The following is a 47,102-nucleotide window of genomic DNA, read 5'->3' on the forward strand; positions in this document are numbered from 1 at the left end:
CTCTAAACAAACATCTAAACCCCAGTTATAGGCATGTCTCGCTACTCCTGCGTGCTTAGCCGCTAAAGTGGCTTGCTTATTATTAAGCCTGAGACGGGTCTTAAAGCTGACGAGCGGCATTTTTCAACTCCTGCACTAACTGCTTATTTTTGTGGCTTCTCGAAACACACCCTTTAATTTCGCTACTTGAAAAATTGATAGTTTGCTCAGACCATACACCATAAAAGTATAAGCTTGTGTAATTTTGGTTAATTTATCGGTTACTGCTGTTACCCCATGAGTGTGCGTTTACCCTCTGATAGGTGCACTTGTAGTTGCCCATGGCTGGAATTTCTGATAAGTTGAGGTGTTATTGAAAATTAGCACTCCCATTTTTGTGTGTAATGTTTGGGAAAAATCTTCCCTTAAGAATGAGGTTGTAGGGTCTGATGCTACGCGCGGGAATCGTCGGCCTACCGAATGTGGGCAAATCAACGCTGTTTAATGCCCTTGTGGCCAATGCCAAGGCCGAAGCAGCGAATTTTCCTTTCTGTACGATTGAACCCAATGTCGGTGTAGTGGCAGTCCCCGATGAACGGCTCGAGGTACTGGCCAAAATTTCCCAATCAGCGCAGATCGTGCCGACGCGGGTGGAGTTCGTGGATATTGCGGGTTTGGTGAAGGGAGCTAGCAAAGGGGAAGGATTGGGTAACCAGTTCTTGGCGAATATTCGCGAAGTGGATGCCATTGTGCACGTGGTGCGCTGCTTTGAAGATGAGGATATTGTCCACGTGGCAGGGCGGGTAAATCCCGTTGAGGATATTGCGGTCATTAATTTAGAGTTGGCGCTGGCGGATTTAGCGCAAATAGAAAAGCGCATTGAACGTACCCGCAAGGCGGCGCGATCGCAAAAAGAGGCGCAGATTGAACTTGCGGCTTTAGAAAAGCTCCTGGGGGTACTCAACGAAGGGCGGCCGACCCGCCTGTGTTCCCTCACGGAGGAGGAAAAAGCGGCAATTCGTTCTCTGGGACTGCTGACCCGTAAGCCTGTGATCTATGCTGCCAACGTGGCCGAAGAGGATCTGGTCGCCGGGAATCAATGGACGGCAGCGGTGCAGGAGATTGCCCAGCAGGAGGGAGCAGAGGTGGTGGTCGTCTCTGCCCAAGTAGAGGCAGAATTAGCGGAGTTGCCCGAAGGCGATCGCGCCGAGTACCTTGCCAGTCTTGGGGTCGCTGAAGGGGGTCTGCGATCGCTAATTCGCTCCACGTACAAACTCCTTGGCCTGCAAACCTTTTTTACCACCGGTCCTAAGGAAACCCGCGCGTGGACGATTCCCATCGGTACCAAAGCGCCCCAAGCGGCGGGCGTCATTCACAGTGACTTTGAGCGGGGCTTCATTCGCGCCGAAACCGTCAGCTATGAGGATTTGGTGGCTTGCCAGTCCATGGCCGTTGCCAAGGAGAAAGGCTTGGTGCGCAGTGAGGGCAAAGATTATGTGGTGCAGGAGGGGGATGTGATGCTCTTTCGCTTTAATGTTTAGCCATTTCCCCTGATTTCAGGGCAACCTAGAGTAACGTTCCCACAATGGGATCAACCAAGGGGGGCACAATCAAGGCCACTGCCACCCCCACTGCGGCGATCGCGCTCAAGAGAACTGCACCGGCGGCACAATCTTTGGCAATGCGGGCAAGCTCGTGGTATTCCTGACCCACGGTGAGATCCACCACCGCCTCCAGAGCCGTATTGACCAACTCCAACCCCATGACCAAACCAATTGTGAGGACAATCACCGCCACTTCAACGGCGGGGAGCTTTAGGAGGCCGCTGAGGGCGATCGCGCTCAGACCCATGGCCGTGTGAATCCGAAAATTGCGCTGCGTTTGAAAGGCATAGACCACCCCCGCCCAGGCATAACGGAAACTATTCAGCAGCGAGGACGCCACCCGGTAGGCACGCCGCCGTGGTAAGCCGCTTACCTCTAGTTTGTCTATTTTGTCTGCGGAGGTCACCAGCAGTTTTTGTATCATAAAAGACTATCCGTCTCCCCCACTGATGATCAATTGGGTTCGGCAGTCGTGAGGAAGATTCCTGCGGTTGAGCTGTGGCTTATTCGGCAAGGGGACTATTCGGTTCGGCAACATCATAAAAATCTTTGGGAACGTTTTCAGGGTATTGGCTAAATTACCGCCTCCCATTTAAGCATAGGTTTCCCAAAATCATGCCCAAGGCGCTCAACCTTTAGAGAAGAATAGGGAAAGAAGCATCAAACCTATTCAAGACCTAGCGGCATCTTTGGGGGAGTTAACCCCACCGCCTTCAAACAGCGCGCCTGCTGAGTGAGCATTTGCCACAGTTGCCCTTCGTCGGGATGATCCCAGCCTAGGAGGTGGAGTAGGCCATGGCAGGCCAGCCAAGTGATCTCTGTGGATAGGGAATGCCCTGCTTCCATGGCTTGCCGACGGGCTGTGTCGCCAGAAATAATGATGTCGCCAAGGTATTCAGGTTCCTCTAGGGGCAGCGGGAGGGCGTCATCGCGGGTGGCAAAGGCAAGTACATCCGTAGGGGTGTCGCGATCGCGATAGCGGGAATTAAGGGCTTGAATTTCGGCATCCGTCGTCAACCGCAGGGTGACCTCATAGGCTTTACCTTGGTTTGGTTCAACCATGGCAATCCATGTGCGAAACCAAGCTTGCCAAGGGAGGGCTGACACCTCAGCGCTCAGGGAGAGATCGTGAAGTTCTAGATAGACGGTAACCGTCATTCGTTTTTCTTCGTTCTCACTAACGGGTGAGGTAGGACAAGCCCACCAACAACGCCAACAGACCGATACTCGTGAGAGCAAAATGGGTCAGGGATTTGCCCCCCTTGCGCACCATGTTCCGCATGGCCAATTTGACATAACTGGGTTGCTCGGCAGGGGAGGACGTGGGTTCTGGGGAGTCACTCATGGGATTTCACTGTTATTGGCAATCTTCATGAATTTTAACAAAGGGTGCTTGACTTCAGTAGCGCGATCGCGGGCGATGATTAGCCACCGACTGCACCAGCCCCAAGCCAATATAGGTCGCCAAAAGAGCAGAGCGGCCGTAGCTGAGGAAGGGCAAGGGAATTCCCGTCACCGGGAATAGGTTCATGGTCATCCCGATATTGACCACCGCTTGGAACATCAACATGGCAAAAAGACCGATCGCCAGCAGTGAGCCAAAATCATCACGGGCACTATTGGCAATTTGCAGAAGCCGCAAACCAATCAACCAAAACAGCCCTAAAACCAGCAACCCACCCAAAAAGCCTAATTCCTCACCGATGGCCGAAAAAATAAAGTCGGTGTGCTGCTCAGGAATAAACCCCAATTGGGTCTGTGTACCGTGAAACAGCCCTCGTCCCCACAGTCCACCCGCGCCAATGGCAATGCGGGATTGGATCAGGTGGTAGCCTGCCCCCAAGGGATCTTTGTCGGGGTCTAAGAACATCAAGAGGCGGTCTTTTTGGTAGTCCTTGAGAACGCTCCACAGCAATTGCCCCAGACCTGCCCCCGAAAGATTGAGAACAATGCCGCCGATCGCCCCCATCCATCCTAGGGGAAGGTTTTGCCATGCCACAACCCCCATTGCTAATGTCCACAGGAACCAGAGCACCAGATTCAGTTCATAGGGCAGGGGTAGGGCAAAGAGAATGGCTGCCACTAGGGGGGAGAGCATCAGCACAATCCAGCCCAAACGGGCATTTCCCCAGTAGAGCATTCCCAAGGTGATGGCACCAAAGACAAGGGAGGTGCCTAAATCGGGTTCCGATAAAATCAATCCCAAGGGCAAGATCGTTGCCGCAAACACCCGCAGAATCCCACTGAGGCCATTGGCAGGAACTCGCTGGAGGAGAGCAGCTTGGGTGAGGATGATCGAGATTTTGGCGAATTCTGAAGGCTGTAGATTAAACCCGGCAATGGGCAGCCAACTTTGGGCACCGTTGGCCTCAACCCCAAATAAGCTTACAGCCAGTAGGAGGGCACAACTGAGGCCATAGACCCACCAGTGCACTGAGATAAAGACCCCTGTCGGCACCCGTGCGAGTAGAAACAGCAAAATTATCCCAAGCCCAGCGATCGCCAGATGTTGGAAGCCATCCTTTTCACCAATATGCAGTTCGGCACTGTGAATGGCCACTGCTCCTATTAACGTCAGGAGCCAGACGGCGCCAAGAAGAATCCAATCCATCCCCCGCCAAGGGTAGAGCCAAGCCAAGCGGCGGCGTTGCCATCCTCGCGTGATCCAAAACATGGTCCACCATCCTTTCCTTGCCCAAGGCTGCCACAGTGAAGGCCAGATCAGAGTTTCCATTCTAGCCTGCGTAGGTTTCCGCACCGGTAGCCAACCGACTGCGATCCTGCCCCACCCCTCCTGCCATAGGGCATACTGAGGATGGCGAACGCCACGAAGCGGTAATGAACTAACGGCAAACTCTAAAGAACCTAGACGGCTAGACCTCAAATGATGACTGCTCCTCCCTTGACGGCCGGCCAAATTCGGCAGATCAATTATCTCCTGCGGCAAGCAGGGCAGCGGGCACGCCAACTAGCCCAGCAACCCTTTGATGTCATTGAAAAGGGACGCCAAGACTTTGCCACCAGTATTGATCGCTTTTTGGATCGCCTGCTGAGTCAAAAATTTCGCGACTGGTTTCCTGAAGATGGCATCATCAGCGAAGAAAATGTCGACTCCCAAGCGGTGTTTCAAGAACCGAAAAATCGCTACTGGCTGATTGATCCCCTCGATGGTACTGACGATCTAATTCACCATCGCCAAGGCTATGCCCTGATGGTGGGTTTGCTGGAGCACTACACTCCAGTGGCGGGTTGGATCTATGCTCCCAATTCAGATCACCTCTACTACGGCGGTAAAGACTGGGGACTCTTTCAGATGAGCAGTGGCGGGCCACCTGTTCCCCTGTTACCTGTTTGTCCACCCTCTCCCCATGAAGACCATTGCCCGATCATGATTGGCTATCGCGACTACCGCACCTACGGCGATGCGATTCATCGGCTGTTGCCCCAAGTGGAATTTCGCTTTTTGGGCAGTTTTGGCCTCAAGGTAATTGAGGTGATTTTGGGACGGGCGGGACTCTACCTTTACTTAAATCAGCGGGTCAAGCTCTGGGACACCACAGCCCCCTTAGCGTTGGCAACAGCAGCCGGTTTGGTGTGCACCGACTTGCAGGGAAATCCACTACGCTTTGATGCCACCGGCCTACAGGGACAGACACTTGCCCATCAGCAACCAATTCTCATTGGCTGGCCAGAGTATGTTACCGCCTTGCGATCGCCCCTCGTAGAAGCAATTACGGCGGTTCACCCCGCCTTTGGCGCCGGTTAGATATGCGGTTGGGAGGTCTCTAGGGGTGCCATCCCCCCTGCCACTGCTGCCAGAGCCAACGACCGAAACGAATCAGGTGTTCTTCAATCCAGAGAAACAGGCGATCGCACCACAGCAGCAGCCGTTCAAACCAGTGGAGTTCATAGCCAATCAAGGCAGCATCCACATCGAGAATCAACTGCTCTGGGTTCGGATGGACACTGATGGCCGCAGTTTCTGATTGTGATGAATGAGCGAATGGCGCCGACGCGCTCCCTAAACTCAGGAGGGTCTCCACTGGAGAAAAGACTGGTAGAGGATCCGTGGCCGCCAACAGAGGCGAATTCACGGCTGTCAGTACCGGGGGCTGGAATCCCCCTAGCCAGTAGGAGAGTTGACTCAGCCAGTCTGGGAAGGGCAGCTTGCGGGGGTCGAGATGGCGTTCAATCCAAGCCAGAACTTGCGCCTGTTGGGCAGGACTGAGGGTGTAAAGGATGGTGTTATCAGTGCCAATGAGCACGATCTGCTGCGTTTCTAGGAGAGTCGCAATCCCTTGCACCTGCACTTGGGAAAGCGTGTTCTTGCGACCAAAGGAGAAGCGCGATCGCCACCAGCGGAGGACAGCGGCTAAGGGAGACACGGGAGGCAAGGCTAAATCCCCCTCACCGGTTCCTGTTAATTCGAGTTGTCCTAGAAAAGTTGCCACCAAACAGGGCTGCAGGTTAGAGCCTGCTTTTAGGGATCGCTTCTGCCAGCCCCAAAGCCAATGATGCCGCCGCCGATACCACTGCCGAAAGTGCTGATAGTAACAGGCTAGGGCGTAGGCAATGCGTTGCTCAATTTGCTGCTGTTCTGGGGGGGTGAAAACTTTTAAGGGACGGGCAGCTTCATCCACCAGCAATAGGGATTTTGCAGCGCGATCGCAGGCAAGGTAAAAGGGTTGCCGCTGGGCTAAGGAGGCGTCCATGGGGGGCAACGTCTTGGACTGGGGTTGAAACCCCCGTTGTAAAGGCGCAATCCAGCGCTGCCACCAGGGCAGCGGACGGGGAATGGGGGCGATCGCCACCCCCCAAGCTCCATCTTCCCCTGCTGTGAGGGAGAGGGCAGACATCACGCTTAGCAACGCCTCATCGGCAGGGGGCGCCGCCGTGGGGTTCGGTAGAAGGCGTTGCCGCATTTGGGAGAGAGTGCCCATCAGCTGTGGGAGTCCCCGCTGCCAAACCTGTGCCAGAATGGCGCCAATGAGCTGAAGCGTGCCACTGAGGGTGCTTTCAACCTGCCATTTTTGGCGCTGCCACTGTTGCTGCCAACGTTGCCATTGCCGTCGCCAAAAGCTAAAGAAGCGACTCTGATAGGAAACTGCCATTTTGGCTTTCTAGGTAGGGGAATATAACACTAGATTACCGTTGTCATGTCGCCACTGATATTTTTAATACTGATCCCGTTTACCCCGCAACCGTGTAAAGGTTTGGAGAGGTGTGGTAGCCCCCACGGCTGCTTGAATGGTGCTCACTTCACAGCGCAAAAAGGGATTCGTTGCCTTTTCAAGACCAATCGTACTGGGAATCGTACTTTTCCCTTGGGCGCGATCGCGACAAACTTGGGCATAGCGCTCTTGCAGGGCGGGATTATCGGCTTCTACGGTGAGGGCAAAGCTGAGGTTCTTTTGGGTATATTCGTGAGCGCACCAAACCCGCGTACTCTCCGGCAGCTGCCGCAGTTGATTCAAAGACGCCAGCATTTGCGCCGGCGTGCCTTCAAAGAGACGACCACAGCCACCGCCAAAGAGGGTATCGCCGCAAAATAGATCGCCCGTTTCCGGGACATAGTAGGCAATGTGACCGCAGGTATGGCCAGGGACAAACAGCACCTCAAAAGAATGTTCGCCAAAGAAAACGCGATCGCCGGCACTGAGAAAGACAGTTTGCTCTGGAATGCGGCCTTGATCTTCGCGACTGCCATAGACTTCGAGATCGGGAAAGCGCGATCGCAGGGCACGATTGGCACCCACATGATCCCAGTGGTGGTGGGTATTAAAAATCGCCGTCAGCCTTGCTCCCAATTCCCCTAATTTGGCTAGAACGGGTTCTGTCTCTGCCGGATCCACCACTGCCGCCGTCTGCGTTTGGGGATCATGGAGCAAAAAGATGTAGTTGTCCGTAAGAGCGTTGAGGCGATAAATCAGCATGGCCGTTGTTCCTGTACCCAGCGTCGCCAATTTTTTTCTGCCGCTACCTCATCCATTTTGGCCTCTGCCAAGAAGCGATAAAGGCAATCCTTGGGCACCCATGAAAATAAAGGGGGCGACGCACCCTTGATAAACTCCATCCCGCAACTGGAAAATTTGCCACTCCCGACCATTGTACCGCCACAACTCCGGTACCCTCAAGGCGGCATACAGGCAGTTTTTATCAATATCGGTGTGGGTCATGTCCACCTCGATAACCAAATCAGGGGGTGGATCAATGCTCAGATCAATCCTGCGGCCAGCCACCTGTGGTTAATGGTGGATGTAATAAGCATTATCTGGCTCTGCTCCTCGTTCTAGACTAGATCTAATCTAGATCCGATCGCCACAGAGCCGTTGAGCGCAGTGATCCAAGCTGCAGTCCTGTTTCCACAACCAGAATGGGCAAAGACCAATTAGCTCACTGGCAGACTCATGTTCTTCAAGGAAGATTATAATTTCAGGTGTTCCGCGATCAAATATCAAATGAGCAGCACGGGTTTGCGGCAGGGCATCGAGAATCTTTTGGTACTGCTGCCAAGTGAGGCCTTGGAGGGTAACACGCTGCTCGCCGGTAGTTGCGGTTCGGGTTGTCATCTGCAATCCCCTATGACTTGGGTATGAGCTTCTTGCCCGTGGCACACAAATCAATCAATTCGCAGGCTTCACACTGAGGTTGACGGGCTTGGCAAACTGCGCGGCCATGGTAAATCAAGCGAATTGACCAATTTTCCCAATCGGGCTGGGGAATCAGGCGCATTAAGTCTCGCTCAATTTTCACAGGATCCGTTTCTTGGGTCAGCCCCAGCCGCCGACTCAGCCGCTTGACATGGGTATCCACAGTGACTCCCCCCAAAATGCCGTAGCCATGGGCAAGAACCACATTGGCAGTTTTTCGAGCTACCCCCGGCAGCGACAGCAAATCTTCCATGACTTTCGGCACTTGACCCCCATAGACTTCGACAATACGGCGACAAGCACCTTGAATATGGCGGGCTTTGTTGCGATAAAAGCCGGTGGACTTAATGTACTGTTCTAGCTCGGCTAAATCCGCCGTTGCAAAGTCCTCGGCATCGCGATAGCGGGCAAACAGTGCTGGGGTGACTTGATTGACTCGTTCATCGGTACACTGAGCGGACAAAATCGTAGCCACCAAGAGTTGCAGTGGGTTGGCAAAATTGAGGCTACAGGTGGCATCAGGATAGAGGCGTTTGAGGCGGGTGAGAATTTCCAGTGCCCGTTGTTGCTTGGCACAGAGGCGACGGGTAATAGCCATAGGTGAACCTAAAAGAGTTGCTGCACCCAGCCTAAGCCCGTGAGGTTCACGGTATCGCGAACAATGAGGAACATCCCCAGTCCGAGGAGCAAAACAAGCCCCGTTTGCATGACGCCCTCTTGGATGCGATTGGGTAAGGGACGACCCCGCAGTGCTTCCACCAGCAAGAAGAGTAGTTGACCGCCGTCAAGGGCCGGGAAGGGCAGAATGTTGATAACTGCAAGGTTAATACTGATCAAAGCCGTAAAGGTAAAGAGCTGTTCAGCATTGGAGCGGGCAATGTCTGCCCCCATCGCCACGATTGCCACCGGTCCAGAGACCTGTTGAGCGGCTTGATCAAAGTGCTGGAAGAGTTCCCGAAACCCCTCTAGGGTGAGCACAATGACCCGCTGAAACTCCGCTGCTGCCGCTGTAACTAATTTAATTGGGTTTAAGGTGTGTTTACGGTGAATATCGGCATGGGGCGCCAGTTGAACGCCAATCCGGGCTTTGCCGTCTTCACTCACCTCTGGCGTCACTGTGATCTCTTTGATCTGCCCTTGCCGTTGAATCATCAGAGTTAAAGGTTGCTGCGGATGCTGCTGAATGGCTCGCATCAGGTTGGGTAAACTATTGGCATCGGCGCCCAAGGGTTGGCCATCCACGGCTAAAACCAAGTCCCCCGGCTGAACGCCCGCTTTGGTGGCCACAAGACTACTTTCGGGGACAAGGGCCGGAATCAGCACCCCCTCATAGTACGTGGCCTGACTAATGCCCATGACGCCCACTTGCACCAGCAGGAGCAAATAGGCAAAAACCAGATTGGCAATCACCCCCGCACTGATAACAATGGCGCGGTCTAGGATCGGACGGTTGCTCAGGAGATTGGGATCGTGGGCGGGAACGCCGCTATTGGGGTCATCGTCTGGGAAGCCCACATAGCCCCCTAGGGGAATCAGGCGCAGGGCGTACTCGGTCTCCTTGCCTTGAAACCTCCAGAGGATGGGGCCAAAGCCGATGGAAAAGCGGTTGACATGAATGCCTTGGCTGCGGGCAGCGATAAAGTGCCCCCACTCATGGACAAAAATCAAGATTCCCAAGATGGCGATCGCCACCACGACTGCACCCATGGACATAGATTCAACCTAGTGCTACGCTGCGAACTGTTAACTTCCTCTTATTGTGACACCGAACTTCCCCTTGGAGCAGTGATCTTCCTACAGCCCCTTGCATACTTTCCCAAACTTGTGCGATATATTGCAAAAATGCAACAAAGTGGGATGATAAGTAATTATTCTTAGTTGATGCTCCTTGGAGGGGCTCATACAAAGGCGCTATTTGAGAACTCAGCGTTAAAGGGAATTTTCTACAATGTCTTTATTTGATTGGTTTGCAAATCGCCGTAAGGAAACTGCCTTGACGCCCATGCAGCCGGAGCGGGAGATCGCCGATGGTCTCTGGACGAAGTGCGAAGCCTGTGGCGTGATGATCTACAGCAAGGATCTGCATAGCCATCAACTGGTGTGTCCAGAGTGTGGCCATCACCATCGCGTCAGCAGTAGTGAGCGCATCCAACAACTGATTGACCCCCACACTTGGCGCCCCTTAGATGAAAATTTGGTCAGTTGTGACCCCTTGCAGTTCAAGGATCGCAAGCTCTATAGCGATCGCCTGCGGGAGTATCAAGAGAAAACCGGTCTCAAAGACGCCGTCCAAACTGGTCTTGGCCAACTGGAGGGGTTACCGATTGCCCTAGGGGTGATGGACTTTGCCTTCATGGGCGGCAGCATGGGCAGTGTCGTCGGTGAAAAAATCACCCGTCTGATTGAGCGTGCCACTTGGGAGCATATTCCCCTTGTGATTGTCTGTGCCTCTGGCGGTGCCCGTATGCAGGAAGGGATGCTCAGCTTGGTACAAATGGCGAAAACTGCCGCTGCCCTTGAGCGTCATCGCAGTGCTGGCCTGCTCTATATCCCCGTTTTGACCCATCCCACTGCTGGGGGTGTGACTGCTAGCTTTGCCATGTTGGGGGATATTATCATTGCTGAGCCAAAAGCAACGATCGCCTTTGCGGGGCGGCGGGTGATTGAGCAAACGCTGCGGGAAAAACTGCCCGATGACTTCCAAACTGCTGAATTCGTTCAAAAATGCGGTTTTGTGGATGTGATTGTGCCGCGCACCCAACTGAAATCAACCTTGGCGCAGTTAATCCGTTTGCATCAACCCATGACAAGTCAAATGTCCTCAACACTGTTACCAAAATCATTCCCTTTGATGGCAATGGCTGAAGAATAGTTATAAAAAACAGGAACAAGACATAGAGAAGGGCTGTCCTAGGGCGATGGCTATACAATAGGGGGTACCCCTCCCATACCGCAAGGTGTGGTCATCGCTGTGCTGTCTTTGCTGGCTCACCTGCTCTAATGCCTACCGCTCAAACTGATCAAAACCTCAAACTTTGGTGGGGCGTCCTCTATCCTGCCTATGCTGATCACCCCATTTTGGCTGTCCCCAACTGCAACTCTGAGGGAACTGTGTTTGAGCAGGACACCAATCCTCCCAATGCCGCCGCCTTTTTTGACCCACAGCACCGCTACCAACGCTGGGATCACCGTTACGCCTGTGATTTACCCCAACTGGTGCAGGATCTACAGCCTGAGGAACCAACACTGCTAGAAGCCCTCCGCGAAACAGCTCAGGACTGGGCTCAGGGGCTAAATATTCTCGACCCCAGTGTGGTTATTCCCCATTTGCAGTCGCAATACCCCGACCTCAGTGCGGTGGCGATCGCCTACCTTGCCTTGCACCTTGTGTACCCCGAAACCATTCCAGCCATCCACGATGCGTGGCTAGATACCGTTGCCACGGGCAACTTACCGGCCAACTACTGCCACGGGGTTATTCTCGACTACACTCCCACGGCTCGCCCACTGCGGGAGGTTTGGCAAGACGACAGCATTGCCGATGAGCAAATTTTCCGGTACCTCGAGGACATGATTGACCTCTGGCAAGTCCTAGAGCCGTGGCATTGCCATTATTCCTTGCTCACAGTGAAGAACTTAGCCGTCAACCCTGACGATCAATTGCGGCTGCATCAACTGGACTTTACCTTGCCCTTAGTGGAAACCTTTGAGCAGCCCACGCCGCCCCCCAGTCTCGTTGGTGTTTGGCAAGAGTTATTTGCCCATGCGTCTAGCCGCCGTCAAGCCGTTTTCATGCCCCTCTTGGTCTCCTTGAGTACAGCTCCTCTAGAGAAAATCTCAGAAATTCAGATGTTGCTCGATTCCCTTGCCTGCACCCTGCGTAGTGAACCTCTGCCAGACTTTCAGGAGGAAGCAGGCGAAAGTACGGGTGAGTTGATTGATGAACTGCCAGACATCACCCTCTCACCAGAATCAGCAGAAGAGGATCATACCGCTATTGAGGATGCACCGACTGCCCTCTTACCGCGACAACTGGTACAAGTGGATGTTGCTGCCCACACCGATACCGGGCGCGATCGCCACCACAACGAGGATTTCTATCTCATCCATCATCGGCAGCAAATGCGCATGACCCCCAACGGTCAGCAACTGGAGGTTCAGGGAATCTATGTTCTTTGTGACGGCATGGGCGGCCACGCCGAAGGAGAAGTCGCTAGCTCCTTAGCCACGAAAACCGTTCATGACTACTTCGAGCAGACTTGGCCATGGCAGGGAGAACTCCCCAGTGCCGAGGAGGTACGCAACGCGATTTACCGTGCCAATGAGGTCATTTTTGCTGCCAATGATCAAAAAGCAAAGACAGGCAGTGGCCGCATGGGGACAACACTTGTGATGGCACTGGTACACAATTACCATCTTCGCCTTGGTCATGTCGGCGACAGTCGCATCTACCGCTTTACCAAACGCCAAGGACTGCAACAACTCACTACCGATCACGAAGTAGGCCAACGTCTCATCCAACAGGGGGTCGAACCGGAAATTGCCTATGGCCGCCCCGATGCTTACCAACTCACCCAAGCCCTTGGCCCTCGCAACAATGAGGCTATCTGCCCAGAAGTCATTGACTTAGATATCGAAGAAGATACGCTGGTTTTACTTTGCTCCGATGGGCTGTCCGATAATCGCTGCCTTGAAACCCATATTATTAGCCATGTGCTGCCGATGCTTGACTTTAGTATTCCTCTCAATCAATCCCTTCATAAACTCATTGATATGGGAAATCAAGTCAATGGCCACGATAACCTGACGGCGATCGCCCTCCGATTTAAGTTGCGTTCTGTCTTGAGTAATTTATTTTAGCTTCTTAAATTTCTTTAATATTTCACAAATTTTTGCGGAGGCTTATATGTCACTACCTCGTTTTCGTTCCTTGGTTGCCTACACTCTACTCGGTGTGGTAGGAGGTTGCTGTATTAATTTAGCATCGAGTTTAGCACCGAACCCATGGATCCAGCCGTCTGTTTCACAAACTTTTGATCCTTACCCAGCATCGAGTCCTTCTTACCCTAGCTCAACGATTAATAATTTGTTGCAACCGCCGCCCTCAGTTAGACCGCCCTCTATTGAAACCACAGATTTGCCACTTCCGATTCTCTCGACAAAAGAACTTGAAATTGCTCTAGCAAGTAACAATCCAAGCCGTGCTATTCCCCTTCTAGACCAACGCAACTGCCAAGAGATAGCCAGTTATTTTGGCCGTCGTTGTAACCAGCCAGAGCTATCCATTGAGGAGTTGCAAGCGGCTCTGAATGAAATTGCCAAGCAAACCGGTAAAAAGCCAGCCGTTGTCTATACATTGGCACGGCTTGACCAACTGGAGCTGATGGCTGTCACACCCGCAGGTCAACCTTTCCATATTCCCATACGAGGACTGAGGCGTGAGCAGCTCCTGCAAACGGCTATTGAGTTTACCAATAGTGTTCGTGATCCAAGACATGTCAATACCCGCGCCTACTTGCCAACCTCCCAACAACTCTATCAATGGTTAGTCGCACCTTTGCGGCCTCAATTGGATGCCCAAGGCATTGAAACCTTGGTTTTTGTCCTTGACAGTGGCCTGCGGAGTATCCCTTTGGCAGCACTCCATGATGGTCAAGGCTTTTTGATTGAACGCTTTAATCTGGGACTCGTGCCCAGCATGAGCTTAACGGACAGGCGCTATCGCAATATCCAACAGGCGCGAATTCTGGCGATGGGGGCATCGGAGTTTCAAGACCTGTCTCCTTTACCCGCTGTGCCCTTGGAACTAGCTCAAATTACCCAAGACTTGGGGGGTGGTACACAGTTTCTCAACGCCGACTTTACGATTGCCAATTTGCAGCGGCAGCACAATCGGGGGGTTTATCCGGTCATCCACCTTGCCACCCATGCCCAGTTTCAGCCCGGCTCCCCCAAAAACTCCTATATTGCCTTCAGTGATGGGCGGCTGAACTTATTGCAGTTGCCGAGTTTACGCCTGTATCGTCCGCAAACGGAACTGCTCACCTTGAGTGCCTGTCGCACGGCGGTGGGTGACTTGGATGCAGAATTAGGCTTTGCCGGTCTATCGGTGCAGTTGGGGGTGAAGTCGGTACTAGCTAGTCTGTGGTATGTCAGTGACGAGGGGACACTGGCTTTGATGACAGGCTTTTACCATCACTTGAACACGGCGCCCATTAAAGCAGAGGCGCTGCGACAAGCCCAATTGGCCATGGTACGAGGCGAGATTAGGGTGAAAGGGAGTGAGCTGCAAACCATTCGCGGCAGGATTCCCTTACCAGCAGGGGTTGCAAAAGGAGGAGGCGATCGCTCCCTTGATCATCCCTACTTCTGGGCGGCCTTTACGCTGGTAGGGAGTCCGTGGTAAGCAAATCCCCTTGGTTATCTTTCTTAAAATATCGGCTCTTTCCTTATTTCTGAAAGTTTGCTAGACTACGGGCAAAAAAATTAAGCAAAACATGCTCCGTTAGATTTAATGTACCCATGCTGAATAAATTAGCGCGCTGTGTTGCTAAGGCCGTTCCCTGTTGGCTTTTTGGGATGGTCGGCTTTACTTCCTCCGTTCTCACTGCTCCCGCCGTAGCCCAAATTACCCCTGCTGCCAATGCGACCGGCACCACCGTAGAAGTCGTTAACCAGCAGTTCAATATTGGCGGTGGTCGGTTGTCAGGTGATGGCCAAAATCTTTTTCACCTATTCCAGCACTTTAATATTCATCAAGGACAAACGGCTAACTTCCTCTCCTCGCCGCAGATTCGCAACATTCTTGCAGGCGTGAACGGTGGCTACGCCAGCTATGTTAACGGTGTGCTTCAAGTTACAGGCGGCAACAGCAACCTCTATCTCCTCAATCCTGCGGGTATTGTTTTTGGTCCGAATGCCCAGTTGAATCTGCCAGCAGCCTTCCATGCCTCGACGGCGCAGCGGGTTCACTTTGGCAATGGCATCTTCGATCTCAATGGCTTAAACTCTTACAGCCAGCTCAATAGCTCTCCCCTTGGCTTTGAATTTGCCAATAAAGGGATTGTGATCAACGAAGGCAATCTAAGGGTTAATAGCGGTCAATCCCTGACCTTGATGGCACATCAGGTGATTAATACGGGCACCCTTGGGGCAGCGGGGGGCACAGTGAATGTTGTGGCCGTGCCCGATGCAGGTCTAGTTCGGGTTTCCCAAGAGGGAATGCTCCTCAGTCTTGAAATTCCCCAAGAGCGATTGCCCGCTACAGGCATCATTCAGCCCGTTGATCTACCCACCTTGCTCACAGGAGGCAACGGCTATCCTGCCGTCAACAGTGTGATTCAACATCCAGATGGCACGATTCGCCTAGTTCACGATAGCACCAAGATTCCCCTCACCACGAATACGGCGGTCATTGGCGGCACCCTTGATGTGAGTCATACCACAGGTGCCGGGGGCAAAATCACCGTCGCCGGCCAAGGCAGTAATGTTGCTCTCCTAAATGCTCAACTCACTGCTGCGGGGAATACAGGAGGCGGCACTATTCTTGTTGGTGGTGACTACTTAGGGGGCACAACGGGAACGAATCGGCTAGATCGCAGCTTCAACGCTAAGAATCTTTTTGTTAATTCCGTAACCTTTCTTGACGCTAATTCCTTAGGGCAGGGCAGCGGTGGAGTTGTCATCAATTGGGCAGATAACAACAATAACTTCTATGGCCGGATTACTGCTCGCGGTGGTCCTCAAGGAGGAAACGGTGGCTTTGTTGAAGTTTCAGGTAAAAACTATCTCGATTTTCAGGGAGTTGTGGATACAACAGCACCAAAGGGTAATACTGGAATACTTCTGTTAGATCCAACGGATATTGTAATTTCAACTTTTGATTCTAATATCACCCTCACGTCTCCTTTTGAAGCAAGTCCTAGTTCTTCATCATTATCCTACTTATCTATTGGAACTCTACTATCGGCACTTGACTCAAGCAACGTTATTGTCACTACTGCTAGTAATGGCTCAGCGTCAGGCACTATTTTAATCTCTCAGAATATTTTCAGTAGCTCTCCTTATTCTTTGACTCTGATAGCAAACTATAATATTAACCTTCCTCGTATTATAAGTTTGGCTGGTGATCTTAACTTACGAGCAGGTAACTTAATTAATACGGATTTAGCTACTGGGAGTGAGTTAACGGCAAGAAACATTACCATTACAGGCAATATTTTCGATGATCAATATTTTAGTGACAATGGGCTAAAAATTTTCGGTCGAGAAGTCACAATAAATGGAGATATTGACGCCAAATCTTTGAGGATAGTAACACGCGGTAATGTTTCCATTAATGGTGATGTTAGAACAAGAGGTGACATATACATAGACTCATACGATCTGAGCGAATTCGACTCTTACGTGGATACTGTTAACACTCGAAATCTTCAAACGACGCAAGGAAATATTTTAATATCGGCTGGTAGAGTTTCTACAGGAAATTTGTTTACTGGCGGTGGCTGGGTCGGTATTATCGCCTTAGAAGACAGCTTGACAACTTCCAATATTAGTACATCAGGTGGTAAGGTTGATCTCTTTGCCCCACAGATTAATACTGGTAGTATTCAAGGGAACCCCATCTACATAGAAAGGCAGACTCTTAGATCTGGTTCAAAATTTCAAGCGTGGTCTAGAGTTATTTCTCAATATAGCGTCTCTACCACCTTTATAAGATTATTAAGTGACTTAATTGAAGGTACTGCATCTGCTGGTTCTCCTCTGGTAATTTCTCTTCGTGAACGAGAGGTCGCTGCTATATTAGAACCGAGACCTAGCATTCCAGAAACTTTATTGGAGAATCCATCATCGGAAGTTGCTCAGTCTACTCCGGTGGTTACGTCAACAGAAGTACAAGCTGCTATTGATAACAATAATCTGATGCAGGCTATCACCCTTCTAGAGCAAAAGAGTTGTGCTGATATTGCTGCTTACTTAGGGAGTGCGTGTGGTGCTAAGGAACTCTCCCTGAAAGATTCCCAAGCCATTCTAAATGAGATTAGCAAGCAAACTGGTAAGAAGCCTGCGATTACTTATACTCTCGCTCGACCTAATCAGTTGGACTTGCTTGTGGTTACCCCTGAGGGACAGCCCATTTATGCTTCCAGTCCGGTAGGCCGAGAGCAACTTCTCCAAACCGTAGAAACCTTTACCAACAGTATTCGAGATCCGCGGCTAATTAATACTCGTGCTTATTTAGCTACTGCCCAACAGCTCTATCAGTGGATGATCGCACCCTTGCGCGCTGAGCTAGATGCCCAAGGAATTGATACCCTGACCTTTGTTTTAGATGCGGGCATGCGAGCCATCCCCATAGCAGCACTTCATGATGGCAGTGGCTTTTTGGTGGAGCGCTTTAGCCTTGGACTGATGCCGAGCCTTAGTCTTGTGGATACCCGTTATCGCCCTCTTCAAGGGCAGCGTGTTCTCGCAATGGGGGGGTCTGAATTTGTTGATTTGTCTCCTCTGCCGGCAGTTCCTGTAGAGCTAGAGCAAGTGACCCAGGCTTTGGGAGGCGGCAGTAAGTTTCTCAATGAGGACTTTACACTATCCAATCTGCAACAGGAACACCGTCGCGGTGTTTATCCGGTGATTCATTTAGCAACCCATGGCGAGTTTCAACCGGGTGCTCCGCAAAACTCCTATCTGGCCTTTCAAGATCGGCGGCTGACCCTCCCAGAGTTGCGGCAGCTTCGTCTATACCGCCCCCAAACAGAACTGCTGACCTTGAGTGCCTGTCGCACAGCAGTAGGAGATTTGGATGCCGAATTAGGGTTTGCCGGCCTGTCGGTGCAGTCAGGAGCAAAGTCAGTGTTAGCAAGCTTGTGGTATGTCAGCGATGAGGGAACACTGGCACTGATGACGGAATTTTACAACCAGCTAAGTAAGGTACCGATAAAAGCAGAGGCGCTGCGACAGGCGCAATTGGCGATGTTGCGAGGAGAAGTTGCAGTCAAGGGGAATGAACTGCGAACTATTCGTGGCGGAATTCCGCTGCCCCCAGAGGTTGTGAAAGAGGGGGGCGATCGCTCCCTTGATCATCCCTACTTCTGGGCCGCCTTTACGATGATTGGCAGCCCCTGGTAGGCACAGGCTAGCGTTCAGGACGCACGGTGGCAAAAATTTCCTCCAAAATTTCTGAGGCTCCCTGTTCGCGCAGCTTCAAGGCAAGGCGCATCCCCAGTTCTTCTGCGCCGGCAGGATCACCGCTGAGACTGTCCTTGACAAGGCGCCGGCCATCGAGACTTGCCACTAGGCCTGTGAGGGTGAGTTGCTCATTCTCAATCACGGTATGCACGCCAATGGGCACTTGGCAGCCCCCTTCCAATTGCCGCAGGAAGGCTCGTTCCGCCAGACACCGTGCCGCAGTTTCTGGATGTTCGAGGGTCTTGACCAAGGCCAAGATGTCGGCATCGTCGGCGCGACATTCGATGCCCAAGGCGCCCTGACCTACGGCATAGAGGGACACGGTTGCCGGCAAGACTTGGCTAATGCGATCGCCAAACCCCAAACGCCGCAGACCGGCCACCGCCAAAATCAAGGCATCGTATTCCCCGGCATCCAACTTGGCCAGGCGGGTATTCAGGTTCCCCCGCACATCCTTGAAGGTGAGATGGGGGTAGCAGTGGCGCAGTTGAGCCAAGCGGCGCAGTGAGGACGTACCAATAACGGTGCCTTCGGGTAGGGTATCAATGGTGTGCCCTGTCCATTTTGCTCCTAACACTAGGGCATCCGCTGGGTCTTCCCGCTGGGTAATCGCCCCCAACACTAGGCCATCTGGCAACTTGGTGGGCAAGTCCTTGAGGGAATGGACGGCCAAATCGGTTTCGCCCCGCAGCATTGAAAGTTCCAGCTCTTTGGTAAAAAGCCCCTTATCGCCGATTTTTGCAAGGGCAACATCGAGGATATTGTCCCCTTGGGTGGTCATTGTCACCACTTCAAAGGCGCGATCGCCATGGCGAGCTTGCAGTTGTGCCTGTACCCATTCCGTTTGTACAAGAGCCAGTTGACTTTTGCGAGAACCGATGCGAACCGGACGGGGCGAGGGGGCAATCATAAGGTTGAATATGCAGCGGACAGCATCCAGCCATTATAGGTTGCCGCGATCCCTAGGGGCAAGATCGGGACTTAGGGGTGGGTACAGGCGGCAATAATCCCTGCTGCGCCACCGGCGACGACCTGAATAGGTACCCCGAGTGCCTCCTCCACGGTGGCTAAAGGCATATCATCGAGAAAGAGTGGCTCATCGTGCTTGAGCATGAGACTGGGCAGGAGCAGGCGATCGCCCAAGGGCTTGCCCTGCAGGTGATAGATCAAATCGTGGCCGGTCAACAGACCCGTGACCGACATCTGTTGTCCCCAATAGTCACTGGCAAGGGCATAGAGATCAAGGCGCAGATGTTCAATCTGGTTGAGGCGCGCCACCAAGGGTTGAAAGGCCTGTTCCACGGCATTGCCCACCACCCAACTGAGATGGCGCGGTTGCGGTAGTCGTTGGGGAAGTTGCTGGGCGTGCAGCTCAAACTCTTCTAAAAACAGGCGAATCGTGCCCACGCCATTGCTGAGTTGAGGATAGTCCTGATAGTGCGCAGCAGGGGGTAAAGGCCGACCGGCAATCAAGAACCATTCATCCGCCAGCCACGCAAAGGGCGTCTGCCACTGCCGTTCAAACTCCTGTTGCAGCGCCTGTATCTGTTGAATCACCGCTTGGGCATGGTCAGGCATAACGGGAATCAGCTCATCCTCAGGGGGGCGAAAGCGGGTCAGCCCCACCGGCACCACGGCCACCGAGAGCACCGTTGGCTCCTCCGGATCGTAGAACTGGGCTAGGTCTCGTAGGGTTTGCTCAAGGCACGCGCCGTCGTTAATGCCCGGGCAGACAACCACTTGGGCATGGAGTTGCAGCCGCTGCTCTTGAAACCAGCGGATCTGTTGCAGAATTTCCCCTGCGCGTGGATTTTTGAGCAGGCGTTGGCGGATAGCGGGCACGGTGGCATGGACAGAAACGTAAAGGGGAGAAAGGCGCAGGCGGGCAATGCGCTGCCACTCTGAGGGAAGCAGGTTGGTCAGGGTAATGTAGCTGCCATACAGAAAGCTCAGGCGGTAGTCGTCATCCTTGGCGTAGAGGCTTTCCCGCTTGCCGGGGGGCTGCTGATCAATAAAACAAAAGGGGCAGCGATTGTTGCACTGCATCAACCCATCAAAGAGAGCCGTGGTGAACTCCAGTCCTAAATCTTCATCAATGTCTTTTTCAATCTCAAGAACGTAGGTTTGGCCGTCTTTGCCCAACACTTCGAGGGTAAGATATTCCTCGGCACAGAGAAACCGATAGTCAATTAAATCGCGGGGGCGATCGCCATTAATGGCCACCACCGCATCACCGGGTTCAAACCCCAACTCGGCCGCAATCGAGCCGGGTTTCACCGCCGCCACCACCGCCGGGCGAAGGGCGCGATCGCTCATGGTTGATTGGGTGAAAAGAGGAAGTACAGTCCGCAAAACTTTTGTATCTTGTAGTGTACCTTAGCAAGCATAGCCCCTTCCAACTCCAAGGATTCTCAAAGCAGCCGCCCCATTGATATAGTGGTGTTCTAAATGTTTCTAAATGTTAACGAGGAAAACGAGGAAGATGATGGGGTTGTTGGGCATTAGCTTTACCGTTGGGGCTGGTAACTTTGTCCCCTTTTATGGGGTGTTGCTACTGGGTCTTGTGGCTGCGGTGAGCATTGGCCTTGTGGCATGGTACAACTCGAAGCGTCCCCCCGGTTGGGAAAAGGCCGATCGTCCCGGTTTTATTCCCAAGTTGAATCTGGAAGCCTCTGAGTCCAACCCCACCCCAGATGAGACCACAGATTCGTGAAGCTCTTTCGGATTCTACTACAGGCGGCTTGGCCGACGATTGTTACCGCAGCGATCGCCGGACTTCTCAACGGTGGCAGCACAGCTGCGCTCATTGCCCTGATTAATGCCGCCCTCCAGAAAACCCCTGGCCTCCAGCAGTTCTTGCCCTGGGGATTTATTCTCCTCGGCACCCTCCTGCTGCTGACCCACTTCGGCTCCCAAGTCTTGCTAGTGCGGGCTGCCCAACAGGCGGTTTATGAAATGCGCCTCCTCCTCAGTCGCCAGATTCTCGCCTCACCCCTACGCCGGTTGGAAGCCATTGGTCATCCCCAACTCCTCGCGACGCTGACAGAGGACGTGGATGCCGTTTCCCGTTCCTTTTCCGTCCTGCCCAATCTTTTCAATGCCATTGCCATTGTCATGGGCTGCCTAATTTACATGGGTTGGTTGTCGCCGCCCCTTTTGGTGGCTCTGGTTGCCTTGATTGGGATGGGTGTTGGCAGCTACTTGTTTCTGGCAGGCAGAGCGCGAAAATTTCTAGAGCAGGCCCGGCAGCAGCAGGATTACCTTTTTCAACACTTTCGGACACTCACGGAGGGCAACAAAGAACTCAAGCTCAACCGGCAACGGCGCTTAGCCTTCTTTTATCACGAGCTAGAACCCACCGCTCAGAAAACACGGCAGCAAAACGAGCTAGGGTATATGGTCTTTGCCATTGCTGCCAGTTGGGGACAGTTGCTGCTGTTTGTGACGATTGGCTTTTTTCTCTTTACACTGCCCCATCTACTGGGAGCCACCCCCAGAATTCTTTCGGGGTATGTCTTGACGATTATTTACCTCATGCTGCCGATGCAACAGGTGATTGATGCCATTCCGGTGTTTAGTCGTGCCGGCATTGCCCTCAAGAAAGTGGAATCCCTGCAACTGAGCCTTGGGGATCCGCGACAAAACCTCAAGGATTCAGGCGAACTCCCTCCCCTTGGCTGGAAAACCCTCTCACTGCGAGAGATTCGCCATCAGTACCGCGCTGCCCACCAGGATGAACCGGCGACCTTTACCCTTGGCCCTTTGAGTTTGACCGTGCAGGCCGGGGAACTCCTTTTTATTGTCGGTGGCAATGGCAGTGGCAAATCCACACTGGCCAAAATTATTACAGGACTCTACATTCCCGATCAGGGGGAAATTTGGGTGGACGATCACTGTTTGCAGCCGGAGGACTACGAATGGTATCGCCAGCACTTTGCCACGGTGTTTAGTGACTTTTATCTTTTTGACTCCCTGTTGGGTATTGAGTCTCCCGAACGCTTAGCAAAAGTGCCAAGTTACCTTGAAAAATTGCGCTTAAGACACAAGGTTCGCTTAGAAGGTAACCGCTTTTCCACAACCTCCCTTTCCCAAGGGGAGCGCAAGCGTTTGGGGTTGTTGATGGCCTATTTGGACGATCGCCCCGCCTATCTCTTTGACGAATGGGCAGCAGACCAAGATCCTGCCTTTCGGGAGATTTTCTACCGCCAACTGCTGCCCGAACTCAAAGCCCAAGGCAAAACGGTGTTTGTCATTAGCCATGACGATCGCTACTTTGATGTCGCCGATCGCCTGATTAAACTGGACTACGGTCAACTGGTGACAACGACCATCCCCTAGGTAAACTGCTGGCTCAACATCAGGGGATTATGAACCGTAATTTTCTTTTTGTGAATTGAGATCATTTTTTGATCCCGCAGTTCCCCCAGAAGGCGGGTGACCGTCACCCGTGTCGAACCAATGGCCTCGGCAATTTCCTGATGGGACAGTTTCAAATCCACCGTTACGCCGGCACTGGTGGGAATGCCAAAATCGCGGCACAGAATCAGCAAAAAGCTCACCAATCGAGATCCCATATCGCGGTGGGCAAGGGTTTCAATCATCATTTCCGTTTGCAAAATCCGCGATGACAGCCCTTGAATCATGAACATGGGTAGTTCAGGATCCTCTTGCATTGCCTTTTCCACCTGCTCGCTGGGCACTGCCAACAACTCCACATTCGTAAATGCCACCGCATGGTAAAAGCGATCGGAGCGGGTGCCCGTAATCAGGGACAGCACACCAAAGACCGTATTTTCCCGCAGCAGCGCCACCGTAATTTCTTCACCTGCTTCATACACTCGTGAGAGCTTCACCGCGCCCTTGAGGAGAAAATAAACCTTTTCCGCTGGGTCACCCGGAAAGAAAATGGTTTTCCCCCGTTCGTAGGTTTCAGTCGTGGATGGAAACAGGCCACTGGCCATATGGCGAAAGACCGGTGCTAAGGGTTGATCTTTATTCATGAGTCATGTGTCAGTCCAAGGTGGTTCAATGTATGGTGTAGCGATCGCGCAGCGTGCCATCCCCCAAACGGTGCAACTCCCTCAACGCCAGTGGATCTCCCTCTGGGTGTAGAGTTCAGTATTGACAGATTAGTAAAACCCATTCAAGGGCATGTTTTGTATCATGCCACACTTTTTTTCGAGAGAATTAAGGGTGGACGCAAAAGCAAATAACCCAATGCTCCTAGTAGGGGCAGAAAACTCCACCACCGCCACGGGGACTTCTCTATACCCCGCCGCCGCCAATCGTCAATGAGAAGGAATGGAAACAATAGCGAGAGCAGACAAAAATCAAGAGTCATTACATGAATAAAGCGGCTGGTTTGCCACTGCTGCCAAAAGTCTGCCCAGTCGCCGGCAACCAAGCCATACCCCAAAAAGGCTAGAGCCAACAGACAAATGCCAATAGCAGTGATCCGTGATTCCCAAAGGCGTATGCCAGTATTGAGTTCGCCCGTAAAGAGGGGTGCAGGCTGGCGCAGGACGAAGTAGGGTAGCAGTGCAAAAGCACCCACAGCAAAGCTCAACGCAGCGAATGGCCACGCGGGAAATCGCTGTTCTCGACCATCCACAGTCAGTAATGCGGTATAAATCAGTGGCCAGACCCCCATAAGATTAAAGAGACTGACAATTAAGGGGTTAATGCCCTGCCAGTCTCCCGTCGCTAGCCGTTGAATCAGTGTCAGTGTTTGCGGTTGATCTGGGGGGGCAAAACCAAAACTATAGACAATCAATCCTAGCCAGAGAACCGCAAAGAAAACCCGCATAACGCTTTTTTCTAAGCTAAAACCCTTTCCGGCACCCCTGCTTTTTGCAATTGTTTCGTAAATTGGGGCAGCACTCGTTGGCACTGGCGGATAAATGCTTCTAACCAACTTTGCAAATGCTCTAGCTGTTCCTCACTGAGAAACACATCGCGGCTGGACTGGTACGATTGACAAACCACACGCCCTTCATTGGTCACTATGAAGTCAGCAAACCAACTGCTGTAGGGACGAGTACCCCGCCAATAGTTGGCCACAATCATTTTGCCAAGGTATTTCTGAGCAATATCGCCAATTTTATTAAAGTGTTCTAGCACTTCAGCCAAGGTGAGAACTTTTGCTGCGGTGCCTTTTGTTTCTTCAAGCTGAGGCAGGGTAATGTCTGTCAGTTCTTCGCGGGGTTGTCCCCCTAGACCCATGAGGGCAAAGAGTTTTTGTTCCAGAGTGGCGAGGTAGCTATTGTAGGTTTGGCCGTTGCGGCTGAGGGTTTGGTGCATTCGCACCAGTAGGTCAAGTTCTGCCAACTTGGTTGCGGTTAAGGACTCTAGACGCGCCAATTGATCAGCAAAGGCTTGACTGTCACTTTCGGTGCTACCCACGGTCAACCCAAGGGATTCAGCTCGCTCCGCAAGGAGACGGCGAATGTAGTAGCGAGTCATGGGTGTGAGCGACATAATCTGAACCTCAAATGCAGCCAAAGTAAAACACGAGCAGAATGTAAACTTTTGTAAACCAGCTTAATTTCGCTGCAAAATGTAAGTAGTTAAAATTACATTTTTAATGAAATCTAAAAGCAGCGGTGATTAAGCTGTAGGTGCACTCCTTACCTTTGCTCATCAGTTTAATAGATGAGGGGTGTCAACTGCTCAGTGATTTTACGGAAATCTAATGTATTGACAGATTCAATACACCCAAAATTAGCTAGAGTTATCGAAGTTTAGGGTTTTTACAGTCGTTTTTTGATTTCGGTATCGAGAAATGCAAAAAAGGGAGCGATCGCTCTCCCTGAGGACACTATTCTATCGTCAATCAAATCAAGGATTAACTAGTACTCACCAATTCCGCAAGTTTTTTCGAGGCAACGGCTAAATGCCCTTTTTCTAGCACCTTCTCGGCATCGAGGACATTGAGTGCCATGATGATCCGTACCTCTAGTCCAGTCCAACCGGTTTGGTGACCTATCAAGGTAGTTGAAATATCTTAAATCTTGCAGAAAAGAAACATTAAAGTTTGATAGGGTCTCAGGCCGCTTTAATGGCTTGGATAACCGATCCAAATTTGGCTTGACGTGCCCCCCAATCTCGGCCAAGATGGAGTCAAGGGTTGGCTGATTTGCTGGTTAAGCATAGGTTTCTCTAGAGGCCTAGTTCAAAAAGCATTCACAACCTTTATGCCCCAACTAAGCAGGCTGTAAAGTCTGGTGGGGCTTGTCAATGTGTTTGAGAGTTTTATGACGTCTGTTTTTCCATTGCCTTCGCGCCCCCTGCGTCCCAACTGGGGGGTGATTTTTTTTCTCGGCATTGTCCATTTGGGAGCCTTGTTGGCATTTGTGCCCGGGCTGTTTTCATGGTCGGCAGTGCTCCTTTGTTTTCTCCTCTATTGGGTATCGGGGGGGTTGGGTATTACCCTGGGATGGCATCGCCTTGTCACCCATCGCAGTTTCCAGTGTCCGAAATGGCTGGAATATTTCTTTGTCTTTTGCGGTAGCTTGGCCTGTGAAGGAGGCATTATTGAATGGGTTGGTCTCCATCGCAACCATCACCTTCACTCCGACCAAGAATTGGATCAGCACAATTCCCAAAAGGGGTTTTGGTGGTCGCACATGGGCTGGATGCTCCGGGAAGTGCCCGCCAAGGCAGAGGTGGAACGCCTGACCAAGGATATTAACACTGACCGAGTCTATCGGTTTTTGAATCAGTACTTTGTCCCTATTCAAATCGCTTTAGGGGTCTTACTCTATCTGTGGGGTGGGTTGCCTTTTGTGGTCTGGGGTATCTTTGTCCGCCTCGTGCTGGTGTATCACCTCACTTGGTTTGTCAATAGTGCCACCCATAAGTTTGGCTATCGCACCTTTGAATCGGACGATCGCTCCACGAATTGCTGGTGGGTTGCCCTCCTCACGTTTGGTGAAGGCTGGCACAACAATCACCACACCTACCCCCATTCGGCACGTCACGGCCTGCAATGGTGGGAATTTGATATTACGTGGATCACGATTCGGGCACTGCAAGCGATCGGTCTGGCTCGAAAGGTGCGACTCGTGGAAGCCCCCACGAACCAGTAGAAGCCCTTAAAAGGGGTTCTGGGGTTCTGCCTCTTGCCAAATACGGATCAATTCCCTTGCTTCTGGGTAGAGGGGATGCGTGGGGGGGATGAGTTCGGCGGTGGCGATCGCCTGCTGGTTGTCCCGCCCCACCCAATAGCGCGCCTGCTCCAAGAGATTGTTGCCCCACTGTAAAATTAGCTGATTGGCGGTGGCATAGACCCTAGAGTTGGGTGAAATTTGTTGGGCAATGGCAATCGCAGCGGCAAAGTCGCGATCGCGCCCCCCTTGAGCACGACGCTGGGCTTCATTCAGGCGAGCTATGTCCAGATCAGGTTGCCAACTTGCCGCTTCAGTTGCAACGGGTGGGAAGAGTTCTTTGAGGCGATTTTGAGCCGTTTCATAGAGGGCACGCTGCGGACGAATTTGTTCTAGGAGTTGGCGAGCTTGTAGCAGAGCTTCAGGGGTGCCTTGGCGGGCAAGGGCATTGGCCTGATCAATGAGCGGTTGATCCTCAGCAATCTCAATTTGGCGTTGCCAGAGTCGTTGTTGATCGCGGATTTGTGCTTGGCGATAGGGACTCGCGTCCGCCAAAGGAATGTTGAGCCTGTTGAGGGCAAGGTATAGGCGATCGATCGTGCCCTCCCGCGCAATGGCCTGGGCTTCTGCGAGGGTATGCAGCACTTTCAGATCTATTTGCCAGCGGCGGATGGCCTGCTGCGCTTCAAAGTAGAGGGGGCGTTCTGCGGTAATGGTGCGGGCATGGGCGATCGCCCGATCAATATCCTGTCCCATCCCCGCTTGGGCAAACTCTTCTGCCGTTGCCAACTTCAACACATCCTCAGCGCTACGGGCACTCTTGACATCGCTGGGAATCAAACGGGCAATCCGCTGCGCTTCTTGGGGGTCATAGCGATTCAAAGCCGCCACGGCTGACGCAAGCAACTGTTCCCCCAACTCATTGAGCAATCGCCGAGCACCGGGATAAATATCGCTGGTGGTGGGAATTTGCCGCACAATTTTGATAGCGGCGGCTAAGTTATCGGCTCCCCCCTGGGCCATGAGAGCCCGTGCTTCATCCAACTGCCGATCTTCCCGTTGGGCACGGATAATCCGCTCATTAAAAGCACCAAACTGCGCCTGTGCCCAATAACGACAGTCAACAAACTGCAATTGGAGAGAGATTTGAAAAGCTTCTCGCCATTCAAGGTTTTTTAAGGCGGCTTCGGCACGCCGGTAGATGGCCTCTCCTTCTTGCCAAATGTCCTGCCAGTGCTGAATGCGCTCTTCCACCTTGGCATAGGCTTGAACGTCACGGGGAATGCGCCGCGCAAAGGCGATCGCCCGATTCAATTGCCCTTCATGAAAGGCGACCTCCGCCAAGGCTAAAATCTGATCTGACCACGCCTCTAAGCGGCGATTAATCTCAGGGGCAAGGGGATGATCGCGGGGCAAGTCATCAATGAGATCAATGGCATGGAGCAAATCCTCAAGGGTGTGTCGCTCCGCCGCCTGTTGGGCGCAGTAGAGGCGAAAAGAGGCCGATGCCAAAGGCCAAAGGACAAAATCACAATTGCCGGCAGTCGTCGGTTGCCGCAGCAGCAGCCACAGGGATAGTCCCGAAATTCCTACGGACGTGACGAGGGAGAGGCTGGCCGCCACTTGCCAGTGTTGCAACCAAGGTAAGCAGGTACGCCACCGTTTTTGGACAAGGGGGACTAGACGATTGAGGTGGAGCGATCGCCCGCTGAAGCGTTTCACCATTGCGATCACTGTGGTTGCTTTAGTTTGATCCTGCACCGTATGCCTACTCCCCAACACTCCCTATTGGCATCCCTAACTGTGAGCACAATGCCCAGTGACAGCCCTTTTCTGCAATAGGGGTTCAGGAGTTGAACTGTTGTCCAACACTCGCTTTTCCAGTGTTGAGTGGGTTCCATCCTTGGGAAAAGGGCTGTATCTCAGGAATGGCCGAGCCTCTCAAAATCATCCTAATCCTAATCAATTTAGAGCGAGAGCTAGACCAAAGACAAACTAAACAAACTAACTGTCCGTTGTTTCACCAGAGGTCGTCGCTTCGCTAGGGGCAGGCGCTTGGGAAGCCGTATTGCCTTGGTTGAGAGCCTCTTGCAACTTGGCTTCATCCTCTTTTGACAGAGAAGTGCGCAGGACTTTACCGCCAAAGGGAGCAATTTCCTCAAGTACTTTGTCGGGTGTGGCTTGGCGCACCAACGTAAAAATGGCCGAGCTACCGGGGGCAATGGTTTGTCCTAGCTCCTTGATGAAATTATCATCAATGCCAATATCGGTAAATTTGCCGGAAATCGCCCCCGCCACAAGACCCGCAGCCCAGCCCAAGAGGGGATTGAAGAACAATAGACCAATGAGCAGCCCCCAAAAGCCACCGCCAAGGGCACCCTGGAGCGTTAAATCCTGAGTTTGGTTAATTTTAACCTTGCCATCTTTGGTGCGCACGACAACAGCAGCGTCCTCAAGGTCAATGAGATGCTCACGCTGGAGTTTTAATAACTGGATTAATACTTCGTTCGCTTTGTACTCATCATCAAACGCAATAACCACTAAGGTACTCATAACTTTAGGTCTCCCTACAAATCTGGGTCATAGAACCGCCCCTACCCTAGCATTAATATTGACAGGGTGGGATGAAGCCATGTTGAACTCCGCCCTCCTCTAAGCCGTTCGATCGCGGGTCGCAGGGCAGGGCTTTAGACCCCGTTTTCTGGTAAAATAACGAGACCATGAGCACGCCACAAACCTATACTGTGACTATTCACGTGCGTCCCCTCAAGCCGGGGGATCCACCCACGCGGACGTACACGATTACTGTTCCAAGCGATCGCTACATCCTGCAATACGCTGAAAGCCAAGGCCTTGAACTCCCCTTTTCCTGTCGCAACGGTGCCTGTACCACCTGTGCTGTGCGTATTCTCTCTGGCCATGTCTATCAACCGGAGGCCATGGGACTCTCGCCGGCGCTCCAAGCTCAAGGGTATGCTCTGCTATGTGTCAGCTATGCCCGCTCTGACCTTGAGGTGGAAACCCAAGACGAAGACGAGGTCTATGAGCTGCAATTTGGCCGCTACTTTGGCAAAGGGCGAGTACAGTTGGGGCTACCCCTCGATGAGGACTAAGCATCCATGTCAGCTGTGAGTTGCCCACTGCCGGTGTGGGAGCGGCAGCGTTATTTAGAAATTGCCACGGAGGCAGCCTTGGCGGGGGGCGCCGTCCTTCAGCACTACTGGGGCAAATTAAGTGAGATTGAAGAAAAAGGGCGCTCTGGTGACCTCGTCACGGTGGCCGATCGCCAGTCGGAAGCGGCGGTATTGGATGTGATTCATCGCCATTGTCCTGACCACGCGGTGCTGGCGGAGGAATCCGGTCTTTCGGGACTCCAGGACAACCCCTTTCTGTGGGCGATTGATCCTCTGGATGGCACCACCAACTATGCCCATCAATATCCCTTTAGTGCCGTGTCGGTGGCTTTGTTGGTGGAGGGGGAACCCCACATTGGGGTGGTCTATGATCCCTTTCATCGGGAACTGTTTCGCGCTGCCACCGGCCTTGGCGCCACCCGCGATCGCCAGCCCATCCGTGTTTCTAGCACCGCAGAACTGAGTCACAGCCTTTTGGTCACGGGTTTTGCCTACGATCGCCGGGAAACGGAGGACAACAACTACGCCGAATTTTGCTACCTTACCCATCTCAGCCAAGGGGTGCGGCGGGGCGGGGCAGCGGCCATTGACTTGGCCTACATTGCCTGTGGTCGCCTCGACGGCTATTGGGAACGGGGTCTTTCCCCTTGGGACTTGGCCGCCGGTGTGGTTCTTGTGCGTGAAGCGGGGGGCGTCGTCACTGCCTACGATCAATCCCCTTTTCAACTGACATCAGGACGGATTTTAGCGACGAATGGATATCTCCACGCTGCCCTGAGTGAGGCACTTCTGCGGGTGAAACCCTTGGGCTTTTCGTTTCTCCCAGACCTAACCTAGGCCTCCAAGGCGATCGCTTCCGGCAGACAAGCTCGCACCCGTAGGGATTGATAAAATCCCGCTTGCTGAAGATCCACTTTAGACTGGGCGGCAAGGAACAGCAGCGCCCAAAAGACCCCCACGGGATCGGGTTTGAGCTGTAGTAGCTTTTGGAAGTCTAGCCATGTACCTTCGGGAGCCATTTCTCCGAGGAGGCTTTCCACTTCCCTAGCTATCTCGGTGAGGTTCTCTTGATGAGCCAGTTGGGTAATTGCCTTGAGGGTGGTGGGACGGCGACGACGGCGAGGTTGATGAACTCGCAGTACCTTTGCGCGATCGCTCTGAATCGCCATGGTTTTCAAGTGGGCAATCAATTCCTCAAGGGTGACGCGGCGCCGTTGTCGGGGGGGAGCCACGGGGCGACGATGTAAATGCTGCTCTAGGGCATGGGGCAAGATCACCAAGGATTGGTTTTCACTTATTTCTGGCGACTCTCGGACTTCTGCCGTCTCTGGCGGAGGTTCCGCAACCACAACTAGGCGATCGCTCTTCAGGAGTAGCAGCATGGCAGCATACAAAAAGGCTTGCCCGGATTCAGCAAGATTGGGTTCTCCCCGCCGTGCCAACTCCGCCAAACAGCGATCGAAAACTTCAATCACTTGAATGTCCCAAGGATCAATCTCCCCCCGCTCGGCCAAGTCAATCAAAATATCAATGGCGGTATCGGCAAAGGATTGGTTCATGTTGGTTGCCTACTCGCTGTTGTCTATCTTAGGGGGATGGGCAGCTCCTATCCAGAAAAAGGCTCAGCAATGGGAATTGTAAAGTGGAATTCACTGCCGCGATCGCGCCCCGCCGACTCGGCCCAAATTTGCCCCCCCAGATTGGTAATAATCTGGCGGCAGATGGCCAGCCCCAAGCCGGTTCCCCCCGTCGAGCGCCGCAGTGCCCCCTCCTCCTGATAAAAGCGATCAAAAATCGTTTCCAAGCGATCCGGTTCAATGCCCCGTCCGGTATCGGCAACGGTGACTTCTAATAAACCATCGGGACGAGGTTTGGCGGCAATGGAGACCTGACCGGACTGCTCGGTAAACTTGCAGGCATTGTCGAGTAACTTTGAGAGCACCTCCACTAACCATTCCCCATCTGCTCGGATCAAGGGCAATTCCTTGGGCAGCACTGTGCGAATTGTGGGTAGTTGATCCTTGGGGGTACGCAAGCTACTGAGGGCCAGATCCACCAGTTCTTGGAGGGGGAGCGGTTCCGGTCGCCACTGCACCCGGCCACTTTCCAACTGCGAGAGAGTGAGGAAGTCCTGAATCAATTTCCGCATGCGCTCAGCATCGGCCAGCGCCGTACTCAACATCACCTGCCGCAGTTCTGCATCCATGTCGGGTTCACTGGCTAGGCTTTCGAGGCAGACTTGAATGGTTGAAAGGGGTGTGCGCAGTTCATGACCCGTAATGGCAATTAGATTGCTGCGGGTGCGATCTAAGGCCTCCAGTTGCGTATTGAGTTCTTCCAAATCTGCGTAGGCCTCGGCTTGAATCAGGGCAACCCCCACTTGGGTGGCGATCGCCTCCACTAATGCCGCATCCATATCGTGCCACGGCAGCGGTTCGCCTCGATGCAGTTCGACAATGCCCAACAGCCGCCCTTGATAGAGCACTGGCGCCAACAGGAGAGCTTTGACCCCGGCGGCATCGAGGGGCTTGAAACGGTTTGCCTCGTAGTGGGGATCAGCGGCCACATCATCCACCTGAATCACCTGCTGATAGACGAGTGCCTGCTGGGTGTAGGGGTGCTCACTCACGGGCCAATACTGATACTGCAAGGGGGGTAGGGCACCGCTGTTGTACTCGTGCTCAATGCGCACCCGTGTGTCGGTACTGCGACAACGATAAATCAGACAGCGATCGCCCTTGAGGGCTTCCCCCAGTTCTGCCACCGCGCGTGTGAGAATTTCGGTGGGATTGAGGGAGTTGCGAATCGCCGTGGTAATCGCATTGGTGAGGCGCTCCTTGCGCTCTTGAATGGCAATTTGGCGGTAGGCTTTGATTTGCTTGTACTGGCCGGCTTGCAGATAGGTGACCAAGCGATCGGCAAAGGGTGCCGGATCACTATTGCATCCTTCCACTTGGCGATAGGTCTCAACCAATGCCAGACCAGTCTTAAGTTTCTCCTTCAGTTCAGGGCGGTATTCACGAATACGGTTGAGGAGGAGTTCAGCGGTTGTGGCCGCCACCTGCCGATCAAAAGTCCAAATACCCTCAAAACGACGTGCCGCATCCATCGGCGGCAACACATCTAAGCGGTTAGCGAGCGATCGCTGGACTTCGCGGCAGACCAAACAGGTGCTGTAATTTTTGCCCAAGACGGTCAAATGCCATTCTTGACTGAGGGCATCGGCAGGATCAAAGGCGACGGTTTCATAGTCCCCAGAGCAGTTCGTAAACTCGGTTTCGGGGGCAGCCAAGACGTAAACATGAGGGGATTTTGTGGCAATGCGCCGGTAGCGATGGGCTTCTTGGCGATAAAAGCGTTCCCGCTGAAAACAGGCAATAATGATCGGTGCATCCTGATTAGCCAAAACCTGATCCTCCATTGCGTGGGAGAGCGCCGTCAGCGATGTCTTGAAGTACAGCTGGGGTCGCAAGCGAGGCAACCGCGCCAACAACGCCTCAAGAACAGATGTGGCAATGATCCTGTTGGCCATGGAAGGGTGTGAATCAAAAGATGCCCTACGGTACCATTATCGGCAAATCCGCACCACCAAACCTATGCACCTGAGTAAACCAAAGTAAACCAACTGCCCAATTGCTGGAACCACCAACCTTAAACTTTTGTTAAGAATTTTATTGATTAGCAGGGCTTATGTGTAGTTTTCTATACTATATTTAAGCAAACCCAAGAGGATCGGCTCCTCTAGCGGCGGGGATCAACAAAATCCTCATAATTGCGATGGTTGCTTACGTTGTTCCCAAAAGTGCTCCGTGGAAACACAGATGGCAACAAGAGAGCGCTGTAGTAAGTTGGGTTTCAGAGAATAAGGTGAAAAAGCTGTGACTGCCCGTGTTTCTGCTGTCCCCAGTGCTGGTCATCGTCGTTACGATCCGGAGGCGATCGCCCGCTACTACTGGCGACACCCTTGGCAAGTAGTTTGGCGGTTCCTTAACATTTCGGTATCTTTCTTGACATTTTGGCTCCTCCTCCAGTGGGACAAGTGGTTGGGTCAACAGGAGAGTCAGCGTCCCCTGCGAGCGATGCAACTGCGTAAACTCCTGATCCGCTTAGGCCCAACCTTCATCAAAGTTGGTCAAGCCCTCTCCACTCGCCCCGATCTCATTTCCCCCGACTACCTCGAAGAACTCACCCTTCTGCAGGACAAACTGCCCCCCTTTGCCAACGAAATTGCCATTGCCATCATTGAGCGAGATCTGCGCTTAAATATGGGGGATATCTTTGCCGAATTCTCCCCCCAACCGGTGGCCGCCGCCAGTCTTGGCCAAGTCTATAAAGCCAAACTCCACAGTGGTGAAGAAGTCGCCGTTAAGGTGCAGCGCCCCAATCTCCTGCCTGTCATTACGCGCGACCTATTTTTAATCCGCCTCTTGGTGCAGTGGATCCGGCCTTGGCTACCCATTAACCTCTGCCATGATTTGCGGGACATTGTGGATGAATTTGGCCGCAAGCTCTACGAGGAAATTGACTACCTCAACGAAGGGCGAAATGCCGAGAAATTTGCCGCCAACTTCCGCGACGATCCTACAGTCAAGGTCCCGAAAATCTATTGGGAATACACCACTGAGCATGTGCTCACCCTAGAGTGGATCCATGGCATTAAACTCAGCCGTACGGATTGCATGGTGGCGGCGGGTGTCAATCCCGATGAGCTAATCCGTATCGGTGTCATTTCTGGTCTGCGGCAACTTCTAGAATTTGGTTTTTTCCATGCGGATCCGCATCCGGGGAACCTCTTTGCCATGCCCGATGGCCGGATGGCCTACATTGACTTCGGCATGATGGATCAATTGGAGGAGAGCACCAAAGAATCCCTTGTGGATGCCGTCGTTCATTTGGTGAACAAGGACTATCAAGCTTTGGCGGCGGACTTTGTTAAACTGGGCTTCCTCACCCCGGAAACGGATATTACGCCGATTATCCCTGCCTTGGAGACGGTCTTTGAGGAGGTAATTGGCTCCAGTGTGCGGGAATTCAACTTTAAGGTAATCACGGATCGCTTTTCTGAGTTGATGTATGCCTATCCCTTCCGTGTTCCCGCCAAGTTTGCCCTGATCATTCGCTCCCTGGTCACCCAAGAGGGAATTGCCCTGTGCCTTAATCCCAACTTCCGCATTGTGGATGTCAGCTATCCCTATGTGGCACGGCGTCTGCTGCAAGGAGAATCCCCCCAACTGCGGCGACGGCTGCTGGATGTCCTCTTCAAAGATGGTCGTCTTCAGTGGCAACGACTGGAAAACCTGATTGCGATCGCCCGCCAGGATCAGCACTTTAACCTAGCGCCAACGGCTACCTTGGGCTTGCAGTATCTCTTTTCTGAGGAGGGGCAGTACCTGCGGCGGCAAATTGTGCTAGCGTTAACCGAAGATGACCGTCTCCACACCGAAGAGGTGCAACGCCTTTGGAATTTGGTTAAGTCTGATCTGCGTCCGCTCTTCTTTATTGATGTAGCATGGGAAGCTCTTAAGGCGTCTGTCTCCCACACGCTGGGTAAAGAAGAAGAGAGCAATTCCTTGGTAGTAGCCAACTAAAGGTGAAAGGCGGTCGTCAGTTGTCCCTGAGTGTCCAATAAGGATTAGGTATCCCGTGTTTGATCCACCGATTGTCTTGCTGCTGGCGGGTATTTTTATGGGGTTGACCAGTGGTAAAGCCTTTGAAGCCACTCTCAAGCAAAGTGTCCAAGAATGGAACCGCAGTCACTCGACCCGTGTCCTAAGCCAGTTGCGCGGCCCCCAGCTTCAGTTGCCCTACTTGGGGATTTCCATTGGCATCTGGCTATTCCTGATGGCGGGATTGTGGACCTATGGCTTTGGTGCGGGGCTAAGTATGGTCATCGCCTTTGGGCTGACGATCGCCACCGCCCTTTTGGTGTGGTATCAACTGGGGAAAGTGCTGACGATTTTAAGTACGGGTGGCTCCCGTGCCCTTGATCTCGATGCCCTTGAGGCCAAGGAATAGTTCATAGTTCTTTGTAACCCCAAAAGGAGGCGTTGTGGATTTACTGACCCAAGTGGATGAACTGATTGCCAACGCCCCCGATGACCCTGCTACCATGGCAGCGGTTCAGGCGATCGCCCCCCTTCTCTACGAGGAAGCCCAGCGCTATGGTCAAACCGTTTACTACGTCCTGCAAACCCGCGAGGGTCAGTGGCAGGTGATTACCCTTGAGGAACAGCAGCCCCCCCACCGGCAAAAAAATGTTATCCACGCCTACGGCAGCGAGCTGATGGCGCAAGAGGCCTGTGATGACCAAGTTGTCCCAGTGCCAATGCCGATTATTCCCCTGTTATTTCAACTTTTGGCTGCCGACCCAGTGGATAGCCTAATGATCCTTGAAGCGGATGGTGAGCGGGGCTGGGAAGTGGGGCGGGAATGGTTACTGGCTCAAGTCCGCTCAATCCTCAGTGCCCCTCCCGATATCGCCTAGGACAGCAGTTTCTCACCGCGAATCACCAAGTCTAGCAGTTGCATCGGGTGGTAAATGGGAACAGGGCTGCCCTGTTCTTGAAGATACTGCCGCAATTGCAGGATGCAGCCCACATTGGCTGAGACAATCACATCAGGGCGAGTATTCAGCAGGTTGCGCACCTTTTGGCGCCCCAGTTCCGCTGCCACCTCGGGTTGCAGAATGTTGTAAACGCCGGCGCTGCCACAGCAGAGCGCCGCATCCAAGGGTTCGCGCAGTTGCACGTGGGGAATTTGCCGCAGCAGTTGCCGCGGTTCAAGGCGAATTTTTTGGCCGTGGATCATGTGGCAGGCATCTTGATAGACCAAGGCAAGGGGGCGATCGCCCAGCGGATGCAGGGGGGTTACCAAGCCCTGTTTGAGCAAAAAGACCTGTACATCCTCCACCTTTTGTACAAAGTCACGGGCGCGATCGCCATAGTCGGGGTCAGCCGCCAAAAGGTGAAGGTATTGCTTGAGGGTATGGCCACACCCTGAGGCATTGATTAAAATGGCCTCCACATCGGCGGCAGTAAAACAGTCAATCATCTTGCGGGCAAGGCCTTGCGCCTGATCCTCTTCCCCTTGGTGATGGGGCAGGGCACCACAGCACCCCTGTTGGGGCGGCAACACCACCTCAAAACCATTGGCACTGAGAACGGCAATTGTGGCCTCATTCACTTCCGGCAAAAAGAGCCGTTGGACACAGCCGAGGATGACGCCGACCCGTCCGCGTTGTTTGCCCTGGGCAGGCACCACCTCAGGAGAGCGATCGCGAAATGTCTTTGCCGAAAGGGGCGGCAGCAGTTGATACATGGCCGCTAGGGGCTTGGGCAGCAACCGTTTCAGGAGTCCCACTCGCTTTTCTAGGTCTGCCAAGCCCAGTTTTTGATAGAGCCAAAGCGGCCACAGGAGGGCGCGCAGTCGCCGAGGATAGGGGAGCGTTTGGAAAATCAGCCAGCGCAGGAGGCGATCGCCCGGCGGACGTGGATAATGACGCTGCACTTGAACACGGGTGGCAGCAATTAATTTATCGTACTCCACCCCCGACGGACAGGTGGTGACACAGGCAAGACAACCCAAGCAGGAATCAAAGTGCTGTACGACATCTGTTAGTTGCACCCGCCCCTCGTTAATAGCATCCATGAGATAGATGCGGCCACGGGGGGAGTCCATTTCAGTCCCCAATACCCGATAGCTGGGACAGGTGGAGAGGCAAAACCCGCAGTGGACACAGGCATCAATCAGTTGAGGAGCGGGCGGGCGAGCCACAGGATCAGTTGCAGTCATGGGGGCGTATTCAAACCTGCCTAGAGATGGCCAACAAAAACACCAGTGCCAAAGACACCCGTTACATCCAATTGTTGCTTCAGCCTTCGCATTAATTCAAGGGCGTTGCCGCGATAGTCCCAAGGATCCAGTTGCCGCTTGAGACTCAGGGGTGCCGCTAAGACCGTCACATAGCCCCGTGGCAGCCCTTGGCGTAGCCTGAGAATGAGTTGGCAGAGCGCCTCTTCCTCCCCGTGGAGATAAGCATGACCGACCCCTGCGCTCATTTCCGCGCGGCATTCGCAGGCCAACTCCTTTGCCAACTGCCGAAGCTGGGTGAGGGCAGGCAACATCTCCTGTAACGGCACGCCGAGTTTGAGAACCACTTGATCGGGGGTGGGATTGAAGGTAATACCTAGGGGGTCTTGAGGCGCCAGTTGGAGATCATGACTCTGGGCAATGTGACGGAGGCGATCGCCCAACGTGCCCAAGGCAAGAACTTCCCGCAGCGTGTGAAACTCCAACTCCAGTAACAGTGCCCCCGTCGGTTCAAGGCGCAACACACACCGCGCCGGCGCAAGGGAACTACTTAGAATGGTTGCCAACCCCTTGCCTAGGGCAGTCACTTCTCCCCGCAACTGCCAAATTTGCACCGCATCGGGTAGGGGATAGACCCGCAAGGTCACCTCCGTTAGAATGCCCAACGTGCCATAGCTACCGATGAGCAGTTTCATCAGGTCATAGCCGGCAACATTCTTAACCACCCGCCCCCCTGCTTTGACGATTTGGCCATCACTGCGAATGAACTTGACCCCCAAGAGTTGATCGCGCCATGAGCCATACCGCTGCCGCAACGTGCCATTGCTTTGGGTGGCCAAGCAACCGCCCAAGGTGGCCGTCTCCCCAAAAAGCGGATTCGCTGCAATCCACTGCCCTGCCTTGGCCAAGTGGCGCTGAAGGTGTTGAAAGGGAATGCCCACTTGGGTGGTGACGGTCATATCGGCGGCGGCGTGATCAATGAGCCTATGCCATGCCGTTGTCTGTAGAAAAATATCTGCCTTGGGGGTGTTCCCCAGCCAGTTGAGCTTGGTGCCTGCCCCAATGGGCAAAACCCGCCACCCTTCCCGCCGCGCACAGGCAATGAGGGCTGCTCCCGCTTCGGGGGTGGGGGGAGTCACCAGGAGAGCCTGCTCAGGCAGATAGGGACGTAGGTGGGGGGCGCGATCGCCCAATTCAGCAAGGGAGTGAACCGCTGCATCCCCCAAGAGGGCGGTCAACGTTTGTTTCATGGATTGCGGGTGGGCAGCTCAAAGACAAACCCTTCGTAGTATAGAAGTTGACCGTCCTCACTTTTGACCGGGCGGGCGCACTCACAAATGGTCGTGATTGTTTGGTCGGCGCGATACACCTTGGAGACCAAGTTGCGCACAAAGCCGCGGGATTGAATTTGTTGCTGAAATTTTTGCCAACTGCTGTCGTCCACGTAGGGGCGTTTGTTGTGGTGCTCAATATCTGCTAGCCAGTCCTCGGCATCGGCATAACCATAGATGCGTGCCAAGGCATTATTGACTTTGAAGTAAACGCCCTCAGGGGAACTTTGGTAAATCCCGACCACCGCTTCCTCAAACATTTGCCGATACTGTTCTTGCGCTGCTTGCAGTGAGGAGACCAAGTCACGCCGTTCTTCGGCAATCTCCTGCAACTGTTGGTTTTGCTTTTGCAGCAGGGCATTCTTTTGCCGCAGTTTCCGCTGCAGGAGGGCGATTGTTAACTGATTTTTTACCCGCGCCAGCACTTCCGCCTGCTGAAAGGGTTTGGTGATGTAGTCGGCGCCTCCCATCTCGAAGGCCTTGACCTTGTCAGACACATCATCGAGGGCACTAATGAAAATGATGGGGATATGCTTGGTTTTGGGATTTTCCTTGAGGGTTTGACAGACCTCATAGCCGTTCATATCGGGCATCATGATGTCCAGCAGAATGACATCTGGCGGCTCGGCCTCGATGCCCATAAGCGCCATTTGGCCACTGATGGCACCGCGCACATCGTAGCCTTCCAGTTGCAGCAGCGTGGTTAAAACTTCAACATTTTCGGGGGTATCATCGACGATTAAAATGCGACCAGCCCCTGAGTCAAAGAGGTCGGTGGTCATGCACGGGTCTCCCAATGGCGATCGTGTGTCAGCGCCCTGACACTCCCCATCCTATCAAATTTTTTTCTGAGGGCTGGCGATCGCCCGCCCCTTCCAAATTGACCAGATCGCCAATCCATTGTTTCCCGATAGGATGGTGGTGGCTAATAGGAACGATGGCAATCCAATGACAACGAATTGGGAAAATTTTCGCAAAAACCTTGGGGAATGGCATGGCTCGTTTACGGCGGTCAGTCCCACCGGCGAATTGGGGGCATCGGTGCCGTCCATTTTAATCTTGGCCGATACGGCAGACGGACAGCGGGTGCGGTTTGAACTGCGCCGCTTTGGCAATGGCCTTGATCGCCCCCCCACCAGTGAAACGGTACAGGAGTATGCCACCATTGGCCGCCAAAATGTCTTTTTTGCAACGGGCGCCTTTTCTAAGGGATCGTTGCAGGTGGCACCCTTTGCCGAGTTTGGCGCCGAGTACGGCTTTGTTGTGGGCGATCGCCGCCTGCGGTTTGTCCAACTCTTTGACAAGACGCAACACCTCCAATCCATGACCCTGATTCGCGAGTTCCGTGCCGGTAGCAATGCCGTTGAACGTCCTCCCCTCACGGTGGATCAACTTCTAGGGGAATGGCGTGGCACCGCCTACACGGTCTATGCCGACTGGCGATCGCCCACGGAAACTCCGACCTATCTTAAACTTTGGCGGGAGGGCGATCGCCTCTACCAACGGCTGCAAACCCCAGAACAGGAGGTGAAAACAACGGCTGAGATTGCCGGCTCCCGGCTTCTGTTTAGGGATATGGATCCCCCCAAGCAACTGGTGTTGCTCCCCGATGGCACCTCTAGCCTGACGCCTTTGCAAGTGTCCTTTCGCCAGTCCTTCTTTGTGGAGGTGGGCTGGCTGTGGGCAGAAGGACAGCGGCAGCGTCTGATCCGCACCTATGGCGATCGCGGGGAGTGGGTCAGTGCCACACTCGTTGTCGAAGAACGGATCCACTAAGCATCCCCAGCAAGAGGGGAAGGAGCCAATCCCCATAGCGGGTGTAGAGGGTCTGGGTCTGGCGAGGGAAAATCGTTGCCGTATGAATCACAAATCTATTCGGGTCTGAGAGCCAAAGGGTTTCACCGCTGGGCGCAATCACCGCAGACAGGCCGGTATTGGTGGCCCGCACCAGCCAGCGATCGCCCTCAACGGCACGCAACACATCATGGCCGTGGTGCTGGGTCATCAGTTGGCGACCATAGGGATCGTTGTTGGCAACACTGAGGATAAACTGCCCCCCCTGAACCAGTTGCCGGCGACTGCGGTGGGAAAAGGCCGATTCAAAGCAAATGAGGACAACAGCCTTGCCCCAAGGGGTGGTAAATACCTGCTCAGGGTTCCCCGGCAGGAGGCGCGATCGCAGGGTGGATAGCCGCTGCACCACCCCCGCCAGCCCCTCGGGAATGTATTCCCCCAGCAGGACAAGGTTAACTTTGCTGTAGCGACTGTAAATCTCACCGTTGCCAGCGAGGGTTAAAAGCACCTGATGATGTCCCCCCGCCGTCTCCATAAACGTCCCTAACCAGAGGGGCACCCCCGCCTCGCCCACGGCTTTGGTAATGGGATTCATTTGCTGCGGTTGCCAGAGAAGCGGCAGGGCCCCCTCCGGGGTCAAGACGGCATCCACTCCCAAAGTTACCAGTTGGCGATAGCCACGGGAATAGTCCTGCCAAGCGCGGCGGATACCCTCTGGGGTCAGCTTTTGCCGTGTCGGGATGTTGCCCTGAATCAAGCCCACCCGCAGGGGTTTCCCTTGATCCGCCGGGACACCGGCGCCTAAAACCCCATTGAGGGCGATCGCCCCCGCAAGGAAAATGGTCAGCCAAGCGCTTGCCCCTTTTTGTTGCCGCAGGCTGAGGGTAATCAAGCCGTTCACCGTCATCACCACCGCTGTAATCGTAGTCGGCCCTGCCAGGCGAGCCAGTTGCACCATGCCCCTTGGGCTTTGGCTCAGGGATAAACTAATCCACCACAGGGGCGAGTAGCTCCAGAGGGCTTCAAGGGCACACCAAAGGGCCACCCCCCACAGCAGTTGCCAAGGGGCGGATTGCCGCACCCCATAGCGGCTCATCCCCAATGCCCAAAGACCGCTGAGAACGGCTCCCCACACGCTCAAGAACAGCCAAATTCCCCGTGAGATGAGCCAACTGGGCACCGGCGCAATGCCGATCCACGTCAGGGGATGCAGATCCCACACCCAGACCAAGCTACTGCCGTAGAACCCCAATCCCCAACACAGCCCTGCCATCCCTGCCCGCAGCGGCCCTAAAACCTGACACTGCCACCACAGGGGCACAATTCCTATGAAGGCCAAGAACCACCCCCCCACGGGCGGTAGCGCCAACTGCATTCCCCAACCTGCAACCCCCAAACCAATGAACGGCAGCCACCTAGGCAATACTTTGGCGCTTGCGCTGCTCTTTGGGGGAAGGAGCCACATGCCAGTGTCCTGCTTTAATCAGTTCCCGTTCCAGTAAAGCAAAAAAGCGCTGGCGATCGCTGCCCCGCACAACGGCCAAATTGTGGGCTTCCGCCAAGGCCACCGGGTAACCCCGCCCTTTTTCAATTTGGGCTGCCGTCAGCGAGACCGCCTGCTGCCATAGCTCGGCATCGCCAGCGACCCATTCAGGAACCTCCAAGCGCACCACTTCCGAACCCCCGTGGAGATAGGCCACGTAGATACGATGTTCGCCGTAGTGCTCTAGAATCCGACTGCGGCTGCGCCAGAGGGGACTATACTGTTGCGGTGCCAAGTACCCCTGCCAAAGGAGCACATCCCGCAGGGGATCAAAGACCTGACAAGGGGGGCGATCGCGGGTCGCCGCGAGGCCGGGCTGATTTGTCTGACCACAGTGGAGGGCACAGTTGGGTTCCCTATAGGGACAAACCCCCAGGCGCAGAAAATTCACCGTTTCATGACTGCGGGAGGCACTGACATAGCCTACCAGGGGAATTCTTTTAGCCCGCAATTGATGCCAAGCGGCCAGAATAGGGGTCAACAATTCCTCGCGCACCGCCGCTGGCAGGGGTTCCCACGCCCAGAAAATGAGTGAGCCATCCAACAGGGCCACAGCGGGGAGTTGCGGGTTTTGAGTTTGAACGAGTTCAACCAAGGCAAGAATTTCCGCTTGGGTGCGACGGTAGCGCAGCCAGTCTTCGATGGGGAGTCCCCAACCCCGCGATCGCTCCAATTCCTCGGGGTCGTAAACCAACTGCGGCAGACTATCTAAATGAGGGCGTTGCCCTTGACCGTAGGCGATCGCTACCCGTCCCACATTAATCAAATAGCAGTAGGCAATTTCGTGGTGACTGGGGGCAATTTGCGAGCCGTCGGTGGCCAAAATCATGTGTTCCTTGGGGGCAGGGGGCACCGTGCGCCTTAGCGTCAGCGATTCAACCGGTTCGGCAGCATTGAAGGGAAAGGACTCGCCCCACGCTTGAAGGGCTTGGCGATAGTGTTCTACGTTCTCTGCCATTGCCGTGAGGACTTCGAGGGCACGGGCTTGTTTCTGTTGACCGGCGATCGCCCCTTGGCGGATCCTCTGCCCCACCGCCTCCATCTGAGCGGCCACCTTCACAAAGTCCAGCATGTGTTTGTCTCTGGGTTAGAGTTTGGGAATGAAGCGCAGGTTTGGCCTAAACCTTTTACCGCCAGCTTCAGCCACAACCACTCCTGCTGTGTCTTACCCGCATCCCTAAACACCAACAGGTGGGATTTGCTGTAGCCCGTCAGTTGGCAATTGATCTTCAACCGAATTGAGCGAGTGGGAATTTCTAGCATGATGCACCGGAATGCAATGAAGCCGCACTTTTGGGCAATAGACACTACCTAGAAAAAATGACCGTTAATCTCAAAGGACGGTGTGACGCGATCGACTGTATCCCAGCCCCGTTCTTTAATAAACAGGAACTTAAAATCAAATGTCCGGCGATACTTTTGGGCACGTTGGCGATGGATTGGCATAATCAGGGTTCAGATCAGCGGGAAAGTTAGGATCAAACAGTTGCTCGGAGGTATAAGGGCAATCCTTGGGCAAGTCTGAATAATCTAAAGGGGTTTCCTTCACTACCAAATCTAGTCCGGCTTCATAGGCATCAGCGATCGCCTCCGGTAGATAGGACTTGAGACTGGGGTTCTGGGCAATGAGTTTTTGTGCTGCTCGTCGTTGCTCACGAATTGTTGCTCGCCAGCTTTTGGTGCGTTTGTCAGGTTGGTAATCCCATTTTAGCAAATGGCCAATTAAAACTCCTAAACGATTTTCTAGCTCTCGCCGCTCCTGCTTACCCAACGACTCAATTTCCTCCACTAGATTAGGAATATCCAAATGCTTAAAATCTCCCTCCCTGAGCAACCTTGACTGCTCTAATGTCCAAGCATAAAAATCAGTTTCATATAATGAATTCATAACCCACCTCTCAAGATGCTAACAAATTCTGTTCACATTGTTCAAAAATAATGTTCAAAATGCCTAGAACTTGAGGCAAATTTCCGATCGCATATAGCTCAGAGCCATACACTAATCCATCCGGAGTTAGCTTGTAGAACCGCCACCCCTCTCCATTGGTGACAATGCCGTAAATGTCCAAATTTTGACCTAGTAGTTGATATTGACAGGCTTTCATAGCAGGTAAGCATTGGGCTAATCCCTGTTCAAAATCATCTTTCTTCGCTTCGACAATGCAAAGTAATGGTGCTTCGAGATAAGCACGTCTTTTGGCCAGAAGATAGTCCAAATGGCCGGTTGTTCGTTCATCGGAAAGTGGGGCTGCTTTCCAAATTTTTAACTGCTTAAAGTGCCGTACTGACTCCTGACAAATAGCATCAATCAAGAGTTTTTTAGACTCTTCACTACTTTGTAGATCAAACACTTCAGAAATCTGCCTAAGGTTTTCTTGAAAAAATTCACTAGAAGCGATCGGCTCCACAGAAAACTTCCAAGGTATAATTTCTTCAATACCTAAGTACTTAAATGCTTCCGCATAGGTAAAACTTGAAAAGTTCTTTTTCTTAACTCGCGTGGCCATCGTGCTTTAATCCTTTTGCTATTTACCTGCAAAAATTCCCATCGAACAAATAATCTGCGCTCCATGTCGCTGTTCCTCTGGGTTAATCACACATAGGGCATCGTGCTCTCGCAAGAAGGTCACCAGTTTTGCCAACTGCTCATCACTGATGCCTGCTTTGAGTTCTCGACTTAGACGGGCGATCGCCTCCTTCTTCAAGGGGTATTGGTTAATCTCCTCAATTGCCCTTTCCAAAGCTTCCTCCTCTGTGCCCCTTGCCAGTAAGTTTAATAAAACTACGGGTTCGTCGCACCATGTAGCGACTCATCAACTGTCGCCAATCCTCTGGTTCTCGACTTTGTTCAAAGGCCAAGAGCGATCGCACCGGAATGCTATACCTGCGGCGAAACTCCATCTCCCCGCCAATACTGCGAATATACGCTTCTGGTTTAATTCCTAAATCGGCATCTGGACTCAAAAACAACTCCAACTGCGCCGATAAGTCCAGATAGCTCTTGTTATAAGGAGTTGCGGTCAACAAAATACACCGACTGCCACTTTGTTCAATGTAATTCTTGATGGCTTTATAGCGCTTACCCTCTTTGTTGCGCAGGTTGTGACTTTCGTCAATCAGCACCAATCGAAACCGTGCAGGTACATTGGGCAACTCCTGAATCACTTGGCTAATCGGTACCACTTTGCCCCGCAAGCCATAGCGCTCGATGTACTCCTGCCATATTGTTTGTAGGTTCTTCGGGCAAATGATCAGCGTACTGGTGCTGTACTTTTCCTCACAAAGATAGGCGATCGCCGTTCCGACTAAAGTTTTGCCCAACCCCACCACATCACCGATAATGACACCGTTACGCTTACCGAGATGGTGTGCCGCAATTCGCACTGCCGCCTCCTGAAAAGGCAAGAGCCCAAAATGGCTAGGCGCACGATATTGGCTTAACCCCTCCCGTGCTTCTTGAGACAGATGATAGGCCATTTTTAAGTAGATAAGGTAGGGTTTGAGCGGTTTCCCTGCCCAACTTTCCTCAATAATTTCCGCTAATTGCTCTGTAACATCCAGACAAAGGCGATCGTTCCAGCGATCTTCAAACCACTCCTCTAACTTCTGGGTGTCATCCGAATCTACCACTTCCACATTGAGTTCCCCCTGAGAGCTTAATCCCGCTAGAGTCAGGTTGCTACTCCCCACATAACTAATGATGGGCGTGGCGCGATCGTCGCGATAAATCAAATACAACTTGGCATGGAGGGGATGACGTAAAAACAGCTTGACCTGAAGCTTTTGAGTCTGGAGTTGCGATTTCAACCGCTGCAAACCCTCCTCATCATCAGCACTGGGCGCACCATAGGTCAGCTGCTCACAAAACTCCTGTGCCATCAAAGCTTGTAACCGAACCGCCTGCCCCTGATCCATCCGCTCTGGCTCAACCCCGATCGCTAACGCTTGCCGTAATTCCTCCTTCGGCAAACGAGACATGCCCACCAGCAGCCGACAACACTTCCCCTCACCCCCCTCAAACCGCTCAATATCGGCATCAAGCCATCCCCGCAAGTTGAAATAGCCCACACAAAAATCAGTGCGGTAAGCCTGCTTCAAGTAGTGCTGTAACTCAGGCAGGATGGGGCGCTCGATATTGTCGTAAATTCTAGACGTGGATTTTGTACAAAATATCCAAAAGAGGATTATAGATTGACATAAGCAATTATAATGGACAGCAAAAATGCTAAATTTTGCAACAAAATTTAATATCCTAGGAGAGCAGTAGCTTCGGCTGCCCATCAAAGTGGCAATGGAGACTCAAACGCCGGCAACCGAGCTTTAGTTGGCGATAAAACAAAGCTTGCACCCCGTTTTTAGAGAACAACCGGCGGGGATGGAAGAGTCGCAAGGGTTGAGAATGGGCTTGACAATCGTGGCGAAGGATGCCACACTATTGGTCACCATTTCTGAATTCATGCTCTAACCGGCGGAATTTCTCGCAACTTCAAGGCCGAGCGCGGGTATTCTTAGAGAAGGCAGGGATGTTTGGGCAAGAGCAAGACTTCCTTATCTAAAGGAAAGCGCGTATAGGAATCTTGGGCACAAGCTCCGCAACCCCTTCAAGCCTACACCTTTATGCTGCCGGGTAAGGGTGTGCGTGTTCTTAACGTTCAAATCTTATCGGTGGTAACCATCATGAGAATTGGGGAACTGTTGGTGAAAGCCTCGCTGGTTTATCCGAGTCAGCTGCAGGTGGCTTTAAGAGAGAAAGACTTTTACACTCACCTGCGCTTAGGAGAAATTTTGGTTCTCCACGGCTGGCTCCAACAGCAAACCGTTGATTTTTTCGTGGAAGAGTGGCCGCAATTGATCCAAAGTAGGGCAAGACACCCCATTGGCTTTTATCTCAAGGAGGCAGCCTTATTAACCGAGGAGCAAATTCAGAAAATTTTGAAGGAACAGTGGCAGACCGGCTATCGGTTT

General features: G+C 53.1%; 41 protein-coding genes and 3 pseudogenes. 16 read left to right on the forward strand and 28 right to left on the reverse strand.

The features are described 5' to 3' along the window. A partial coding sequence (locus tag ACK4IR_RS08910) for a helix-turn-helix domain-containing protein (protein WP_409874055.1) occupies positions 1-120 on the reverse strand: 120 nt, incomplete at its 3' end. Positions 121-428: 308 nt separating this feature from the next. Between ACK4IR_RS08910 and ychF the strand changes: the two genes are divergently transcribed. Next, positions 429-1,520 carry a redox-regulated ATPase YchF gene (gene ychF / locus ACK4IR_RS08915; protein WP_409874017.1) on the forward strand — a complete coding sequence of 364 codons (1,092 nt, stop codon included), beginning with the start codon at positions 429-431 and terminating at the stop codon, positions 1,518-1,520. A gap of 25 nt (positions 1,521-1,545) precedes the next feature. On the opposite strand, the gene ACK4IR_RS08920 is transcribed toward ychF, so the two are convergent. From ACK4IR_RS08920 to rodA, 4 genes are all read right to left on the reverse strand, one after another. Beyond that, positions 1,546-2,007, reverse strand: a complete 462-nt coding sequence (locus tag ACK4IR_RS08920) for a diacylglycerol kinase family protein (RefSeq protein ID WP_409874018.1) — start codon at positions 2,005-2,007, stop codon at positions 1,546-1,548. A gap of 242 nt (positions 2,008-2,249) precedes the next feature. Continuing rightward, entirely contained in the window at positions 2,250-2,741 is a 492-nt protein-coding gene (gene ybeY / locus ACK4IR_RS08925) for an rRNA maturation RNase YbeY (protein ID WP_409874019.1), read from the reverse strand. 19 nt (positions 2,742-2,760) lie between these two features. Further along, positions 2,761-2,928 (reverse strand): DUF3285 domain-containing protein, encoded by a 168-nt coding sequence (locus ACK4IR_RS08930; protein ID WP_409874020.1) that lies wholly within the window; start codon positions 2,926-2,928, stop codon positions 2,761-2,763. Between the two features lie 54 nt (positions 2,929-2,982). Continuing rightward, positions 2,983-4,257, reverse strand: coding sequence for a rod shape-determining protein RodA (gene rodA, locus ACK4IR_RS08935; protein ID WP_409874021.1), 1,275 nt, complete (start codon positions 4,255-4,257; stop codon positions 2,983-2,985). A gap of 210 nt (positions 4,258-4,467) precedes the next feature. Here rodA and ACK4IR_RS08940 point away from each other — a divergent pair, with 210 nt between their 5' ends. Continuing rightward, positions 4,468-5,349, forward strand: coding sequence for a 3'(2'),5'-bisphosphate nucleotidase CysQ (locus tag ACK4IR_RS08940; RefSeq protein ID WP_409874022.1), 882 nt, complete (start codon positions 4,468-4,470; stop codon positions 5,347-5,349). A 19-nt stretch (positions 5,350-5,368) separates the two neighbouring features. Here the strand turns inward: ACK4IR_RS08940 and ACK4IR_RS08945 are convergent, their stop codons facing one another. The 5 genes and pseudogenes from ACK4IR_RS08945 to rseP all read right to left on the reverse strand — a co-directional run bounded on the left by ACK4IR_RS08945 (position 5,369) and on the right by rseP (position 9,946). Then, positions 5,369-6,694, reverse strand: a complete 1,326-nt coding sequence (locus tag ACK4IR_RS08945) for a hypothetical protein (protein WP_409874023.1) — start codon at positions 6,692-6,694, stop codon at positions 5,369-5,371. 63 nt (positions 6,695-6,757) lie between these two features. After that, positions 6,758-7,516 carry a hydroxyacylglutathione hydrolase gene (gene gloB / locus ACK4IR_RS08950; RefSeq protein WP_409874056.1) on the reverse strand — a complete coding sequence of 253 codons (759 nt, stop codon included), beginning with the start codon at positions 7,514-7,516 and terminating at the stop codon, positions 6,758-6,760. Continuing rightward, positions 7,510-8,152 (reverse strand): annotated as a pseudogene (locus ACK4IR_RS08955) (Uma2 family endonuclease). Before ACK4IR_RS08955 ends, gloB begins: the two are co-directional and overlap by 7 nt. A gap of 10 nt (positions 8,153-8,162) precedes the next feature. Next, entirely contained in the window at positions 8,163-8,831 is a 669-nt protein-coding gene (gene nth, locus ACK4IR_RS08960; protein ID WP_409874024.1) for an endonuclease III, read from the reverse strand. A gap of 8 nt (positions 8,832-8,839) precedes the next feature. Next, positions 8,840-9,946 (reverse strand): RIP metalloprotease RseP, encoded by a 1,107-nt coding sequence (gene rseP, locus ACK4IR_RS08965; RefSeq protein WP_409874025.1) that lies wholly within the window; start codon positions 9,944-9,946, stop codon positions 8,840-8,842. A gap of 235 nt (positions 9,947-10,181) precedes the next feature. Here rseP and accD point away from each other — a divergent pair, with 235 nt between their 5' ends. The 4 genes from accD to ACK4IR_RS08985 all read left to right on the forward strand — a co-directional run bounded on the left by accD (position 10,182) and on the right by ACK4IR_RS08985 (position 18,361). Beyond that, a complete protein-coding gene (gene accD, locus ACK4IR_RS08970) occupies positions 10,182-11,105 on the forward strand; it encodes an acetyl-CoA carboxylase, carboxyltransferase subunit beta (protein WP_409874026.1) in 924 nt (307 codons plus the stop codon). Positions 11,106-11,233: 128 nt separating this feature from the next. After that, complete coding sequence (locus ACK4IR_RS08975) at positions 11,234-13,093, forward strand: serine/threonine phosphatase (protein ID WP_409874027.1); 1,860 nt, start codon at positions 11,234-11,236, stop codon at positions 13,091-13,093. A 277-nt stretch (positions 13,094-13,370) separates the two neighbouring features. Further along, positions 13,371-14,639 carry a CHAT domain-containing protein gene (locus tag ACK4IR_RS08980; protein WP_409874028.1) on the forward strand — a complete coding sequence of 423 codons (1,269 nt, stop codon included), beginning with the start codon at positions 13,371-13,373 and terminating at the stop codon, positions 14,637-14,639. A gap of 116 nt (positions 14,640-14,755) precedes the next feature. Further along, complete coding sequence (locus ACK4IR_RS08985; RefSeq protein ID WP_409874029.1) at positions 14,756-18,361, forward strand: CHAT domain-containing protein; 3,606 nt, start codon at positions 14,756-14,758, stop codon at positions 18,359-18,361. 7 nt (positions 18,362-18,368) lie between these two features. On the opposite strand, the gene hemC is transcribed toward ACK4IR_RS08985, so the two are convergent. Further along, positions 18,369-19,331: a hydroxymethylbilane synthase gene (gene hemC, locus ACK4IR_RS08990; protein WP_409874030.1), complete on the reverse strand. Its 963-nt coding sequence runs from the start codon at positions 19,329-19,331 to the stop codon at positions 18,369-18,371. A gap of 71 nt (positions 19,332-19,402) precedes the next feature. After that, positions 19,403-20,737, reverse strand: a complete 1,335-nt coding sequence (locus tag ACK4IR_RS08995; protein WP_409874031.1) for a TIGR03279 family radical SAM protein — start codon at positions 20,735-20,737, stop codon at positions 19,403-19,405. A gap of 166 nt (positions 20,738-20,903) precedes the next feature. Between ACK4IR_RS08995 and psb35 the strand changes: the two genes are divergently transcribed. Both psb35 and ACK4IR_RS09005 read left to right on the forward strand, forming a co-directional pair. Next, positions 20,904-21,134: a photosystem II assembly protein Psb35 gene (gene psb35, locus ACK4IR_RS09000; protein WP_409874032.1), complete on the forward strand. Its 231-nt coding sequence runs from the start codon at positions 20,904-20,906 to the stop codon at positions 21,132-21,134. Next, positions 21,131-22,759, forward strand: coding sequence for a cyclic peptide export ABC transporter (locus tag ACK4IR_RS09005; RefSeq protein WP_409874033.1), 1,629 nt, complete (start codon positions 21,131-21,133; stop codon positions 22,757-22,759). Before psb35 ends, ACK4IR_RS09005 begins: the two co-directional genes overlap by 4 nt. Here ACK4IR_RS09005 and ntcA read toward each other — a convergent pair. The 3 genes from ntcA to ACK4IR_RS09020 form a co-directional block, all read right to left on the reverse strand. Next, a complete protein-coding gene (ntcA, locus tag ACK4IR_RS09010) occupies positions 22,756-23,421 on the reverse strand; it encodes a global nitrogen regulator NtcA (RefSeq protein WP_409874034.1) in 666 nt (221 codons plus the stop codon). The genes ACK4IR_RS09005 and ntcA overlap by 4 nt on opposite strands. Before the next feature lie 161 nt (positions 23,422-23,582). Then, complete coding sequence (locus ACK4IR_RS09015; RefSeq protein ID WP_409874035.1) at positions 23,583-24,227, reverse strand: DUF2834 domain-containing protein; 645 nt, start codon at positions 24,225-24,227, stop codon at positions 23,583-23,585. A gap of 11 nt (positions 24,228-24,238) precedes the next feature. Next, positions 24,239-24,898, reverse strand: a complete 660-nt coding sequence (locus tag ACK4IR_RS09020; protein WP_409874036.1) for a hypothetical protein — start codon at positions 24,896-24,898, stop codon at positions 24,239-24,241. A 776-nt stretch (positions 24,899-25,674) separates the two neighbouring features. Here ACK4IR_RS09020 and ACK4IR_RS09025 point away from each other — a divergent pair. After that, positions 25,675-26,508 carry an acyl-CoA desaturase gene (locus ACK4IR_RS09025; protein WP_409874037.1) on the forward strand — a complete coding sequence of 278 codons (834 nt, stop codon included), beginning with the start codon at positions 25,675-25,677 and terminating at the stop codon, positions 26,506-26,508. Between the two features lie 6 nt (positions 26,509-26,514). Here the strand turns inward: ACK4IR_RS09025 and ACK4IR_RS09030 are convergent, their stop codons facing one another. After that, positions 26,515-28,287 carry a hypothetical protein gene (locus ACK4IR_RS09030; RefSeq protein WP_409874038.1) on the reverse strand — a complete coding sequence of 591 codons (1,773 nt, stop codon included), beginning with the start codon at positions 28,285-28,287 and terminating at the stop codon, positions 26,515-26,517. A 243-nt stretch (positions 28,288-28,530) separates the two neighbouring features. Continuing rightward, complete coding sequence (locus tag ACK4IR_RS09035) at positions 28,531-29,079, reverse strand: DUF1269 domain-containing protein (protein WP_409874039.1); 549 nt, start codon at positions 29,077-29,079, stop codon at positions 28,531-28,533. A gap of 167 nt (positions 29,080-29,246) precedes the next feature. Between ACK4IR_RS09035 and ACK4IR_RS09040 the strand changes: the two genes are divergently transcribed. Beyond that, the gene (locus ACK4IR_RS09040) at positions 29,247-29,639 is read left to right on the forward strand and encodes a 2Fe-2S iron-sulfur cluster-binding protein (RefSeq protein ID WP_225901556.1); all 393 of its coding nucleotides are present in this window, start codon (positions 29,247-29,249) and stop codon (positions 29,637-29,639) included. A 6-nt stretch (positions 29,640-29,645) separates the two neighbouring features. Beyond that, entirely contained in the window at positions 29,646-30,497 is an 852-nt protein-coding gene (locus ACK4IR_RS09045; protein ID WP_409874040.1) for an inositol monophosphatase family protein, read from the forward strand. Here the strand turns inward: ACK4IR_RS09045 and ACK4IR_RS09050 are convergent. Further along, positions 30,494-31,219, reverse strand: coding sequence for a segregation/condensation protein A (locus tag ACK4IR_RS09050; RefSeq protein ID WP_409874041.1), 726 nt, complete (start codon positions 31,217-31,219; stop codon positions 30,494-30,496). The genes ACK4IR_RS09045 and ACK4IR_RS09050 overlap by 4 nt on opposite strands. A gap of 47 nt (positions 31,220-31,266) precedes the next feature. After that, a complete protein-coding gene (locus ACK4IR_RS09055) occupies positions 31,267-33,192 on the reverse strand; it encodes a DICT sensory domain-containing protein (protein WP_409874042.1) in 1,926 nt (641 codons plus the stop codon). Between the two features lie 346 nt (positions 33,193-33,538). On the opposite strand from ACK4IR_RS09055, the gene ACK4IR_RS09060 reads away from it, so the two are divergent. From ACK4IR_RS09060 to ACK4IR_RS09070, 3 genes are read left to right on the forward strand one after another with little or no spacing between them, the layout of a single operon-like run. Continuing rightward, positions 33,539-35,248: an ABC1 kinase family protein gene (locus ACK4IR_RS09060; protein WP_409874043.1), complete on the forward strand. Its 1,710-nt coding sequence runs from the start codon at positions 33,539-33,541 to the stop codon at positions 35,246-35,248. A 55-nt stretch (positions 35,249-35,303) separates the two neighbouring features. Then, a complete protein-coding gene (locus tag ACK4IR_RS09065) occupies positions 35,304-35,675 on the forward strand; it encodes a hypothetical protein (protein ID WP_409874044.1) in 372 nt (123 codons plus the stop codon). Between the two features lie 34 nt (positions 35,676-35,709). Beyond that, positions 35,710-36,144 carry a hypothetical protein gene (locus ACK4IR_RS09070; protein ID WP_409874045.1) on the forward strand — a complete coding sequence of 145 codons (435 nt, stop codon included), beginning with the start codon at positions 35,710-35,712 and terminating at the stop codon, positions 36,142-36,144. Here the strand turns inward: ACK4IR_RS09070 and ACK4IR_RS09075 are convergent. From ACK4IR_RS09075 to ACK4IR_RS09085, 3 genes are read right to left on the reverse strand one after another with little or no spacing between them, the layout of a single operon-like run. Further along, the gene (locus ACK4IR_RS09075) at positions 36,141-37,451 is read right to left on the reverse strand and encodes a (Fe-S)-binding protein (protein WP_409874046.1); all 1,311 of its coding nucleotides are present in this window, start codon (positions 37,449-37,451) and stop codon (positions 36,141-36,143) included. The genes ACK4IR_RS09070 and ACK4IR_RS09075 overlap by 4 nt on opposite strands. 20 nt (positions 37,452-37,471) lie before the next feature. Further along, positions 37,472-38,719: an FAD-binding oxidoreductase gene (locus ACK4IR_RS09080; RefSeq protein ID WP_409874047.1), complete on the reverse strand. Its 1,248-nt coding sequence runs from the start codon at positions 38,717-38,719 to the stop codon at positions 37,472-37,474. Beyond that, positions 38,716-39,582 (reverse strand): response regulator, encoded by an 867-nt coding sequence (locus ACK4IR_RS09085; protein ID WP_409874048.1) that lies wholly within the window; start codon positions 39,580-39,582, stop codon positions 38,716-38,718. The genes ACK4IR_RS09080 and ACK4IR_RS09085 overlap by 4 nt, the downstream gene beginning before the upstream one ends. A 166-nt stretch (positions 39,583-39,748) precedes the next feature. Between ACK4IR_RS09085 and ACK4IR_RS09090 the strand changes: the two genes are divergently transcribed. Further along, positions 39,749-40,576 (forward strand): DUF3598 family protein, encoded by an 828-nt coding sequence (locus ACK4IR_RS09090; protein ID WP_409874049.1) that lies wholly within the window; start codon positions 39,749-39,751, stop codon positions 40,574-40,576. Here ACK4IR_RS09090 and lnt read toward each other — a convergent pair. The 6 genes and pseudogenes from lnt to ACK4IR_RS09120 all read right to left on the reverse strand — a co-directional run. Further along, complete coding sequence (gene lnt / locus ACK4IR_RS09095; protein ID WP_409874050.1) at positions 40,539-42,059, reverse strand: apolipoprotein N-acyltransferase; 1,521 nt, start codon at positions 42,057-42,059, stop codon at positions 40,539-40,541. The two genes, ACK4IR_RS09090 and lnt, sit on opposite strands and share 38 nt — an antisense overlap. Then, positions 42,010-43,209: a DNA double-strand break repair nuclease NurA gene (locus ACK4IR_RS09100; RefSeq protein WP_409874051.1), complete on the reverse strand. Its 1,200-nt coding sequence runs from the start codon at positions 43,207-43,209 to the stop codon at positions 42,010-42,012. Before ACK4IR_RS09100 ends, lnt begins: the two co-directional genes overlap by 50 nt. A 327-nt stretch (positions 43,210-43,536) precedes the next feature. Further along, positions 43,537-44,025, reverse strand: coding sequence for a DUF29 domain-containing protein (locus ACK4IR_RS09105; protein WP_409874052.1), 489 nt, complete (start codon positions 44,023-44,025; stop codon positions 43,537-43,539). A 10-nt stretch (positions 44,026-44,035) separates the two neighbouring features. Further along, a complete protein-coding gene (locus ACK4IR_RS09110; RefSeq protein ID WP_409874053.1) occupies positions 44,036-44,644 on the reverse strand; it encodes a hypothetical protein in 609 nt (202 codons plus the stop codon). A gap of 18 nt (positions 44,645-44,662) precedes the next feature. Beyond that, positions 44,663-44,878, reverse strand: coding sequence for a hypothetical protein (locus ACK4IR_RS09115; protein ID WP_409874054.1), 216 nt, complete (start codon positions 44,876-44,878; stop codon positions 44,663-44,665). Positions 44,879-44,903: 25 nt separating this feature from the next. Next, positions 44,904-46,310, reverse strand: a pseudogene (locus tag ACK4IR_RS09120) (SNF2-related protein); the annotation flags it as partial. A 504-nt stretch (positions 46,311-46,814) separates the two neighbouring features. Between ACK4IR_RS09120 and ACK4IR_RS09125 the strand changes: the two are divergent. Then, a pseudogene (locus ACK4IR_RS09125) lies at positions 46,815-47,102 on the forward strand (hypothetical protein); the annotation flags it as partial.

Origin of the sequence: Thermosynechococcus sp. (assembly GCF_046299635.1) — a bacterium.
Taxonomy (GTDB): domain Bacteria; phylum Cyanobacteriota; class Cyanobacteriia; order Thermosynechococcales; family Thermosynechococcaceae; genus Thermosynechococcus.

Coding starts and splice junctions, on each gene's coding strand:
- ychF (WP_409874017.1), top strand. CDS start 429: ATGCTACGCGCGGGAATCGTCGGCCTACCGAATGTGGGCAAATCAACG.
- ACK4IR_RS08920 (WP_409874018.1), bottom strand. CDS start 2,007: ATGATACAAAAACTGCTGGTGACCTCCGCAGACAAAATAGACAAACTA.
- ybeY (WP_409874019.1), bottom strand. CDS start 2,741: ATGACGGTTACCGTCTATCTAGAACTTCACGATCTCTCCCTGAGCGCT.
- ACK4IR_RS08930 (WP_409874020.1), bottom strand. CDS start 2,928: ATGAGTGACTCCCCAGAACCCACGTCCTCCCCTGCCGAGCAACCCAGT.
- rodA (WP_409874021.1), bottom strand. CDS start 4,257: ATGTTTTGGATCACGCGAGGATGGCAACGCCGCCGCTTGGCTTGGCTC.
- ACK4IR_RS08940 (WP_409874022.1), top strand. CDS start 4,468: ATGATGACTGCTCCTCCCTTGACGGCCGGCCAAATTCGGCAGATCAAT.
- ACK4IR_RS08945 (WP_409874023.1), bottom strand. CDS start 6,694: ATGGCAGTTTCCTATCAGAGTCGCTTCTTTAGCTTTTGGCGACGGCAA.
- gloB (WP_409874056.1), bottom strand. CDS start 7,516: ATGCTGATTTATCGCCTCAACGCTCTTACGGACAACTACATCTTTTTG.
- nth (WP_409874024.1), bottom strand. CDS start 8,831: ATGGCTATTACCCGTCGCCTCTGTGCCAAGCAACAACGGGCACTGGAA.
- rseP (WP_409874025.1), bottom strand. CDS start 9,946: ATGTCCATGGGTGCAGTCGTGGTGGCGATCGCCATCTTGGGAATCTTG.
- accD (WP_409874026.1), top strand. CDS start 10,182: ATGTCTTTATTTGATTGGTTTGCAAATCGCCGTAAGGAAACTGCCTTG.
- ACK4IR_RS08975 (WP_409874027.1), top strand. CDS start 11,234: ATGCCTACCGCTCAAACTGATCAAAACCTCAAACTTTGGTGGGGCGTC.
- ACK4IR_RS08985 (WP_409874029.1), top strand. CDS start 14,756: ATGCTGAATAAATTAGCGCGCTGTGTTGCTAAGGCCGTTCCCTGTTGG.
- hemC (WP_409874030.1), bottom strand. CDS start 19,331: ATGATTGCCCCCTCGCCCCGTCCGGTTCGCATCGGTTCTCGCAAAAGT.
- ACK4IR_RS08995 (WP_409874031.1), bottom strand. CDS start 20,737: ATGAGCGATCGCGCCCTTCGCCCGGCGGTGGTGGCGGCGGTGAAACCC.
- psb35 (WP_409874032.1), top strand. CDS start 20,904: ATGATGGGGTTGTTGGGCATTAGCTTTACCGTTGGGGCTGGTAACTTT.
- ntcA (WP_409874034.1), bottom strand. CDS start 23,421: ATGAATAAAGATCAACCCTTAGCACCGGTCTTTCGCCATATGGCCAGT.
- ACK4IR_RS09015 (WP_409874035.1), bottom strand. CDS start 24,227: ATGCGGGTTTTCTTTGCGGTTCTCTGGCTAGGATTGATTGTCTATAGT.
- ACK4IR_RS09020 (WP_409874036.1), bottom strand. CDS start 24,898: ATGTCGCTCACACCCATGACTCGCTACTACATTCGCCGTCTCCTTGCG.
- ACK4IR_RS09025 (WP_409874037.1), top strand. CDS start 25,675: ATGACGTCTGTTTTTCCATTGCCTTCGCGCCCCCTGCGTCCCAACTGG.
- ACK4IR_RS09035 (WP_409874039.1), bottom strand. CDS start 29,079: ATGAGTACCTTAGTGGTTATTGCGTTTGATGATGAGTACAAAGCGAAC.
- ACK4IR_RS09040 (WP_225901556.1), top strand. CDS start 29,247: ATGAGCACGCCACAAACCTATACTGTGACTATTCACGTGCGTCCCCTC.
- ACK4IR_RS09045 (WP_409874040.1), top strand. CDS start 29,646: ATGTCAGCTGTGAGTTGCCCACTGCCGGTGTGGGAGCGGCAGCGTTAT.
- ACK4IR_RS09050 (WP_409874041.1), bottom strand. CDS start 31,219: ATGAACCAATCCTTTGCCGATACCGCCATTGATATTTTGATTGACTTG.
- ACK4IR_RS09055 (WP_409874042.1), bottom strand. CDS start 33,192: ATGGCCAACAGGATCATTGCCACATCTGTTCTTGAGGCGTTGTTGGCG.
- ACK4IR_RS09075 (WP_409874046.1), bottom strand. CDS start 37,451: ATGACTGCAACTGATCCTGTGGCTCGCCCGCCCGCTCCTCAACTGATT.
- ACK4IR_RS09080 (WP_409874047.1), bottom strand. CDS start 38,719: ATGAAACAAACGTTGACCGCCCTCTTGGGGGATGCAGCGGTTCACTCC.
- ACK4IR_RS09085 (WP_409874048.1), bottom strand. CDS start 39,582: ATGACCACCGACCTCTTTGACTCAGGGGCTGGTCGCATTTTAATCGTC.
- ACK4IR_RS09090 (WP_409874049.1), top strand. CDS start 39,749: ATGACAACGAATTGGGAAAATTTTCGCAAAAACCTTGGGGAATGGCAT.
- lnt (WP_409874050.1), bottom strand. CDS start 42,059: ATGTGGCTCCTTCCCCCAAAGAGCAGCGCAAGCGCCAAAGTATTGCCT.
- ACK4IR_RS09100 (WP_409874051.1), bottom strand. CDS start 43,209: ATGCTGGACTTTGTGAAGGTGGCCGCTCAGATGGAGGCGGTGGGGCAG.
- ACK4IR_RS09105 (WP_409874052.1), bottom strand. CDS start 44,025: ATGAATTCATTATATGAAACTGATTTTTATGCTTGGACATTAGAGCAG.
- ACK4IR_RS09110 (WP_409874053.1), bottom strand. CDS start 44,644: ATGGCCACGCGAGTTAAGAAAAAGAACTTTTCAAGTTTTACCTATGCG.